This is a genomic window from Tritonibacter aquimaris (genome assembly GCF_009617595.1).
GTDB lineage: Bacteria > Pseudomonadota > Alphaproteobacteria > Rhodobacterales > Rhodobacteraceae > Epibacterium > Epibacterium aquimaris.
On the sequence record NZ_WIXK01000003.1, the window covers coordinates 115,343 to 171,857 of the forward strand.

General features: G+C 57.3%; 58 protein-coding genes (1 of these 58 only partly in view). 24 read left to right on the top strand and 34 right to left on the bottom strand.

Annotated elements, in window-relative coordinates:
• Nucleotides 1–1,058 carry the 5' portion of an alpha-D-ribose 1-methylphosphonate 5-triphosphate diphosphatase gene (locus GG681_RS06500; RefSeq protein ID WP_153546325.1) on the bottom strand. 85 nt of this gene lie to the left of the window's left edge, so the window shows 1,058 of its 1,143 coding nt (coding positions 1–1,058); it begins with the start codon at nt 1,056–1,058; its stop codon lies beyond the left edge, outside the window.
• Between the two features lie 52 nt (nt 1,059–1,110).
• Here GG681_RS06500 and GG681_RS06505 point away from each other — a divergent pair, with 52 nt between their 5' ends.
• Nucleotides 1,111–1,797: a DUF1045 domain-containing protein gene (locus tag GG681_RS06505; RefSeq protein WP_153546327.1), complete on the top strand. Its 687-nt coding sequence runs from the start codon at nt 1,111–1,113 to the stop codon at nt 1,795–1,797.
• Here the strand turns inward: GG681_RS06505 and phnN are convergent.
• The 8 genes from phnN to phnG are packed head-to-tail and all read right to left on the bottom strand — an operon-like array spanning nt 1,776 to nt 7,595.
• Entirely contained in the window at nt 1,776–2,342 is a 567-nt protein-coding gene (phnN, locus tag GG681_RS06510; RefSeq protein ID WP_153546329.1) for a phosphonate metabolism protein/1,5-bisphosphokinase (PRPP-forming) PhnN, read from the bottom strand. The genes GG681_RS06505 and phnN overlap by 22 nt on opposite strands.
• Nucleotides 2,339–3,022, bottom strand: coding sequence for a phosphonate C-P lyase system protein PhnL (gene phnL, locus GG681_RS06515; RefSeq protein WP_153546331.1), 684 nt, complete (start codon nt 3,020–3,022; stop codon nt 2,339–2,341). Before phnL ends, phnN begins: the two co-directional genes overlap by 4 nt.
• Nucleotides 3,023–3,032: 10 nt before the next feature.
• A complete protein-coding gene (gene phnK, locus GG681_RS06520) occupies nt 3,033–3,803 on the bottom strand; it encodes a phosphonate C-P lyase system protein PhnK (protein WP_153546333.1) in 771 nt (256 codons plus the stop codon).
• Complete coding sequence (locus GG681_RS06525) at nt 3,800–4,543, bottom strand: alpha/beta fold hydrolase (RefSeq protein WP_153546335.1); 744 nt, start codon at nt 4,541–4,543, stop codon at nt 3,800–3,802. Before GG681_RS06525 ends, phnK begins: the two co-directional genes overlap by 4 nt.
• Nucleotides 4,540–5,412, bottom strand: coding sequence for an alpha-D-ribose 1-methylphosphonate 5-phosphate C-P-lyase PhnJ (locus tag GG681_RS06530; RefSeq protein ID WP_153546338.1), 873 nt, complete (start codon nt 5,410–5,412; stop codon nt 4,540–4,542). Before GG681_RS06530 ends, GG681_RS06525 begins: the two co-directional genes overlap by 4 nt.
• Nucleotides 5,413–5,454: 42 nt before the next feature.
• Complete coding sequence (locus tag GG681_RS06535; RefSeq protein ID WP_153546340.1) at nt 5,455–6,546, bottom strand: carbon-phosphorus lyase complex subunit PhnI; 1,092 nt, start codon at nt 6,544–6,546, stop codon at nt 5,455–5,457.
• A gap of 3 nt (nt 6,547–6,549) precedes the next feature.
• Nucleotides 6,550–7,143, bottom strand: coding sequence for a phosphonate C-P lyase system protein PhnH (gene phnH, locus GG681_RS06540; protein WP_153546342.1), 594 nt, complete (start codon nt 7,141–7,143; stop codon nt 6,550–6,552).
• Nucleotides 7,143–7,595 (bottom strand): phosphonate C-P lyase system protein PhnG, encoded by a 453-nt coding sequence (phnG, locus tag GG681_RS06545; protein ID WP_153546344.1) that lies wholly within the window; start codon nt 7,593–7,595, stop codon nt 7,143–7,145. Before phnG ends, phnH begins: the two co-directional genes overlap by 1 nt.
• Before the next feature lie 116 nt (nt 7,596–7,711).
• On the opposite strand from phnG, the gene phnF reads away from it, so the two are divergent.
• On the top strand, nt 7,712–8,437 hold the full coding sequence (gene phnF / locus GG681_RS06550; RefSeq protein ID WP_153546346.1) for a phosphonate metabolism transcriptional regulator PhnF: 726 nt from the start codon (nt 7,712–7,714) through the stop codon (nt 8,435–8,437).
• Nucleotides 8,438–8,600: 163 nt separating this feature from the next.
• Here the strand turns inward: phnF and GG681_RS06555 are convergent, their stop codons facing one another.
• The 6 genes from GG681_RS06555 to rpe all read right to left on the bottom strand — a co-directional run bounded on the left by GG681_RS06555 (nt 8,601) and on the right by rpe (nt 14,409).
• Nucleotides 8,601–9,215 carry an LbetaH domain-containing protein gene (locus GG681_RS06555; protein WP_153546348.1) on the bottom strand — a complete coding sequence of 205 codons (615 nt, stop codon included), beginning with the start codon at nt 9,213–9,215 and terminating at the stop codon, nt 8,601–8,603.
• A gap of 97 nt (nt 9,216–9,312) precedes the next feature.
• A complete protein-coding gene (phnE, locus tag GG681_RS06560) occupies nt 9,313–10,629 on the bottom strand; it encodes a phosphonate ABC transporter, permease protein PhnE (protein ID WP_153546350.1) in 1,317 nt (438 codons plus the stop codon).
• Nucleotides 10,626–11,507: a phosphonate ABC transporter, permease protein PhnE gene (gene phnE / locus GG681_RS06565; RefSeq protein ID WP_153546352.1), complete on the bottom strand. Its 882-nt coding sequence runs from the start codon at nt 11,505–11,507 to the stop codon at nt 10,626–10,628. The genes phnE (GG681_RS06560) and phnE (GG681_RS06565) overlap by 4 nt, the downstream gene beginning before the upstream one ends.
• 119 nt (nt 11,508–11,626) lie before the next feature.
• Nucleotides 11,627–12,532, bottom strand: coding sequence for a phosphonate ABC transporter substrate-binding protein (gene phnD, locus GG681_RS06570; RefSeq protein ID WP_153546354.1), 906 nt, complete (start codon nt 12,530–12,532; stop codon nt 11,627–11,629).
• 65 nt (nt 12,533–12,597) lie between these two features.
• Entirely contained in the window at nt 12,598–13,419 is an 822-nt protein-coding gene (gene phnC / locus GG681_RS06575; protein ID WP_328593294.1) for a phosphonate ABC transporter ATP-binding protein, read from the bottom strand.
• A gap of 300 nt (nt 13,420–13,719) precedes the next feature.
• Nucleotides 13,720–14,409, bottom strand: coding sequence for a ribulose-phosphate 3-epimerase (gene rpe, locus GG681_RS06580; protein ID WP_153546358.1), 690 nt, complete (start codon nt 14,407–14,409; stop codon nt 13,720–13,722).
• Nucleotides 14,410–14,621: 212 nt separating this feature from the next.
• On the opposite strand from rpe, the gene GG681_RS06585 reads away from it, so the two are divergent.
• Nucleotides 14,622–15,077: a universal stress protein gene (locus GG681_RS06585; RefSeq protein ID WP_153546360.1), complete on the top strand. Its 456-nt coding sequence runs from the start codon at nt 14,622–14,624 to the stop codon at nt 15,075–15,077.
• Between the two features lie 55 nt (nt 15,078–15,132).
• Here GG681_RS06585 and GG681_RS06590 read toward each other — a convergent pair whose 3' ends face one another.
• On the bottom strand, nt 15,133–15,714 hold the full coding sequence (locus GG681_RS06590; RefSeq protein WP_153546362.1) for a CGNR zinc finger domain-containing protein: 582 nt from the start codon (nt 15,712–15,714) through the stop codon (nt 15,133–15,135).
• A 154-nt stretch (nt 15,715–15,868) separates the two neighbouring features.
• Between GG681_RS06590 and GG681_RS06595 the strand changes: the two genes are divergently transcribed.
• The 10 genes from GG681_RS06595 to GG681_RS06640 all read left to right on the top strand — a co-directional run bounded on the left by GG681_RS06595 (nt 15,869) and on the right by GG681_RS06640 (nt 24,970).
• Nucleotides 15,869–16,483, top strand: coding sequence for an FMN-dependent NADH-azoreductase (locus tag GG681_RS06595; protein WP_153546364.1), 615 nt, complete (start codon nt 15,869–15,871; stop codon nt 16,481–16,483).
• 142 nt (nt 16,484–16,625) lie between these two features.
• Entirely contained in the window at nt 16,626–17,189 is a 564-nt protein-coding gene (locus tag GG681_RS06600) for a NifU family protein (protein ID WP_153546366.1), read from the top strand.
• Entirely contained in the window at nt 17,179–17,769 is a 591-nt protein-coding gene (gene tsaB, locus GG681_RS06605) for a tRNA (adenosine(37)-N6)-threonylcarbamoyltransferase complex dimerization subunit type 1 TsaB (RefSeq protein WP_153546368.1), read from the top strand. The genes GG681_RS06600 and tsaB overlap by 11 nt, the downstream gene beginning before the upstream one ends.
• Nucleotides 17,762–18,193, top strand: a complete 432-nt coding sequence (locus tag GG681_RS06610; protein WP_194287149.1) for a GNAT family N-acetyltransferase — start codon at nt 17,762–17,764, stop codon at nt 18,191–18,193. Before tsaB ends, GG681_RS06610 begins: the two co-directional genes overlap by 8 nt.
• 173 nt (nt 18,194–18,366) lie before the next feature.
• Complete coding sequence (locus GG681_RS06615; protein WP_153546370.1) at nt 18,367–19,365, top strand: BMP family lipoprotein; 999 nt, start codon at nt 18,367–18,369, stop codon at nt 19,363–19,365.
• Between the two features lie 155 nt (nt 19,366–19,520).
• Nucleotides 19,521–21,050, top strand: a complete 1,530-nt coding sequence (locus tag GG681_RS06620; protein WP_153546372.1) for an ABC transporter ATP-binding protein — start codon at nt 19,521–19,523, stop codon at nt 21,048–21,050.
• Nucleotides 21,050–22,144: an ABC transporter permease gene (locus tag GG681_RS06625; protein WP_153546374.1), complete on the top strand. Its 1,095-nt coding sequence runs from the start codon at nt 21,050–21,052 to the stop codon at nt 22,142–22,144. Before GG681_RS06620 ends, GG681_RS06625 begins: the two co-directional genes overlap by 1 nt.
• Nucleotides 22,144–23,154 carry an ABC transporter permease gene (locus tag GG681_RS06630; protein WP_153546376.1) on the top strand — a complete coding sequence of 337 codons (1,011 nt, stop codon included), beginning with the start codon at nt 22,144–22,146 and terminating at the stop codon, nt 23,152–23,154. Before GG681_RS06625 ends, GG681_RS06630 begins: the two co-directional genes overlap by 1 nt.
• A gap of 131 nt (nt 23,155–23,285) precedes the next feature.
• Nucleotides 23,286–24,200: a sulfite exporter TauE/SafE family protein gene (locus tag GG681_RS06635; RefSeq protein ID WP_153546378.1), complete on the top strand. Its 915-nt coding sequence runs from the start codon at nt 23,286–23,288 to the stop codon at nt 24,198–24,200.
• A 2-nt stretch (nt 24,201–24,202) separates the two neighbouring features.
• Entirely contained in the window at nt 24,203–24,970 is a 768-nt protein-coding gene (locus tag GG681_RS06640) for a TIGR02186 family protein (RefSeq protein WP_153546379.1), read from the top strand.
• 115 nt (nt 24,971–25,085) lie between these two features.
• On the opposite strand, the gene GG681_RS06645 is transcribed toward GG681_RS06640, so the two are convergent.
• The 4 genes from GG681_RS06645 to ccrA all read right to left on the bottom strand — a co-directional run bounded on the left by GG681_RS06645 (nt 25,086) and on the right by ccrA (nt 29,782).
• Complete coding sequence (locus tag GG681_RS06645; RefSeq protein WP_153546380.1) at nt 25,086–25,814, bottom strand: SDR family oxidoreductase; 729 nt, start codon at nt 25,812–25,814, stop codon at nt 25,086–25,088.
• Nucleotides 25,811–27,355 carry an ATP-dependent DNA helicase gene (locus GG681_RS06650; RefSeq protein ID WP_153546381.1) on the bottom strand — a complete coding sequence of 515 codons (1,545 nt, stop codon included), beginning with the start codon at nt 27,353–27,355 and terminating at the stop codon, nt 25,811–25,813. Before GG681_RS06650 ends, GG681_RS06645 begins: the two co-directional genes overlap by 4 nt.
• 99 nt (nt 27,356–27,454) lie before the next feature.
• Complete coding sequence (locus GG681_RS06655) at nt 27,455–28,189, bottom strand: helix-turn-helix transcriptional regulator (RefSeq protein ID WP_328593311.1); 735 nt, start codon at nt 28,187–28,189, stop codon at nt 27,455–27,457.
• 306 nt (nt 28,190–28,495) lie between these two features.
• Complete coding sequence (gene ccrA, locus GG681_RS06660; RefSeq protein ID WP_153546383.1) at nt 28,496–29,782, bottom strand: crotonyl-CoA carboxylase/reductase; 1,287 nt, start codon at nt 29,780–29,782, stop codon at nt 28,496–28,498.
• Between the two features lie 680 nt (nt 29,783–30,462).
• Here ccrA and GG681_RS06665 point away from each other — a divergent pair.
• From GG681_RS06665 to deoD, 3 genes are all read left to right on the top strand, one after another.
• Nucleotides 30,463–32,439: a protein meaA gene (locus GG681_RS06665; protein WP_153546384.1), complete on the top strand. Its 1,977-nt coding sequence runs from the start codon at nt 30,463–30,465 to the stop codon at nt 32,437–32,439.
• Nucleotides 32,440–32,552: 113 nt separating this feature from the next.
• Complete coding sequence (locus GG681_RS06670; RefSeq protein WP_153546385.1) at nt 32,553–32,870, top strand: H-NS histone family protein; 318 nt, start codon at nt 32,553–32,555, stop codon at nt 32,868–32,870.
• Between the two features lie 7 nt (nt 32,871–32,877).
• A complete protein-coding gene (deoD, locus tag GG681_RS06675; RefSeq protein ID WP_153546386.1) occupies nt 32,878–33,582 on the top strand; it encodes a purine-nucleoside phosphorylase in 705 nt (234 codons plus the stop codon).
• Nucleotides 33,583–33,636: 54 nt separating this feature from the next.
• On the opposite strand, the gene GG681_RS06680 is transcribed toward deoD, so the two are convergent.
• The 12 genes from GG681_RS06680 to GG681_RS06730 all read right to left on the bottom strand — a co-directional run bounded on the left by GG681_RS06680 (nt 33,637) and on the right by GG681_RS06730 (nt 43,657).
• Nucleotides 33,637–34,491, bottom strand: coding sequence for an urea carboxylase-associated family protein (locus GG681_RS06680; RefSeq protein ID WP_153546387.1), 855 nt, complete (start codon nt 34,489–34,491; stop codon nt 33,637–33,639).
• A gap of 46 nt (nt 34,492–34,537) precedes the next feature.
• The gene (locus tag GG681_RS06685; RefSeq protein WP_153546388.1) at nt 34,538–34,732 is read right to left on the bottom strand and encodes a hypothetical protein; all 195 of its coding nucleotides are present in this window, start codon (nt 34,730–34,732) and stop codon (nt 34,538–34,540) included.
• Between the two features lie 109 nt (nt 34,733–34,841).
• Nucleotides 34,842–34,988 carry a hypothetical protein gene (locus GG681_RS17680; protein ID WP_194287150.1) on the bottom strand — a complete coding sequence of 49 codons (147 nt, stop codon included), beginning with the start codon at nt 34,986–34,988 and terminating at the stop codon, nt 34,842–34,844.
• Between the two features lie 496 nt (nt 34,989–35,484).
• Nucleotides 35,485–36,900, bottom strand: a complete 1,416-nt coding sequence (gene creD, locus GG681_RS06690) for a cell envelope integrity protein CreD (protein WP_153546389.1) — start codon at nt 36,898–36,900, stop codon at nt 35,485–35,487.
• A 122-nt stretch (nt 36,901–37,022) separates the two neighbouring features.
• Complete coding sequence (locus GG681_RS06695; protein WP_153546390.1) at nt 37,023–37,802, bottom strand: succinate dehydrogenase iron-sulfur subunit; 780 nt, start codon at nt 37,800–37,802, stop codon at nt 37,023–37,025.
• Nucleotides 37,803–37,814: 12 nt separating this feature from the next.
• Nucleotides 37,815–39,629, bottom strand: coding sequence for a succinate dehydrogenase flavoprotein subunit (gene sdhA / locus GG681_RS06700; protein ID WP_153546391.1), 1,815 nt, complete (start codon nt 39,627–39,629; stop codon nt 37,815–37,817).
• Between the two features lie 26 nt (nt 39,630–39,655).
• On the bottom strand, nt 39,656–40,027 hold the full coding sequence (gene sdhD, locus GG681_RS06705) for a succinate dehydrogenase, hydrophobic membrane anchor protein (protein WP_153546392.1): 372 nt from the start codon (nt 40,025–40,027) through the stop codon (nt 39,656–39,658).
• A gap of 10 nt (nt 40,028–40,037) precedes the next feature.
• Complete coding sequence (sdhC, locus tag GG681_RS06710; RefSeq protein ID WP_153546394.1) at nt 40,038–40,421, bottom strand: succinate dehydrogenase, cytochrome b556 subunit; 384 nt, start codon at nt 40,419–40,421, stop codon at nt 40,038–40,040.
• A 557-nt stretch (nt 40,422–40,978) separates the two neighbouring features.
• A complete protein-coding gene (locus GG681_RS06715; RefSeq protein ID WP_153546396.1) occupies nt 40,979–42,010 on the bottom strand; it encodes a MaoC family dehydratase in 1,032 nt (343 codons plus the stop codon).
• Entirely contained in the window at nt 42,010–42,213 is a 204-nt protein-coding gene (locus tag GG681_RS06720; RefSeq protein ID WP_153546398.1) for a DUF1737 domain-containing protein, read from the bottom strand. The genes GG681_RS06715 and GG681_RS06720 overlap by 1 nt, the downstream gene beginning before the upstream one ends.
• A gap of 4 nt (nt 42,214–42,217) precedes the next feature.
• A complete protein-coding gene (locus GG681_RS06725) occupies nt 42,218–42,766 on the bottom strand; it encodes an NnrU family protein (protein WP_153546400.1) in 549 nt (182 codons plus the stop codon).
• Between the two features lie 36 nt (nt 42,767–42,802).
• Nucleotides 42,803–43,657, bottom strand: coding sequence for an HpcH/HpaI aldolase/citrate lyase family protein (locus tag GG681_RS06730; protein ID WP_153546402.1), 855 nt, complete (start codon nt 43,655–43,657; stop codon nt 42,803–42,805).
• A gap of 340 nt (nt 43,658–43,997) precedes the next feature.
• Here GG681_RS06730 and GG681_RS06735 point away from each other — a divergent pair, with 340 nt between their 5' ends.
• Both GG681_RS06735 and mdh read left to right on the top strand, forming a co-directional pair.
• The gene (locus GG681_RS06735) at nt 43,998–44,318 is read left to right on the top strand and encodes a hypothetical protein (protein ID WP_153546404.1); all 321 of its coding nucleotides are present in this window, start codon (nt 43,998–44,000) and stop codon (nt 44,316–44,318) included.
• Between the two features lie 985 nt (nt 44,319–45,303).
• Nucleotides 45,304–46,266: a malate dehydrogenase gene (gene mdh, locus GG681_RS06740; RefSeq protein WP_153546406.1), complete on the top strand. Its 963-nt coding sequence runs from the start codon at nt 45,304–45,306 to the stop codon at nt 46,264–46,266.
• Between the two features lie 198 nt (nt 46,267–46,464).
• Here the strand turns inward: mdh and GG681_RS06745 are convergent, their stop codons facing one another.
• Nucleotides 46,465–46,659 carry a hypothetical protein gene (locus GG681_RS06745; protein ID WP_153546408.1) on the bottom strand — a complete coding sequence of 65 codons (195 nt, stop codon included), beginning with the start codon at nt 46,657–46,659 and terminating at the stop codon, nt 46,465–46,467.
• A 392-nt stretch (nt 46,660–47,051) separates the two neighbouring features.
• Here GG681_RS06745 and sucC point away from each other — a divergent pair, with 392 nt between their 5' ends.
• The 6 genes from sucC to lpdA all read left to right on the top strand — a co-directional run bounded on the left by sucC (nt 47,052) and on the right by lpdA (nt 55,819).
• Nucleotides 47,052–48,245: an ADP-forming succinate--CoA ligase subunit beta gene (gene sucC, locus GG681_RS06750; protein ID WP_153546410.1), complete on the top strand. Its 1,194-nt coding sequence runs from the start codon at nt 47,052–47,054 to the stop codon at nt 48,243–48,245.
• An 83-nt stretch (nt 48,246–48,328) separates the two neighbouring features.
• Entirely contained in the window at nt 48,329–49,210 is an 882-nt protein-coding gene (sucD, locus tag GG681_RS06755; RefSeq protein ID WP_153546412.1) for a succinate--CoA ligase subunit alpha, read from the top strand.
• A 222-nt stretch (nt 49,211–49,432) separates the two neighbouring features.
• The gene (locus tag GG681_RS06760; protein ID WP_153546414.1) at nt 49,433–52,387 is read left to right on the top strand and encodes a 2-oxoglutarate dehydrogenase E1 component; all 2,955 of its coding nucleotides are present in this window, start codon (nt 49,433–49,435) and stop codon (nt 52,385–52,387) included.
• Nucleotides 52,388–52,401: 14 nt separating this feature from the next.
• A complete protein-coding gene (gene odhB / locus GG681_RS06765; protein ID WP_153546416.1) occupies nt 52,402–53,604 on the top strand; it encodes a 2-oxoglutarate dehydrogenase complex dihydrolipoyllysine-residue succinyltransferase in 1,203 nt (400 codons plus the stop codon).
• The gene (locus GG681_RS06770) at nt 53,605–54,321 is read left to right on the top strand and encodes a hypothetical protein (RefSeq protein WP_153546418.1); all 717 of its coding nucleotides are present in this window, start codon (nt 53,605–53,607) and stop codon (nt 54,319–54,321) included.
• A 106-nt stretch (nt 54,322–54,427) separates the two neighbouring features.
• Complete coding sequence (gene lpdA, locus GG681_RS06775) at nt 54,428–55,819, top strand: dihydrolipoyl dehydrogenase (protein WP_153546420.1); 1,392 nt, start codon at nt 54,428–54,430, stop codon at nt 55,817–55,819.
• 57 nt (nt 55,820–55,876) lie between these two features.
• Here lpdA and GG681_RS06780 read toward each other — a convergent pair whose 3' ends face one another.
• Entirely contained in the window at nt 55,877–56,488 is a 612-nt protein-coding gene (locus GG681_RS06780; RefSeq protein WP_153546422.1) for a hypothetical protein, read from the bottom strand.
• Nucleotides 56,489–56,515: the final 27 nt, after the last annotated feature.

Sequence of the window (56,515 nt, forward strand, 5' to 3'; positions counted from 1 at the left end):
TTGCCCACCTCAATACGTCCGCGATCCTGCAATCGCACCGCATCCGCAGGCGCTGCCGTCACCGTGGACAGTCCGCGGGCCATATCGCCCCAGATGTCACCCAGTTTGACCGCAGACATCAAAAGCGCCGCAGGCACGTAATCCGATGACACGATATCCAAAAGCTCCAGTTCCGCCAGCTCCTGTGCTGCCACATTGCCGGAGTGCGACCCGCCACGAATGAGGTTCGGTGCCCCCATCATCACTTTGATATCGTGGCTGTGGCAGGCCCGCGCGGCTTCGACCGTGGTGGGAAACTCTGCCAAGTGAATGCCGTAACCAGCGGATGTCGCGACCTGATCTGCTGTGGTGTCATCGTGGCTCGCCAATACCGCACCAAACCGCGCCGCAGCTTTGACAGTGTCAGCCTCATGCTTGTCGCCATAGATGTCACGCATCTCTTTCAGCTCAGCGATATGCTTTTGAAAGCCCGCGTCATCAAAGCCATGTTTGCCCTTTACATAGGCCTCCAGCTTGGTCACATCGCGAAACTGGCGCTGCCCCGGCGTGTGATCCATCAAAGACACAAGCCCCACCCGATCTTCGGCACCAAACTCATCCAGCTCTTCAGCCAGGGTTTCCGAGCAGACTTCAGCCCGCAGGTGCAAAAAATGGCTGATTTTCAGCGCGTCTTGCTCGCGCAGATCCCACAGCTCACTGGCAAGCCCACGCGCGTATTTGGCATAATTCGCACCCTCGCGCCGGATCGAACCCACCCGCAGTGCATCAAACACAGTGGTGATACCGGTGCTTGCAAGTTCTGCGTCATGAGCGATGATCGCCGCCGCATGGGGCCAGTCCACCTTGGGGCGCGGCTGGATGTGACGCTCCAGATTGTCGGTATGCAGTTCCACCAGACCGGGGCTGACAAAATCCCCCTCGCAGTCAATGGCCCCCGCTGGCACGCTGGTGCCTGTGGAAATATCACTGATGTGCTCGCCCACGCATTTTACACATCCAGTGATGGTCTCATCAGCCAAAACAACTGTCGCATTGGCAAGGATCAATTCTTCTGTCATCTCAGTTTCACATCTTTCGGGCTATGGGAACGGCCACGTATAGGAGGCCTTTATGACATTCACGCGATACGCGATTTATTTTGCGCCCCCCGCCCATGCGGCGTGGAGCCAATTTGCCACCAGCTGGCTCGGCTGGGATATGGAGAAGGGGCGCGAGGTGGCGCATCCCGCAATCTCGGGTCTGGATATCGCAGCGATCACCCAGGTGCCGCGCAAATACGGGCTGCATGCCACCATGAAGCCCCCAATGCGCCTCGCCGAAGGGCAGAGCTATGAAGCGCTGCATGACGCCTGCAAGACCCTGGCAGCAAAGCAGAAACCTGTGACGCTTGACGGGTTGGAAATTGCCCGCCTTGGTCGTTTTCTTGCCCTGCGCACCATCGGCGATGAAAGCGCGCTGAATGCGCTGGCCGCCGCCTGTGTCACCGAACTCGATGCCTTTCGCGCCCCGCTCACTGAGGCGGATCTGGAAAAACGCCGCGCCAATGGTCTGACGGCTGAACAGGACGCGCATCTGGTGAAATGGGGCTACCCTTACGTGCTGGATCAGTTCCGCTTTCACATCACGCTGACCGGCAAGCTGCCCAAGGCGGACTTGCCCGCGGTTGAGGCGGCCCTTACCGAAGAGCTCAAGCCCCTGCTGCCACACCCGTTTGAAATCAGCGATCTTGCGCTGATGGGCGAGGCTGAGGATGGGCGGTTTCACCTCATCCACCGCTACGCCCTCGCCGCGGGGTAAATGACCTCAAGCGCGGCTTGCACGGCCGCGCTCAATTCACCGCTGTTATCGATGGTGTAGACCTGCTCCAGCCCGTCAGGCAGCGGTTTTGCCGCCTGCGCCAGGCGTTTTTTCTGCTCATCAGCAGATTCGCGACCCCGCCCGGCCAGACGCGCAGCCAGAACCTCGGGGCTTGCGGTGACATTCAGCACAATGAAATTGCCAAAGGTCTCTTGTGCCTGATGCAGCACCGCGCGGGAGAAATTTACCAACACCCCGCGCCCGTCAGCGCGCTGCGCAGTAACCGCATCGGCAGGCACGCCGTAAAACAGCCCATGCGCAGGCCAGTGGAGCGCAAACTCCCCCGCCGCGACCCGCTTGGAAAACTCAGCCTCTGACACCGGGGTATAATCTTCGCCGCCAGCATCAGCGGCGCGGGTGATCACGCGTTTCAAAAGGCTCAGGCGCGGATCTGCCGCAACCAAGGCCTCCATCAAACTGTCTTTGCCCACGCCCGAGGGGCCAACGATCGCAATCACCGGCCCCAATTTTTGCTGTTGCGTCATGCCGCCACCTGCGGCGAAAAGCCGGTTACATCGATGAAACGATCACAGACCTCTTCGCGCGCCGCCTCATCGTGGAAGATCCCCACAATCGCCGCCCCGCGTTCTTTGGCAGAGTTGATCAGCCCCAGCACGGTAGCCCGGTTTTGCGCGTCCAGACTTGCGGTTGGCTCATCCAACAGCATCGCCGGATAATCATAGGCAAAACCACGCGCGATATTCACCCGCTGCTGCTCGCCACCCGAAAATGTTGTGGGGCTCAGCGACCACAGACGTTCGGGGATATTGAGCTGCGCCAGAAGTGTCGCCGCCTTATCACGCGCCGCATTCTGTTCCACACCCACGGCCAGCAATGGCTCTGCAACCACATCCAAAGTTGCAACCCGAGGCACCACCCGCAGAAACTGGCTGACATAGCCCAGCGTTTCGCGTCTCAGCGCCAGAATTTCGCGCGGTTCGGCCTTGGCGACATCCACATCACCAATCAGGATCTCACCGCTTGCCGCAAGATAATTGCCGTAAATCAGCCGCATCAGGGTGGATTTCCCCGCCCCCGACGCGCCAATCAGACCAACACATTCACCAGGAGAAACCTTGAGGTTTGCCCCCTCCATCACCGGGATCACCGCGCTGCCCTGATTGTGCAGGGTAAAGCTTTTGCTCACATTATTGAGTTCAATCATTCTCTCACCCTCACACTTGCAGAACGCTGGACACCAGCAACTGGGTGTAGCCGTGTTGCGGGTCATCCAGCACCTGATCGGTCAGGCCGGTTTCCACCACCTGGCCATCTTTCATCACCATCAGACGATCCGCCAGCAGGCGCACCACCGCCAGATCATGGGTCACGATAATGGCGCTCAGCCCCATTTCGCGCACCAGCCCGCGCAACAGATCCAAAAGCCGCGCCTGAACGGATACATCCAAACCACCCGTGGGTTCATCCATGAACACAAGCCGCGGCCCGGTCACCAGGTTGCGGGCAATCTGCAAACGCTGCTGCATACCACCGGAAAAGGCCGAGGGACGATCATCGACCCGCTCTTCCTTGATTTCCACCCGGCCCAGCCAATCAATCGCGCGCTCACGAATATCGCCATAATGGCGATCGCCAACAGCCATCAGCCGTTCGCCGATATTGCCGCCAGCCGAAACCGACATACGCAGCCCATCGCGCGCATGCTGATGCACAAAGGCCCAATCGGTACGGCTGAGCATCCGGCGTTCGGGTTCTGACATGGTGACCGTGTCCACCGGCCCATCGGCAAGTGTGTCAAACACCACTTTGCCTGCATCTGGTTCCAGATGACCTGCAAGGCAGTTCAGCAATGTGGATTTACCTGAACCACTTTCGCCTACGATCCCCATCACCTCACCGGGATAAAGATCAAAATTCACGTCGGTGCAGCCAACAAAGCTGCCGTAGGTTTTGCGAATACCCTGTACCTGCAACAAGGGTGTCATAGGGGATCTCCCAAGAATGATGACAAAGTCTGATTAAAAGCGTCTCTCGCGTCCCAGTTCACCAAATGAGACGCATCCGCCAATGTAGTAAACTGCGCCTGCGCCATGGCCTGTGCCATAGCGTGCGCACGCGCATGTGTGGCCCGGTTCAATGCGCCCACTACGACAAGCGCAGGTGACGTGATCTGCGCCAGATGGCGGCGGCCATCATAGCGCAAGGCCAGATTCAACACGGCGCGATTGTCTTGCGCACGGGTCTCTTTCAGGCGCGCAACCAGATAGGCCGCAGCCTCAGCGCTGGCCGCACCCAGATGTTTTGCGGGCAACCACGCCATCCAGCGCGGCGGGATCCGCCCCATGATCGCAAGCGTTCCCGCCATCAGCGCCCGGCCGATTGGGGTGCTGACCACACAGGGCACCGATTCCGCCAGCACCAGATGGGTCACCCGCTCGGGGCAACGCGCGGCAATCTCCAGCGCCACCATCCCCCCAAGCGACAGACCCACCAGCGCAAATTCCGCCACACCATCAAGCTGGCGCAGCACATCCTCTGCCATGGCTTCAACCGAAGCAACTGGCGGCCTGCCCGCATGCCCCGGCAAGACCGGCGCAATCACCCGATGGGTCTGGCTGAAATGCGCTATCTGTGGCTGCCACAGATCCGGATCAACACCCGCGCCGTGCAACAGCACCAGCGCAGGCCCCGATCCGCAATCTATGGTCTGGCGCGGGGTGTTCATGCACCCATCTCCAGTTCCTCTTCTGTGCCCAATCGGCCAACATGGCCCGCCGCACGGCGCGACCGGCAGTAATCGGTGTCCGAACACACAAACATCCGCCCGCCCTGATCATCCATGATCACCTCATCCAGATAGGAGTCTTCGGCCCCACACAGATCACAGGCGTGATCGGCTTTGCTGGCTTCAAACGGGTAATCTTCAAAATCAAGGCTGACGATCTTGGTATAGGGCGGCACCGCATAAATGCGCTGCTCACGTCCGGCACCAAACAGCTGAATCGCCGCCATCTCCATTTTCGGATTGTCGAATTTGGGGATCGGGCTTGGATCCATCACATAGCGATCTTCCACCTTAACCGGATAGGCATATGAGGTCGCAATCGCGCCATGCTGGCTGATGTCTTCATAAAGCTTCACATGCATAAGGCCATATTCTTCCAACGCATGCATCTTGCGGGTCTCGGTCTCGCGTGGCTCCAGAAACCGCAAGGGTTCTGGGATCGGCACCTGATAGACCAGGATCTGATCTTCACGCAGCTCGGCTTCAGGAATGCGGTGACGGGTCTGGATGACGCTGGCCTTATCGGTCTCTTCGGTGGTGGCCACCTCAGCCGTGCGTTCAAAGAACTTGCGGATCGACACCGCATTGGTGGTGTCATCCGCACCCTGATCGATAACCTTCAGCGTGTCATCCGGCGTCAAGGTGGCGGCAGAAACCTGCACCCCACCGGTACCCCAGCCATAAGGCATTGGCATTTCACGGCTGGCAAAAGGCACCTGATAGCCGGGGATCGCCAGACCTTTCAGGATCGCGCGACGGATCATCCGCTTGGTCTGCTCGTCGAGATATGCAAAGTTGTAGTCAGACATATTGGGCATCCTTTTTCACTTTGGCATCGTGTTGCAAAATGCTCATTTCTCAGCCTCCTGCGCGGCGACATTTGCCTCAGCCTCAGCACGCAGTTTGCGCACCAGTTCAAGCTCTGCCTGGAAATCCACATAGTGAGGCAGCTTGATGTGTTCCAAAAATCCGGTCGCCTGAATATTGTCGCTGTGGCTCAGCACAAATTCTTCATCCTGCGCAGGCGCGCCGGAATTGTCTTCGCCAAGCTCTTGCCAACGCAGCGCCCGGTCCACCAGCGCCATGGCAATCGCCTTGCGCTCAGTCAGGCCCATCACCAGACCATAACCACGGGTGAACTGCGGCGGTTCCACCTTGGAGCCTTTGAACTGGTTGACGGTTTCACATTCCGTCAGCTCCATCTCACCAATTTCAATGGCAAATCCCAGCTCGGGGATCTCCATCTCAACCGCCACCTTGCCAATACGCAACTCACCAACAAAGGCGTGGTTGCGCCCATATCCACGCTGGGTGGAATAGGCCATGCTCAGCAGAAAACCCTCATCCGCGCGGGTCAGATTCTGCAGCCGCGTGGCCCGGTCCGCCGGATATGACATCGGCTCGCGAGTGATGTCACGTGGGGTTGCATCACTTTTGAGCTCTTCCTCGATCAGACCATCTTGACCCAGAAAGCTTGTCACCCGCGGAGTTGGCTCGGTGCGCCCATCGGCCGTGGGGGCCTCAGGCAATTCCCCTTCGGCAGCCAGTTTGAAATCCAGCAAACGGTGGGTGTAGTCAAAGGTTGGCCCCAGAACCTGCCCGCCCGGCACATCCTTAAAGGTTGCCGAAATCCGACGATCACAGGCCATCTCAGAAGTTTCCAGCGGCAGGCTTGTGCCAAAGCGCGGCAGAGTGGTGCGATAGGCGCGAATAAGGAAAATCGCTTCAATCAGATCCCCGCGCGCCTGTTTGATCGCCAGCGCCGCAAGATCAGGATCATAAAGCGAGCCTTCCGCCATCACCCGGTTCACCGCCAGCGCCAGTTGTTCGCGGATCTGCGCAATCGAGAGCTCCGCAATATCCATGTCGCCACGGCGCTCTTCGGCCAGCCAGGCATGGGCATTGTCAATCGCGCGTTCGCCGCCTTTTACAGCTACATACATCGCTTATCCCTCCGCTGTGATCTGACTGGAGCGCGGCAGGCCCATCACCTGAGCACCCGCTGTGAAAAAGAAATCTACCCCTTGCGGATAAAGCACGCTGTTGCGCGCAAGCGCAGGCACATCCGGCAGCATCATCTGAACGCTGTCTTTGATGCCGGGTCCCTTGAGGCGTGCATTGGGGGCGGAAAACTCTGCCAGCTCCACAATCAACGTGGCAGAGCGATCAGGATATTCCGCAGTGCCAATCCGGTATTGATCAAGCGGCATCAGCGCATCCCATGAGCCCAGGGCAAAATCCGCATCTTGAGCCGCAACAAGGGGCGCACCAGTGTGAAAAGTGACCCAGCTGCGCAGCGCTGCACTATCGACGTCCTGCGCCAGATAGAGCTTTGTTTCCGGATCACACAGCGTCAGCAAAAGCGAGGCTGCCGCGTCAGAAATCCCCGCAGGCGCGCATGCACCGGTAATGTCAAAAACTTCACCCGGGCGTGCCATTGCATTCATTGCCGCGCGAAACGCATGTGCCGCGTCTACGGGCGGATTGGCAAAACCACCGCTGAAATGCGTGTCTGTTGATTGATTATCTGTCTGCTGCATCAATCCTCTCCCCGCGCCAGGGTGAAAAAGTCCACTTTGGTTGCTGCTGCTTTGTCGGCCCGCTTGGCCTTTTGGCTGTCGCGTGCGTCGCGCAACGGGGTCAGAACAACCCGCTCCAGCTCTGCCGCCTCTGCGCCCTGCATCAATGCATCCACCTTGGCGGCGATTTCGGCCTGCACCTTGCTGCGCCCTTGCACATAGCCATGGCCAACCGCGCCGTTTTCCAGCGACAGCGCGCAGCGCGTCACTGTCATTTCACCCAGATTAAACGGGGCACCGGTGCCGCCCATACGGCCACGCACCATAACGCCCCCCACCTCGGGCGCACGCAGCCAGCTAAAGCCGGGATCCCGGCCGAACTCAGCCCAAAGCGTGGCAAGATGATCCGCATCCGCCTGCGCCAGCACACTCATCCAGGCTTTTCGCGCTGCCTGCATGCTTTCAGTCTTCATGTCATTGGCCTCTTGGCAACCTTGTCTAGCTATACTATACAACTAGACAAATATTAGCTGACTCGGGTGGCTGCGCCAATCCGCGTTTTGTGAATTTTTCAAGACAAGAGCAGGCCATGCCACCAAACTCCCGCACCCCCGTCTGGAAATCCATTGCCCTGGCACTGACAGATGACATTGCGCGCGGCCGCTATCAGACCGGCAGCAAACTACCGTCTGAGGCCCAACTTTCGGCCCAGTTTGGCGTCAACCGGCACACGGTGCGGCGCGCGCTTGGTGATCTTGCCGACCAAGGACTGGTACATGCGCGTCGCGGCGCGGGTGTGTTTGTGGCCGCTGCACCAACAGACTATCCAATCGGCAAACGTGTACGCTTTCGCAAAAGCCTGCGCGCGGCCGGGCGTGAACCCAGCGGCAAGCTGCTGGCGATCACCAGCCGCGGAGCTGATGCCAAAGAGGCCGAGGCGCTGGATCTGGCGATAGGGGATCTGATCTATGCAAGCGACGGCCTGTCCTTTGCCGATGGCCAGCCGGTGACAGTGGCGCAAAGCTGCTTTCCAGCCGCGCGTTTCCAAGGTTTTGAAGAGGTCCACCGCAAGACCCAGTCGGTAACGGAAACCTTCGCCCACTTTGGCATTGCAGACTACACCCGCGCCTGGACCCGACTGACGGCGGTTGCCGCCAGCGCAACCCAGGCGCTGCACCTGATGCTACCAGAAGGCGCGCCGCTGTTGCGTTCAGTCAGTGTCAATGTGGATGCCGACGGGGTGCCCATTGAATATGGCACCACCTATTTTGCAGGCCCGCGCATCACCCTGACCCTGGCGGCCGAAGACGTCTAAAACTCTCCCGCCCGTCACCGGATGTCTTGCCAACATCCGCTCCCGTTGGGCGTGGCGCGCTGCGCGCGCAGCCAGATGCAACCGCAGCGCAGCTGCCGGGCCCAAGGCGCTTTGTGCGGCCCTTTAGGGCAGCGCAGCGGCGCGGGAGCCCCGCCCTACCTGCTCACTCATATTTTTCCAAAAACGCCTCGATCGGCAATGCGCGGAAATCCGGCAATGCGGCCTGCAACGCCGCATGGCTCCAATCCCACCATGCAAGCGCCTGCAAACGCTCTGCGATCTGGTCATCAAATCGCTTGCGGATCAGCTGTGCCGTATTGCCGCCCACAATGGTGTAAGGTGCCACGTCTTTTGTCACGATTGCGCCCGCTGCAACAATGGCACCGGTGCCAATCGTCACTTCGGGTTTGATCATCGCACCATGACCGATCCAGGTGTCATGGCCGATATGGGCAATCCGTCCTGCGCGTTTGGCAAACCAGGCCGCATCATCGCTTTCATCATCCCAATAAGACGCAGAGCGATACAGGAAATGATGCAGTGAGGCTTTCTCGATCGGATGATCCGTCGCCCCAATGCGCACAAAACTTGCGATATTGCAGAACTTGCCAACGCGCACATTGGCCAGATCACAAAAGCGGTCACAATAGCTGTAATCGCCCATATTCACATGCGCGAGCCGCGTGCCCGCACCAATTTCCACATAGGCCCCAAGCACCGAGCCGGAAATATGACACTCTGGGTGAACCACTGCTTCATCTGCCTGCAAACGCGCCATCTTGCTCTCCTATCTAGACGGGCCTCATTGAACGGAACCTCGCCTGCAAAAAAGGCGCGAGACTTCCCCCGCGCCCTGTCATAACTTTGCTGCTGTATTACTTGCCCTGGATCAGACGGCGGCGCAGCCAGCCCGAGAACCAATCCATCACAATCACCATCAAGATGATCAGCACGATGTAATAGGCCACCTCTTCCCAGTCCTTTTGGGTGATGATCGCCTGCGTCAGCAGAAGGCCAATACCACCCCCGGTGATCGCCCCAATGATGGTGGCGCTGCGGGTGTTGGATTCAAGGAAATACAAAAGCTGGCTGAGCAGAACCGGCGTCACCTGCGGCACCACGCCAAAGCGGTAGCGCTGAATGGGTTTTGCACCGGTGGATTGCACCCCTTCGATCTGTTTCTGATCCACGTTTTCCAACGCCTCGGAAAAGATCTTACCAAAGGTGCCGGTATCCGTGACCAGAATGGCCAGCGCACCGGTCAAAGGGCCCGGCCCAAAGGCGCGCGCCAGAACCACAGTCCAGATCAGGCTGTCCACACCACGCACAAAGTCAAACAGGCGACGGGTGGCAAAACGCAGCGCCTTGATCGGCATAAAGTTACGCGTCGCCAGAAAGGCCAGCGGCAACGCGATAATACCCGCCCCCAATGTGCCAAGGAACGCCATCAGCAGGGTTTCCGCCAAAGCCCAGGCCACATCGCTGTGACGCCACATCTTATTGTTCCAGATGTCGCTCAGGATCGCACCCGCTTCACCGCTGACCGCCTTGCCCATCACCTGGCCAAAGCTGAGCCCGTGATAATCACTGTCGAGGGTAAAGAAAAACAGCTCCCAGCCCGCAAAATACCGGAACACCTCGGACCGGTTGCGTGTCACGGTCAGACGGCCCGCATCGGTTTTGATGGTCATACGGTTGCGCGACAGGTTGATGAAATCGGGCACATCCCCGGCAGGCAGCTCGGCCTGAATGCCCTGGCTGCGCGACGGCGTTGCCTGCACGGTGCCATAGCCTGGAATGTCATATTCAATGGTTTCAGAACCAAAACGCACCTCGTGACCATCTTCCAGATCAATCACGGTGGTTTCACCCAGGCTCACCCACTCAGGTGACGTGCCTTCGGCATAGGCGCCCTTGCGCTCGCCCTCGATTGCAATGCTCACGGCGCCATTGCGGTTGTCGCGGGTCACATGGGTCTTGTAGCTGTAGCTGTCGCTAACCAGTGTCTTGGCGTTCTCCATATCCGCCTTGGCCCAAAGCGCAGGCACTTCAAAGGCAAAGAACACATATACAAGATACAGCAGCACCAGAATGGGCAGGCCGAAATTCATCATCCGTTTGCGCGCAAATAGCGTGCGCATGTCGGATTTGATGCCGTTTACATCAATCGGGTTTGTATCCAGAGCACTCATGCTTTTGCTCCATTTCCAGCACCGTGGGTCAGACGGTTGCGCATGTAAGACGACAGCTGATCCACTGCCACGATGGTACAAAACAGGATGAGGAAGATCGCCGCGGCTTCATCATAACGCCCCTGCCCCCAGGACATGGCGTTTTTCAGCTCATAGCCAATGCCGCCAGCACCTACAAAACCCAGGATCGCCGAGGCACGGATGTTGATCTCAAATCGCAGCAGCGCATAAGACACATAGTTCGGCCCCACCTGCGGCAACACACCCAAAAGCATCCGCTGCGCCCAGCTCGCCCCAACAGAGGACAGGCCCTCAACCGGTTTCAGCGAGGCGTTTTCGTTTACTTCGGAAAACAGCTTGCCCAGCGCGCCCGCGGTGTGCAGCGCAATCGCCAGCATCGCAGGCACCGGCCCGCCGCCAATCACAAAGATCAGCACCAGCGCAATGACGATCTCAGGGATCGCACGCATGGTATCAGAGACGCGGCGAAACACCGGGATAAGCCGGGGCCAAGGCGCCATGCCACGGGTCGCCAGAAGCGACAGCAAGATCCCAAACAGTACCCCGAACAGGGTAGAGGCCGCGGCAATATTCAACGTTTCAATCAGTGCAGGCAGGAAGTGAACAATCAGCCCTGGCAGCTCAGCAACCTTTTCAGATGCTTCGCTCAGAACTTCGCCGGGATAATCAAAGACATGGGTAATCCCATCCCAGAAAGATCCGGCATTGCGCTCATCAGCGGTGCGAAACCCCGCCACCATCATCGCCACGAAAATGGCCAGCAATATGCCACCATACAGCCGTTTGCGCTGGGTCAGCGCCACATAGTCATCGCGGATTTCACGCACGGTCAGCCCGGCGGCCCCTGTGTCAACCATCAGAAAACCTCAGCCATTCACATCGTCCTGCTCTTGGGGCCCATAGATCTTGCGCAGGGCCCATACGAAAAATTGCGGGGCCCGGCTGATGCTGGACCCCGCAGATAGTGGTGCTAAAATTACTTGGATTTCAGCTTACGTGCTTCGATGATCGACAGGTATGCATCGTGGGTGATCGGGTCAAAGCCCAGCGATTCACCAGCAGAGATTGCATAGGTGCAGTCTTTATCCTGCTCATACATGCCATCGATCAGAGCGGTCATCTTTGCTTTTACGTCTGTAGGCAGCGCGGTGCGCAGAACAACAGGGCCTTCCGGGATCGGAGCCGAGCGCCAGATTTCAACCAGATCGTTCATGTCGATCAGGCCAGCATCAACCGCTTTGCGCAGCGCGCCAGAGTTGAAACCATCTTCCCATTCACCCTGACCGTCAGCCCAGGTTACGCCGCCGTCGATGTCGCCGTTGTTAACCGCAACGATGGTCTGCTCGTGACCGCCGGTGAATTTCACTTCGTCGAAGTACTCACCGGATTCCATGGTGATGCCTTCTTTATAAGTCGGGATCTCGATCGATGGGATCAGGTAGCCAGAGGTGGAGTTCGGATCACCAAAGCCAAAGACCTTGCCCTGCATCGCGTCGATGCTGTCGATGCCGCTGTCTTTGCGGGCAAAACCGATGGAGTGGTAGCCGTAGGAACCATCCAGGTTGATCTTAACCAGAACCGGCTCAACCGCTTCAGGATCAGACAGGAAGGTCTTTGCATAACCGGATGCACCCAACCATGCCATGTCGATGCTGCCGCCCAGCAGACCCTGGATAACACCGTTGTAATCCGCAGGTGCAAACAGTTTGGTTTCTACGCCCAGCGCTTCTTCGGTGTAGGCGCGCAGGCACTCATAAGAATTCAGACGGTCTTGCGCGTTTTCGCCACCCAGGATGCCGATGCGGAATTCGGTGATGCCTTCTGCCAGAACTGGGCTGGTCAGCGCGGTGGTGGCCAGAACGGCCGCGATTACGTTTTTCATCTCAAAAGATCTCCAGGTTGTCCCCCAAAGCGCAGATGCCTTGGGAAGGATGAAAAAAGGGAAATTTATTCAGCTGGAACCGCCGCGCTATATTCGCCTTCGGTCTTTTCCAGTGTTTCGATCTCGGTGGATGTGGCCGCCTCGGAAAACTCATCGCCCGCGCCATAGATCTCGCGTGCAACACCCGTGGTCAGCTGCTCGGGCAGACCGTCAAACACAATGCGCCCATCACGCATGCCCACCACCCGGTCGCAATAGCGGCGCGCAGTGTCGAGCGTGTGCAGGTTGGCGACAACAGTACGGCCATCTTCTTCGTGGATGCGACGTAGCGCCTGCATCACGGTCTGTGCGTTCATCGGGTCAAGCGACGCAATCGGCTCATCCGCCAGAATGATCTTGGGATCCTGCATCAGGGCACGGGCAATCGCCACACGCTGCTGCTGACCACCCGAAAGCGCCTCGGCGCGTTTGGCGGCATGTTCAGCAATGCCCAGACGCTCCAGAATATCAATGGCGCGGTGAATATCCTGCATTGGATACAGGTTGAACATGGTCGTCAGGGTAGAGCGCTGATTGAGCTTCCCATGCAGCACATTGGAGACCACATCCATACGCGGCACCAGGTTGAACTGCTGGAAGATCATCGCACATTCGGACTGCCACTTGCGTTTTGCAGCGCCGGTCAACGTGGTGACTTCACGACCTTCAAACAGGATCGATCCCTCGGTGGCATCCCCAAGACGGTTGATCATCCGCAACAGCGTCGACTTGCCCGCACCAGAGCGACCGATAATGCCAAGCATACAAGGCTTGTCGATCTCCAGCGTTGCGCTGTCGACCGCGATTTTGTCACCAAACCGTTTGGTAAGTTTATTAATGCGCAGCACGTGCCACCCCCATCTATCTTGCAGGGGGTATTACGGTGCGTGCTCAACACATTTGTGACGCAAGAATTAAAATTTTATGACACAGCGCCATACTTAAAAATGGCCTAGTTACGCCCATTTACGCAAAGCCATTGAAAATTAGATACAAAATGCAGCCACCTATTCACGCCACATCCAACAACTCGTCACAAACACATTACAAAAGCAAAAGACCACCGTCTCCGGTGGCCCTTTTTTTACAACCGCGAGTCACATAACTCTGCAACGCTTAGAAGGTTGTGTTGATTTAATTGGCTTCGCTCAGGTCCAGCTGCCTTCAGCTGCGGCACGGATCGCTTTGATGTTCTCGCCGTAAACCTCAGGCTGGGCAACCGAGCCACCGCGGAACACCGCAGAGCCCGCAACCAAAACATCCGCCCCGGCTTCTGCCACCAGCGGCGCGGTTTTGGGATCAACACCACCGTCGATTTCAATATGCACCGGACGATCGCCAATCATCGAACGCAGCTGGCGCACCTTGCCAGTCATATCGATGAACTTCTGGCCACCAAAGCCCGGGTTCACTGTCATCACACAGATCAGATCGGTGAGATCCAGCAGATGCTGCACCGCTTCGGCCGGGGTGCCTGGGTTCAACGCGACACCCGCTTTCATGCCTGCTGCGCGAATGGCCTGCAGCGTGCGGTGGATATGGGGGCCTGCTTCAATGTGGGCGGTCAGAACATCAGCGCCCGCATCCGCATAGGCATCGATATACTGATCCACCGGCGAGATCATCAGATGCACATCCATCACGGTTTTCACATGCGGACGGAACGCTTTCACCGCCTGCGGACCAAAGGTGAGGTTGGGTACAAAATGACCATCCATCACATCCACATGGACCCAATCGGCCCCCTGTGATTCAATGGCCTGGATTTCCTGGCCGAAGTTGGCGAAATCAGCCGACAGGATTGAAGGCGCGATCTTGATCTTGCGGTCAAAGGACATGAGCAGCATTCCAGATATATATATGAGTGTTTGCGCTCTCTATATAACGTCTCCCGTCAGGGAAACAGCGAAAATCCCCCTATCCTCTCATAGGTCCCCTGATACGCCCCCTCACCCAATCCCAACAGCTGCACCTTTCGTCGCAGCACTCTATCATTGCGCGCATCGCCCCCATGGGCCATGATCTGCAAACCTGACCGGAGTGAAAACCCATGCGCAAATTCCTTGTTGTTTTGGATGATAGCCGCGAATGCCTCAATGCGATGCGCTTTGCTGCGATGCGGGCCGCACACACCGGTGGTGGCGTGACCATCCTGTCAATCATCCCCCCGGATGAGTTCAACCACTGGATTGGCGTGGCCGAAGTGATGCGCGAAGAAACCCGTGAACGCATCGTGGCCCATTATGAAGTCTTCGCCAAATGGATGCGCGACCGTCAGAATGTCGACCCCGAGCTTGTCATCCGCGAAGGCGACGCCGTGCCGGAAATTCTTGGCCAGATTTCAGATGACCCGGACATTGGCGTCTTGGTGCTTGGCGCTGGCAATGAACGCACCGGCCCCGGCCCGCTGGTCAGCCAGCTGTCAAAATCATCAGGCAGCCTGCCCGTGCCCGTCACCATCGTGCCCGGCGATCTTTCCAAAGAAAAGCTTGAGGCGATCACCTAGGTACCACAGCTCCAACGGCATGGATCTTTGCAACTGTGGCTGACTTTGGGACCTGTCATTTACGAGCCCGGTGCGCTTTGACCTTGGCGCGGTTGCCACAGATCGCCATCGAGCACCAGCGGCGGCGGTTGTTGCGTGACGTATCGCGGAACCAATAGGTGCAGGTTGGCCCGTCGCACTGGCGCACCCGCTCCCCCTCGTTCAGACAAATCAGCTCAGCGATTTCAACCGCAACCCGCACCAGCAGGTCATCGCCACATTCATAGCGCGGCTCAAACCGCATCGCCTTGCTGCCGCACTCATGGGTTTCGACCTTATAGTGGCCGGTGACATCGCGCATGATTTCATTCAGCTTTGAAAGAAATGTCTCGCTCTGCTCATGCAGATTGTCGCGAAACAGCTCCCGAAGGCTGCGCACCTTTGCAGCAGCTGCGTCAAGTTCTTCGGCAGAGATCGACGCCAGCACCTCTTGGCCCTGCGCAGCACTCAAAAGTCCGACTGCTTCCATCCAGGACACAAATTCAGCACCGTTCACCAACCAGTCCATCTCATCGCCATAAGGCGCGCCGATCGAGTTCAGCACCTCCAGACCTTTGTGGTCAGCAATCAGATAGGGAGCGGGGAGATTTGACGCCATATGTGCACCTTACTTTAGAAAAGATATTACAGCTTTCAGCCAGAACGTTCACAACTCTGTTAGGGTTGCTGCAACTTACATAACAGAGTTTGACAAGTTCCGCGAGTCTTGAGTAACCATTCAAGCACACACTAGACAGTTACGGAGACAATCCATGACCAAACTGCTGCATATCATTGCATCCCCCCGTGGTGCGGAATCAAAGTCCAACGCGCTGGCGGCGGCTTTTGTCGAATCTCAGAAAGAGAAGAATCCAGGCCTGGAAGTGGACGTTCTGGACCTTTTTGCCGAAGATCTGCCCGCATTTGACGGCGATCCAGCCGCGGCAAAAATGACTTTCTTCGGCGTTGGCGAAATGGACCCGGCGAAAGAAAAAGCCTGGGATCAGGTTGCTTCGATCACACAACGCTTTATGGCGGCTGACCACATTGTGATCGGTGCCCCCATGTGGAACGGCGGCGTGTCTTACCGTCTGAAGCATTACATCGACATCATCACCCAGCCTGGCATGCTGTTTGGCTTTGATCCGGAAAAAGGCTACTTTGGCCTTCTGGAAAACAAAAAAGCCACTCTGGTTGTGTCTTCTGGCGTCTGGGCGCCCGGTGCAGATGCGAAATACGGCACCGACTTCCACTCCAACTACCTTGAGTGGTGGCTGCAGACCATCGGCATCAACGATGTAAACACCGTGCGCTACCAGCCTTCGCTGCTGACACAGGATCCGCAGGCCGGTTACGACGCTGCACTGGCCGAGCTGAAAGCCCTGTAAAGCGCGCTTTTTGCAAAACCATCGCAATTTCAAGAGACGGCTGCGCCCTGCGGCCGTCTTTTTTAATTTAGAATGGTTCCAAAACTTGACTTTTGGCCCACCACCCGTCATATCCGTGAGACACTCAGACGGAGGCTTCCGCATGTTCATTCAAACAGAATCCACCCCCAACCCGGCAACGCTCAAATTCCTGCCCGGGCAAGAGGTACTGGGCGCTGGCACCGCTGACTTCCAGTCCGCTGCCGCTGCGGAAAAATCCCCCCTCGCCAGCCGTATCTTTGCGGTTGAAGGCGTTGTTGGCGTGTTCTTCGGCCACGACTTTGTAACCGTCACCAAGGCGGAAAACGTGGAATGGGATCACATCAAACCTGCGATCCTTGGCGCGGTGATGGAACATTACCAATCCGGCCAACCGGTGATGGCAGATGGTGCCGAACAGGCCCCTGCCCATGCGGAACACAGCGGCGAAGACGCAGACGTGGTCAACCAGATCAAAGAACTCTTGGACAGCCGCGTGCGCCCGGCCGTGGCCCAGGACGGCGGTGATATCACCTTCCACGGTTTTGATCGTGGCGTGGTCTATCTGCACATGCAAGGCGCCTGCGCCAACTGCCCCTCGTCAACATTGACCCTGAAAATGGGCATTGAAAACCTGCTGCGCCACTACATCCCCGAAGTGGTAGAGGTGCGCCCGGTTGCCGTCTGAACCAAAGATACTTGCCTTTGATACCTCGGCCGCGCATTGCGCGGCCGCCGTGCTTTGTGGCGATGAGATCCGCGCAAACCGCCTTGAGGAAATGGCGCGTGGTCAGGCCGACCGGCTGATGGACCTGTTGGAAGAGGTGCTCAGTGAGGCTGGCATCAGCTGGCAGGATCTGGATGCCATCGGCGTTGGCATCGGCCCCGGCAATTTCACCGGCATCCGCATCTCTGTTGCTGCGGCCCGTGGTCTGGCGCTGGGGCTGAATATTCCTGCGGTGGGGGTGGATGGCTTTGATGCGCGCGCAGCTGACGGTATATTGGCGGCGGTGCCCGCCCCCCGAGATCAGGTCTATATAAACGCGGGCGCGCCGCGTCTCACCACCCGCCAAGAGGCCGAAGACATCGCCCGCGGCGCAGGGCAAACCCTGCACATAGAAGCAAGCCCCAAAGACATCGCCACCCAAATCGCGCAACACACCCGTGCCCGGTTTCACGATGATCCCGCCGCCCCGGCACCGCTCTATATCAAACCCGCCGATGCCGCCCCCTCCCGCGATGTCCCGCCCGCTCTGATCGATGGCTGACACCGCACTCAGCGCCGAAATGCTGGCCGCAACCCATAAGGCCGCCTTTCAGCATCAGCGCCCCTGGAGCGCGGCTGAGTTCACCTCATTGCTGGCAAGCCCGCTCATATTTACCTGTGGCGACAGCCGCGCCTTTGCCCTGGTACGCGTGGTCGCCGATGAGGCAGAGCTTCTGACCCTTGCCACCCACCCGGACCACCAACGCCAGGGCCTTGCCCGCGCGCTGATGCCGCTCTGGCAACAGAGCGCACAGTCCCGCGGCGCACAGGCTGCGTTTCTGGAAGTGGCCGCCGACAATGACGCCGCACTTGCCCTTTACAGCCAGACCGGATTTGCCCGCGTGGGCCAGCGTCCCAATTATTACACCTCGCCTGATGGTAGAGTGGTCGACGCCATTTTGATGCGCAGCACGCTTATTGGTTAAGAAATCCACGGTGAAATCCCGCTTCTTCGACCAAATGGTCAAAAAACCATTGACCCTCCCGCAAAGCTGCGCCCTAAATCCATTCACAAACAGCTGATCCGCGCAAATTCAGCACATACAACAGGCGGATCGGACAACGGGACATTTGTCGAATAACAGACCGGGAGAAAACCATGACCCTGATGAAATCTTTCCTTGGCGCGACCGCCGCGCTGGCCCTCACCGCGGGTGCATCTCTTGCAGATCCCGCGCTGATCTTTGACCTCGGCGGTAAATTCGACAAATCGTTCAATGAGGCCGCCCACAATGGCGCGTCCCGCTGGGCCGAGGAAACCGGCGGCAAATACCGTGAGATCGAACTGCAATCAGAAGCACAGCGCGAACAGGCGCTGCGCCGTTTTGCCGAAGCAGGCTCCAACCCGATTGTCACCATGGGCTTTGGCATGGCGGATCCGCTGACCACCGTAGCACCGGATTACCCCGACACCAAATTTGTGGTGGTGGATGTGAACTGGCTCGACGCCCCCAACCTGCGCCAGATCGGTTTTGCCGAGCATGAAGGCTCATATCTTGTGGGCATGATGGCGGCGATGGCGTCGAAATCCGGCACCGTCGGCTTTATTGGTGGCATGGATGTGCCGCTCATCCGTCACTTTGCCTGCGGCTATGCCCAGGGCGTAAAAGCAGTGAACCCCGATGCAAACGTGATCGCCAATATGACCGGCACAACACCCGCGGCCTGGAACGACCCGGTCAAAGGCTCTGAGCTGACCAAAGCGCAGATCTCCCAAGGCGCGGATGTGGTTTACGCCGCAGCAGGCGGCACCGGCGTGGGCGTGCTGCAGACCGCAGCGGATGAAAACATCCTGTCCATCGGCGTCGACAGCAACCAAAACCACCTGCATCCGGGCAAGGTACTGACATCTATGCTGAAACGCGTTGACGTGGCCGTTTATGAAGCCATGAAAGCGGGCGACGCACTGGAAACCGGTGTCTTCACCATGGGCCTCGCCGAAGAAGGTGTGGGCGTTGCACTTGACGAAAACAACAAAGACCTGGTCAGCGCCGAGATGCAGGAAAAAGTTGCAACCGCGCGCCAGCAGATCATCGATGGCGAACTGAACGTTGTGTCTTATTACACCGACAACAGCTGCCCGGTTCTTGAGTTCTAATCCAGACCCCGAAACCACTCTGATCCAGCCCGGAAGGCGCAATATAGCGCCTTCCGGGTTCCCCATTTTTCAGAGCTTCCCTAAAAACAATACTGATTCATAAGACCATCCCGAAACGGGATCGCCGCACAGGCCTTGTGGCAACAGGAGCAGCCATGACGACACCCGCGATCGAGCTCAAAAACATCTCGAAATCCTTCGGCCCGGTGCAGGCAAACAAAGACATCTCCATCAAGGTGAACCCCGGCACCATTCACGGCATCATTGGTGAAAACGGCGCGGGCAAATCCACCCTGATGAGCATCCTCTACGGGTTTTACAAAGCCGACCGCGGCGAAATCTGGATCAACGGCAAACACACCACCATCCCCGACAGCCAGGCGGCCATTGCCGCAGGCATCGGCATGGTGTTTCAGCATTTCAAACTGGTGGAAAACTTCACCGTGCTGGAAAACATCATCCTGGGCGCCGAAGATGGCGGCCTGTTGCGCCCCTCTCTCGCCAAGGCCCGCAAGACGCTGAAAACACTGGCCCGCGAGTATGAGCTCAACGTTGACCCGGATGCGCGCATCGATGAAATCGGCGTTGGCATGCAGCAGCGGGTGGAAATCCTCAAGGCGCTCTACCGTCAGGCCGATATTCTTATTCTTGATGAACCCACCGGGGTTCTGACCCCGGCTGAGGCCGATCAGCTGTTCCGCATTCTGGATCGGCTGCGCTCGGAAGGCAAAACCATCATCCTGATCACGCATAAACTGCGCGAAATCATGGAATACACCAACACCGTGTCTGTGATGCGCCGCGGCCAGATGACCGCCACGGTCAAAACCACGGAAACCAGCCCCGAGCACCTAGCTGAGCTGATGGTAGGCCGCAAGGTGCTGCTACAGGTAGATAAAGTTCCCGCCAAACCCGGCGCGCCGATCCTTGAAATTGAAAACCTACATGTCGCAGATGATGCAGGCGTGGAACGGGTCAAAGGCATCGACCTTACCGTGCGCGCCGGTGAAATCCTTGGCATCGCGGGGGTTGCGGGCAATGGCCAGTCGGAACTGCTTGAGGTTCTGGGCGGCATGCGCACAGGTCAGGGTTCGATCAAACTGCACGGCGATCCCCTGCCCCTGTCTGGCCATGGGGCCGACGGGCGCGCGCGCCGCGCTGCCCACATCGGCCACGTGCCCGAAGACCGCCAGCGCGAAGGGCTGATCATGGATTTCCACGCCTGGGAAAACGTGGCCTTTGGCTATCACCGCGCGGCTGAGTTCCAAAAAGGCGTGCTGATGGACAACGCCGCCCTGCGCGCCGACACCGAGGCCAAGATGGCTAAATTTGATGTCCGCCCCCCTGATCCCTGGCTTGCGGCGAAAAACTTCTCCGGCGGCAACCAGCAGAAAATCGTGGTCGCCCGCGAGATCGAACGCAACCCCGATCTCTTGCTGGTGGGCCAGCCCACCCGCGGCGTTGACATCGGCGCAATTGAATTCATCCACCAGCAGATCGTCGCCCTGCGCGATCAGGGCAAGGCGATCCTTCTGGTCTCGGTCGAACTCGAAGAGATCCTGTCGCTCGCCGATCGGGTCGCGGTGATGTTTGACGGCCATATTATGGGCGAACGTCAGGCCGCAGACACAGATGAAAAAGAACTGGGCCTGATGATGGCCGGCATGCAAGCGGAGAACGCCTGATGGAAAAGATGCCAAAATGGGCCGATATCGTCCTGATCCCGCTGATCAGCCTGGCACTTGCGGTTGCAATCTCTGCCCTTGTGATCCTCGCCATCGGCGAAAGCCCGACCGAGGCGATCTCATTGATGATCGAAGGCGCGCTTGGCTCCACCTATGGCTGGGGCTACACGCTCTATTATACCACCAACTTCCTGTTCACGGGCCTTGCGGTCGCGGTGGCCTATCACGCTGGGCTGTTTAATATCGGCGGCGAAGGTCAGGCCATGCTTGGCGGGCTTGGCGTGGCAATCGCCTGCCTGTTCATCCCCTGGCCCCATTGGACCATTGCATTGCTCGCCGCCAGCATTGCCGCAGCCCTGTTTGGCGCGGCCTGGGCCGCGATCCCCGCCTATCTTCAGGCCAAACGCGGCAGCCATGTCGTGATCACCACCATCATGTTCAACTTCATCGCCGCCGCCGTGCTGAACTACATGCTGGTCAATGTGCTGAAACCCGCAGGCTCGCAAGATCCCGCCTCGGCGCGTTTCCCCGAGGCGATGCATCTGCCCAACCTGCATGAACTCCTGCTACCCCTTGGCATCAACTTTTCCAAAAACGCCCCCGCCAATGTGACCCTTCTGGTGGCGCTTGGTGCCTGTGTGCTGGTGTGGCTCTTGATCTGGCGCACCTGGCTTGGCTATGAAATCCGCTCCTACGGCAAATCGGAAACCGGCGCGCGTTACGCGGGCATGTCCCCCACCAAGATCACCATGATCGCCATGCTGATCTCTGGCGCGCTTTGCGGCATGATGGCAATCAACAACGTGATGGGCGAAGCCGAACGCCTGGTGCTGAACGCAACCGAGGGCGCGGGCTTCATCGGCATCGCCGTGGCGCTGATGGGCCGCAACCACCCGTTTGGGGTGCTCTTGGCCGCGCTCCTCTTTGGCTTCCTCTATCAAGGCGGCGCTGAGCTTGCACTCTGGACCTCGATCCCGCGTGAACTCATCGTGGTCATTCAGGCGCTGGTCATCCTCTTTACCGGCGCGCTCGACAACATGGTGCGCATGCCGCTGGAAAAACTCTTCATTGCCCTGCGTAAGGAGACCAACTGATGGACTTCTTCACCCTGATTCAGATCCTCGACAGCACCCTGCGTCTGGCCACCCCGCTGCTTCTGGCCTGTCTTGCCGGGCTCTATTCCGAACGCGCAGGCATCTTTGACATCGGCCTTGAGGGCAAAATGCTGATGGCTGCGTTTTTCTCAGCAGCCATTGCCGCTACCACCGGCAATGCGTGGCTTGGCCTGCTGGCGGGCACAGGCGCCTCTTTGATGCTCGCGGCACTGCATGGCGTCGCTTCGATCACCTTTCGCGGTAACCAGCTGATCTCTGGCGTTGCCGTGAACTTCCTTGCCGCAGGTCTCACGGTTTTGATCGCACAAAGCTGGTTCAAACAGGGCGGGCGCACGCCTTCTCTGCTGGGCAATGGCCGCTTTGACCCGATTGAACTCCCCTTCGCCATCGGCCCAACCGAGGCAGAGGCCGCAGGCCGCCCGCTCTCGCATCTCCTGGCAGAAGCAGGCCCGCTGCAACAGGCCTATTCTGAACTGATCTCGGGCCACTCCATCCTTGTCTACCTGTCGCTGCTTCTGGTGCCCTTCACCGCCTGGCTGCTGTTTGGCACCCGCTTTGGCCTGCGCCTGCGCGCGGTGGGGGAAAACCCGGCGGCGGTGGATACCGCAGGGATCTCGGTTGTAGGGCTGCGCTATGCGGCGGTTATGATCTGCGGCGTGCTTTGCGGCATTGCAGGCGCATATCTGTCCACCGCGCTACAGGCCGGTTTTGTCAAAGACATGTCCGCAGGCCGGGGCTTTATCGCCCTTGCCGCGCTGATCTTTGCCAAATGGCGACCGTGGCACGCGCTTGGGGCTTGCTTGCTCTTTGGCCTGTTTCAGGCGCTCGAACTGCGCCCCGACGTGCTTGAGGCGATCTTCCAGGTGAAAATCCAATCCCAGTTCCTCGGCGCGCTGCCCTATGTGATGACCGTGGTGATCCTGGCCGGTTTTGTCGGCAAAGCGGTGCCACCAAAATCCGGCGGTGAACCCTACGTGAAAGAACGATAAACCCACAAGACGCCGCGCCCCACCACCACACACACCGGGCGCGGCTCACAAATTCCACTCAAATTCAATTCAGCTGACGTTAGCGCCTATATTCAGTTGATTTTTCTCCCCTCCAGCGCTCTAACAAACCTATGAATATCTACCTCCCGATTGCAGAAATCTCGGTCAACGCATTCCTCTTGCTTGGTCTTGGCGGCATCGTCGGCATTCTGTCCGGCATGTTTGGTGTGGGCGGAGGGTTCCTTCTGACGCCCCTGTTGTTTTTCATCGGTGTGCCGCCCGCTGTGGCTGTGGCCACCGGGGCCAATCAGATTGTGGCCTCCTCGGTCTCTGGGGTGCTGGCCCATCTCAGGCGCAAATCGGTTGATCTCAAGATGGGGGTAGTGCTGCAAATCGGCGGCGTAATTGGTGCGGCTGCTGGGGTTGCCATCTTCAACTACCTGAAATCACTGGGTCAGGTCGATCTCTTCGTGACTCTGTGCTATGTGGGCTTTCTGGGCATCGTGGGGGGGCTGATGTTCATCGAAAGCGTCAACGCCCTGCGCAAATCCCGCCGCGGCGGCCCGCCCAAGCGCAAACAGCGCAACTGGGTGCATAAGATGCCGCTAAAGACCCGGTTTCGCACCTCACAGCTTTATATCTCGGTGATCCCCCCCATTGCGGTGGGCTGTCTTGTGGGTGTGCTGACCGCCGTAATGGGCGTTGGCGGTGGCTTTATCATGGTGCCTGCGATGATCTATGTGCTGGGAATTCCCACCAAAGTGGTGATTGGCACCTCGCTGTTTCAGATCATCACCGTGACCGGGGCCACCACCATGATGCATGCGGTGACCAACCAGACCGTCGATATTGTGCTTGCGGTGCTCTTGCTTGTTGGTGGGGTTATTGGCGCGCAGTTTGGCTCGTTTCTCGGCAGCTTCCTCAAGGCCGAACAGCTGCGCATCCTGCTCGCACTCATTGTGCTGGCCGTCTGTGGCAAACTGGCGCTGGATCTGCTGCTGCCCCCGTCCGAACCTTTCTCAATCGCGCAGACACGGGCGAGCTGAAGATGATCAAACCTCTCCTCGTCGCTGCAGCATTGCTCATGGCCCTGCCCGTTCAGGCCAAGGAAAGCGTAGTGCTCGGTCTCAGCCAGAACAGTGTTGAAATCACCACTGATTTTGACGGTTCCGACATTTTGATCTTTGGCGCGATCAAACGCGAAATCCCCATTCCCGATGACAGCCCGCTTGAGGTGATCGTCACCCTGTCTGGCCCCTCGCTGCCTGCGGTGGTGCGACGCAAAGATCGCCGTTTTGGCATCTGGACCAATGTGGAAAGCGTCGAAATCGACCGCGCGCCGATCTTTTATGCGGTCGCCACCAGCGCGCCGTTCGATCAGATGCTAAGCGCCTCGGAAGATCGCCGCCACCGGGTGTCGATTGAACGCGCCATCTTGTCCATCGGCGCCAAAGTCAGCAATGAAAACGCCGAAACCTTCCAAGAAGCGCTGGTGCGCGTGCGCGAAGAAGACGGCAAATATGTGCTGTTGGAAAACACCGTTGATGTGGATCAGCAGACCCTGTTTCGCACCACGATCCAAATGCCACCGGACCTGACTGAAGGGGCCTATACCGCGCGCATTCTGCTGACCCGCGAGGCTCAGGTGGTGGCGGCGCATAGTGCGGAGATTGAAGTGCGCAAGGTGGGGCTGGAGCGGTTCCTGTTCAACCTGTCGCGCGAACAGCCCTGGGCTTACGGCGTGCTCGCACTGGTGATTGCCGCGCTTGCGGGCTGGGGGGCTTCTGCCATCTTCTCCCTGCTGCGCAACCGCTAAGTCAGGGCGCAGCCAGAGTGTTTAAGTGTGACCGCCTCGGGCTTTGCCCGAGGCTCGGCCCAACAGGCCATCTGCACGCTTGCGTGCAGTTTTGGCTTGGCGGGAGTACCCCCCTTTAACCGCGGCCGATATAGGGCATTTTGGTCGCCATCACCGTCATGAACTGCACATTTGCTTCCAGCGGCAAATTGGCCATATGCAGCACTGATCGCGCCGCATCTTCCACCGCAAAACTCTCCATCACCGGCGCGTCAGGATCCACAGCGCGCGCCCGCGCAATCAGATCTTCGACCATCGGGGTGCGCGCATTGCCAATATCGATCTGACTGCAGGCAATGTTAAATTCCCGCCCATCCAGCGACAGCGATTTGGTCAGCCCGGTGATGGCCGCTTTGGTCACCGCATAAGGCGTACTTTGCGGGCGCGGCACATGGGCGGCAATGGAGCCATTGTTGATAATACGCCCCCCGCCCTGCGCCCGCATCTGCGCAAATGCCGCGCGCGCCGCTAGAAACATGCCAGAAAGGTTCACATCAACAGAGGCATACCAATCTTCCAGCGCGATCTCATCAATCAGCCCCGATGCGGTAAAGATCCCCGCATTGTTAAACAGCACATCGATTTGCCCGGCCTCAGCCGTAAAGTGCTGAAAGGCCGCCTCAACCTCTGCGGGCCTTGTCACATCCGCCTGAAGCACAATGGCACGGCGTTGACCCTCAGCGATCTGCTGCAAGTGGTCCGCGCGCCGTGCCAACAGGCCAACCACCCAGCCCTCCGCGAGGAAAAGCTCTGCAACTGCGCGGCCAATGCCCGAACTCGCCCCGGTGATCAAAATGCTGCTCATGCCTCTTCCTCCTGGGCTTCCAACTCCAGCGCCACAGGGGCCACCTTCAAATCATCCACTCTCAGCGTGTCGGACGGTTTCGCCAGACGATTGCGCACCACCCACACCAGCCGCTCCTGCGCCCGGGTGATCGCCACATAGGCCAGTCGTTTCCACAACGGCTGCCCCGCCTCAACCCGCCCCATCCGCGCGGCGGCATAGATATCGGGCGCAAACACCTGCGCCGTTTCCCACTGGCTGCCCTGCGCCTTGTGAATGGTCACCGCCGCCCCATGCAGAAACGTCGCCCCCATACGGGCGGCAAAGGGGATAAATGGCTCTTCTTCATCGGGTTTTTCGATCTTCACAATGGATGCGGCAGACACCTGCGGATCCTCTGCCCCCATCACATGCAGCCGGGAAAAGCCGGGCTTGCGACCAGGGCCGAGATAGATCACCTGCGCGCCTTTGATCAGCCCGCGCGCCTCAAGATCAAGCCGTTTCTTGCGGTGCTTCATCGGCAGCTCAAGCCCATCACAAATCAAGGGCTCCCCCGGCAAAAGCTGATCTTCCGGCGCGCCATAAACCGCGCGAAACGCATTGATCAACCGGATCCGCGTATTGTTGCGCCACACCAAAACGGGCGAGCGCGCCATCAGATCCACCTCAACACGCTGGCCCCAGACCACCCTTTCATCGCGGCGCGCGGTCTCTTCGATCATACGTTCAAAATCTTCAAACCCCAGCTGCGGATCGGCCAGCGCATGGGCCAGATCCAGAATGGGGTTATCCGCTTCTTGCCGGTGAATCCGATTGAGGATCAGCCGCCGCTCTTCTGGCAGTGTCTCAAACACCATTGATCCCGATTGATTCACCGGCGCCAGCTGCGCCGGATCGCCAAACAGCACCAGATTGGGAAAAATCTCTTTTAGATCATCGAACTGACGATCATCGAGCATCGAGGCCTCATCAACAAAACCAATGTCCAGCGGCTCATCACGGCGTTTCCAGCCGGTGATAAAGTCTGACCCGCGCAAACCCGCCGCCGCCAATGCACCGGGAATGGATTTGTTTTTCTCATAAAACGCCTGCGCCCGCGCCAGCGCCTCTTCGCTCAGCTCGTCAATTTCGGGCGCATCCCCCTGCCCCGCCAGCCACTCAGCCAGCTTTTCATATTCCGGGTCATAGACCGGCGTATAAAGAATGCGGTGAATGGTGGTTGCAGGCACCCCACGCAGGCGCAACACGCTTGCCGCCTTGTTGGTTGGGGCCAAAATCGCCAGGGTGCGGCGGTCTTCGCTTTTCTTGCGGCTTTCATAGTCGCCCGACACCACTTCAACGCCGGAATTTTCCAGCGCTTTATACAGTTCGGCCAGCAAAAGCGTCTTACCCGAGCCCGCCTTGCCAATCACCGCCATCACATCGGATGATCCCTTGGGTGGCTGCAACAGCCCATCATCAAGATCAACGCCCGCGGCGCGCAGGGTCTCGGTCACGCTGTCAAAAGCGGTGGCCTGATCGTCGGAAAACTGTACGGGTGAAGATGTCTGGGCGCGTGTCATGGCGCGACCCTACAGCCATGGCGACGGCAGCACCAGAGCTGCAAGCCGCGATAAAAGCGCAAAAAGATCCTGCGCTCATCGGCCATTAATTTGGCAGGGTTAGACGATGATCAGGCCGATGCTTGTAGCGCGCGCAATTGCCTGGGTTGTATTTGTCGCTTTCAATTTGAACCGCGCGCTTTCGATATAAACCCGCAGCGTATGTTCTGAAATGCCCAGCGCATCGGCCACCTTCGCTCGGCTTTGCCCCTTGGCAAGCAGGCTCAGCACATCTACTTCACGCTGCGACAACGCCACGGTGTCAAATTCGTGCGATCGCGGCTCCAGTTCCAGCACCCGCTGATTGAGAAAATGCCCAAGCAGCAGCAGTTCACGATTGTGCGCCTGCACAAAATCATCCCACGCCTGATCCGGACAGCTGCAATTGACAGAAAACACTGCAAACTGGCCCTTGGGTCCGCGCACAGGCACGGAATAGCCCTGATTGCCAAGCCCATGCGCCTGCGCATCTTGCCGAAAGGCCCGTGCCGCGCGCGAGCCCCAGTCCAATCTGCGCCAATCCACCGGATGAAAACTGCGAAAACAGCCCCGCCGCACCGGATCTACCCGCTCGTACTCTTTCTGTTGATAGGTTCGGCGCCAATCCTGCGGATAGGTTCCAAAATAGTAATGTTCGCTAGATCGATCGATCCAAAGGTATGAGGCATGATCCACCGCCCAAACTGCGGCAACCTTCTCCAATACCAACTGCAAACCTGTCAAACCTGTGGCATTGTTTAACGTATCCAGAAAATACTCCAGATCGTCCTTGATGTTCACTTCGCTACAAACCACTGTTCTCAAATCAACTTTTTGAACGACCGCCCGCACAGGTGCAAAAGTCCTCCAAGGCGCCGCCTTTGTATTGCCTCAATTCCTGTGTCCGTATTAACCTTTTGAAGTAATTTCGAACATCATGTTATGATTAAAGTTCTCCTCATTCTTTATCAAAAAGTTCGTTATGTGAACAGTATTTCTTAACACCTCTCCTATACATTTAATTTTTCAAAAACAATCCAAGCCTTCAAATACAAAAAAAACGCCGCATGAGCCTGGCTCACACGGCGTTTTCTAAGGTTAAGCGTCTGTAAAGACTAAGCTTTACTTACCCGCTTCCAGCACGTCTTCCAGCGTGCGCAGGCCGGTTTTTGGCGATTGAACCAGCACCGACATATTGCCCGGCTTATGCTCGTTGCGCAGCATTTTCATATGCGCGTCAGGCAGTTCCGCCCAGGGGAACACTTCCGACATGCAAGGGTCCAGACGACGTTCAACCATCAGCTGATTTGCCGATGCCGCCTGCTTCAGATGGGCAAAGTGGCTGCCCTGCAGACGCTTTTGGTGCATCCACATATAGCGCACATCAAAGGTACAATTAAAACCAGAGGTGCCCGCACAGATCACAACCATGCCGCCCTTTTTACAAACCAGCGAAGACACCGGGAAGGTCTTTTCGCCTGGGTGTTCAAACACCATGTCCACATTGACGCCCTTGCCGGTGATCTCCCAGATCGCCTTGCCGAACTTGCGCGCCTCTTTCAGCCAGTCGTTATATTCCGGCGTGTTCACCGTGGGCAGCTGACCCCAGCAATTGAAATCATTGCGGTTGATCACGCCTTTGGCGCCCAGACCCATCACAAAGTCACGCTTGCTCTCGTCCGAGATCACGCCAATGGCGTTTGCACCGGCGGTGTTGATCAGCTGGATCGCATAAGAGCCCAGACCACCAGACGCGCCCCACACCAGAACATTCTGGCCCGGCTTCAGATCATGGGGTTCGTGGCCAAACAACATGCGGTAGGCAGTTGCCAGCGTCAGCGTGTAACACGCACTCTCTTCCCAGGTCAGATGCTTGGGACGCGGCATCAATTGCTGCGCCTGCACACGGGTGAACTGCGAGAACGACCCATCCGGTGTCTCATAACCCCAGATCCGCTGGCTGTCCGAGAACATCGGATCGCCACCGTTGCAGTGCTCGTCGTCGCCATCGTCCTGGTTGCAATGGATCACAACTTCATCGCCAACCTTCCAGCGCTTCACCTTGTCACCCACGGCCCAAACGATGCCCGCGGCATCAGAACCGGCAATGTGATAGGGCTGTTTGTGCACGTCAAACATCGAGATCGGCACACCAAGACCGGCCCAAACACCGTTGTAGTTAACGCCTGCGGCCATCACCAGAACCAGCACTTCATGGCTGTCCAGCGTCGGCACATCTACGACCTCTTGCAGCATCGCCTTGTTCGGCTCACCCTGACGTTCGCGCCGGATCGCCCAGGCGTACATCTGTTTGGGTACATACCCCATGGGAGGGATCTCACCCATCTCATAGAGGTCTTTTTTCGGCGCATCATAGGACACCGCCTGATTTTCGTTATCCAAAGCCATAATGGCCTCCTTCCCTCAACAGCAATGCCGCAACGCAGAATCGCGGCCTCCCCTTAGGGATAAAAACGGCAGAGTAATATTGCAACCCCATTGGCGACTATTTTGTAATTTTATGACTTACAGAAATCAGCAGATCCAGGTGACCCCCGCAAACATGGCCCCCTGCGGCCTTTCAATTTGGTGGTATTTCCCCAGCTACGCGCGTTTCCATGATCTGATCTTATCGCGCATGATTGTTCTCATCTCGCAAAAAACAATTAAAAGATGTCATTTCAAACGCCACCTACACTAGGCAGCCGCGTGGTATATTCGCGCTCTTCTAAAAATCGCAGCCTCAAATGCCGTAATCGTGATCTGTCCTTAATGTGATCCAGACCACATAAAGTGCAGCGAAGATTTCCCCCCGCTCCCCCAAAAACAAATCGGCGTAATTTCGCTGACTTTCGCTATTTCCCCAATCAGCCCACCGCCGTGGATCAAGTATTAGCTGCACTTATTTGCCCCCCATTTCCGCAATGGTAGGAATTTCGCCTTATAGGAGAGCTTAGCCCAAGAACACACGCCAAGAGCACGAAGATCCACAAATTTGCCGCAATGCAGCGAATTGACAAAGACCTATAATTGCGATCTACATTATCCCAACGAAACAAAATTACCCGCTGAGATTCACGAGGTTCGCCATGTCGCAAACACAGAATGAGACCAAGCCCGACCGTCCCTGGTTGATCCGCACCTATGCGGGACATTCCACAGCCACGAAATCAAACGCGCTTTATCGCTCCAACCTTGCCAAGGGTCAGACCGGCCTTTCGGTGGCGTTCGATCTGCCCACTCAGACGGGCTATGACAGCGATCACCTATTGTCGCGCGGCGAAGTGGGCAAAGTGGGCGTGCCGGTCTGTCACCTTGGTGATATGCGCACCCTGTTCGATCAGATCCCGCTGGAACAGATGAACACCTCGATGACGATCAACGCCACCGCCCCCTGGCTGTTGTCGCTTTATGTGGCCGTGGCCGAAGAGCAAGGCGCCGACATCACCAAGCTGCAGGGCACGGTGCAAAACGATCTGATCAAGGAATATCTCAGCCGCGGCACCTATATCTGCCCGCCGCAACCCAGCCTGAAAATGATCGGCGACGTGGCGGAATACTGCTACACCAACATCCCCAAATGGAACCCGATGAACGTGTGTTCCTACCACCTGCAAGAGGCCGGCGCCACGCCCGAGCAGGAGCTTGCCTTTGCTCTCGCCACCGCCCAGGCGGTGCTGGATGAATTGAAACCCCGCGTCGCCGCCGAAGACTTCCCGGCGCTGGTCAGCCGTATCTCTTTCTTTGTGAACGCAGGCATCCGCTTCATCACTGAAATGTGCAAAATGCGCGCCTTTGTCGATCTCTGGGATGAGATCTGCCAGGAACGCTACGGCGTTGAAAACCCTAAATTCCGCCGCTTCCGCTATGGGGTGCAGGTGAACTCGCTTGGCCTCACCGAACAGCAGCCGGAAAACAACGTCTACCGGATCCTGATCGAAATGCTGGCAGTGACCCTGTCGAAAAAAGCCCGCGCCCGCGCGGTGCAGCTTCCGGCCTGGAACGAGGCCCTCGGCCTGCCGCGCCCCTGGGATCAGCAGTGGTCCATGCGTATGCAGCAGATCATGGCCTATGAAACCGATCTGTTGGAATATGGCGATCTGTTTGATGGCAACCCGGTGGTCGACGCCAAGGTCGAAGCGCTGAAAGACGGAGCCCGTGCGGAGCTTGCCAACCTCGGCTCAATGGGCGGTGCGATTAAATCGATCGAATATATGAAATCGCGTCTGGTGGAATCAAACGCCGAACGGCTCAACCGGATTGAACGCGGAGAAACCACCGTTGTCGGTGTGAACCGCTGGACCGAAGGGGAGCCTTCACCGCTGCAAACCGAGGACGGCGGCATTATGGTGGTGGATCCCGCGGTCGAAGAAGACCAGATCAACCGTCTCAATGAGTGGCGCAAAACCCGCGATGAGGCCGCCGTCACCAAGGCGCTGAAAGACCTGCATGAGGCCGCCAAAAACGGCACCAATATCATGCCCCCTTCCATCGCTGCGGCCAAGGCAGGCGTCACCACCGGGGAATGGGCCGAAGAAATGCGCCGCGTTCACGGTATCTACCGCGGGCCAACCGGTGTCGCGGCGGGCGTCTCCAACAAGACCGAAGGCCTGGATGATCTGCGCGATCAGGTTGCCGCCGCCAGTGACAAATTGGGCCGCCGCCTGAAATTCGTGATCGGCAAGCCCGGCCTGGATGGCCATTCCAATGGTGCGGAACAAATCGCCTATCGTGCCCGTGATTGTGGCATGGACATCACCTATGAAGGCATCCGCCTCACCCCGGAAGAGCTGGTCAATTCCGCCCGCGATGATGGCGCCCATGTTTTGGGTCTTTCGATTCTCTCTGGCAGCCATTTGCCACTGGTCGAAGAAACGCTCACCCGCCTGCGCGACGCTGGTTTGCAAAACATTCCGGTAATTGTTGGCGGCATTATTCCTGATGATGACGCCGCGAAATTAAAGGAAATGGGGGTCTCTCGGGTATTCACGCCAAAAGATTTTGAGCTGAATACAATGATGTCCGATATTACTAATCTCGCTATTTCTGGGGAGTTGGAGAATTAATTCGGGAAAAAAAGCAAAAAACTGCTCATTTTCTTGCTGAAATCGATCTGCATTTTATTTCATAACGCAGTTTAAGCCATATAATAATGGTTGAACTGTCTTGGAGAATAATAATGACTATCGATCTTTCGGCAATGTCGCGCGCTGAGCTCATTGAACTGCGCTCTAATCTCGACGATGCGATCAAAAGCGCCGAAGAGCGTGAACGCAGCGAAGCCCTGCGCGCGGCCGAAGAAGCAGCAGCCAAATTCGGCTTCTCTCTCGAAGAGATCGCTGCCACGGCCCGCAGCAATGCCAAAAAAGGCAAAGCCGTTCCAAAGTATCGCAACCCAAACAACCCGGAAGAAACCTGGAGCGGTCGCGGCCGTAAACCACAATGGGTCCACGCAGCGCTGACCGCAGGCGTTGATATTTCCGACCTGGAAATCTGATCCGGCCATGACCATTCATATTGGTGCAAAACCCGGTGACATCGCCGAGACCGTGTTGATGCCGGGCGATCCCTATCGCGCGAAATGGGCGGCTGAAACCTTTCTGACTGATGTGCGCCTCGTAAATGAGGTGCGCGGCATGCTGGGCTATACCGGCACCTGGAATGGTCACAAGGTCACCATCCAAGGCAGTGGCATGGGCATGCCATCGCTGTCGATCTACGCCAATGAGCTGTTGCGCGATTATGGGGCCAAAACCCTGATCCGCATCGGCTCCTGCGGCGGCATGCAACCCGAGGTTAAGGTCCGCGATGTGATCATCGCCATGACCGCAACCACCCTGGGCTCCCCCTCTGACAGCATCTTCCGCGAGGTGAATTTTGCCCCCTGCGCTGACTGGTCCCTGCTCAGCGCCGCCACCGAGGCCGCCAAAGGCTTTGACGTGGATGTGCATGTGGGCGGGATCTATTCTTCTGATACCTTCTATGCCGAACGCGCCGATCTGGATGAACAGATGGTGCGCCACGGCATTCTTGGTGTCGAAATGGAAGCAGCCGAACTTTACACTCTCGCCGCCCGCCACAAGGCGCGCGCGCTGGCGGTGCTCACGGTGTCAGATCATCTGCAAACTGGTGAATCGCTGCCCTCAGACCAACGCGAACGCAGCTTTGGCGACATGGTGGAAATCGCGCTTCAGGCGGCCTTTGCCTAACCCTTTCCTCAGGCCAGATCCGGCCTGAGGCAAACACCCCATTTCCCCATCTTCTTACCGACCATGACTGCGGTCATAGGCATTGGGCGCGGGCTGCTCCCACCCCGCCAGCGCGCCGGGCTTTGGCGCATAGATCTCCACCAAAAGCGGCGCACAAATCGCGGCATCGCTGGTATGCTCTGATCCGCAATCCCCACCGGGGCAGGCACTCAGCGCCCCAAGCAGATCAATTTCGGCAAAAAACTCCAGATAATCACCGGGGCGCACCGGGCTTGCCTTCATGAAATACTGGCCGGTGTCGCGGGTAAACCCCGTGCACATAAACACGTTGAGCACATCATGCACATGCGGCTCAGCCTCAGCCAAAGACACGCCGAGATGATCCGCCAAAGCCCGCGTCAGATTGGAATGGCAGCAATTGTGGTAATCCACCCCTTGCAGCAACCGCCCGGTATAGGGGTCACAGCGGGTGCCAATCACATCATGCACCGCGCCGCCAAATTCATCGATGCCGTACCACTCCAGCGTATCCGCCACAATCGTTGCCATTGGCCGCAAATAGGGAAAGCTGCTCCACATGCGCGCCCCCCTATTCAGGTGGCTGCCATGCAGCGCCCGCGTTTTTCCCGAATAAAACCGCTCATTCAGATTGTTGCGGTTCCACAGGTTCAAATCTCCCACCTGCGGCGTATCAATACAGCTAATGCGGAAAAAATGCCCCGCTGGCGCGCTAAAACAGGCGCCATCGCGCGGCGGCACAATCACCTCATCCACCTTATCGCCGCGCGCCTCAGCTGAGATCGCAGGTTTGGGCAGGCTTTCATTGGGATAGCAGATCACCGGCTTCACGCTCCGGCGCGCAGCCGCATCTTCTGGCTGGCCTACCTCGGCCCCAAGGTTCTGTGTCATAAGCGCGATCCTCCTTCAGGCAGAGAACCGCAGCCCCAAACACAAGTCAAACATGTTGATCAGGAGAATGCACACAATGGCGCGGCAGCTCGACACTGGTGCCACCACAATAGGCGCAGACATAATCGCCCTGCGCCTTACGCTGCCGCCAGCGGCAATTGCGTGTCAGATTGCTGGTGCGGCGCTTCCAATACAGATAGGCCAGCACCCCAAGCAGAAGAAATAATAAGATCACTGGCATATCGTTGCCGTCTAGGGGCAGCCGCCCAAGTGCGGCGGCTCAGCCCCAAGTCTATCGCGGGCGCGCACCCCGATAAAGTGGTAAAATCAGGCCATTTCTCAGGCGAACCTTAGGCCGCTTCCGAGTAGTAATCCGCGTATTCCGCGTGGTCTTCCACCTCTTTCACTGGCACGGCCTCGGGCATGTAATAGCCCCAGCTGTCTTCCAGAATGGCCAGCGCTTCAGCAGCTTTTGCGTCTTTTACAGAATCAGACATTGGCTTCTTCCTCTATGAGTCTTCGACAGCTGCGATCTAACGCCTATTCTGCTTCCGCCACATCAGATGATATTGCAGTCTCGCTATGCAGTTTCTGCAATGCAGCAAATTACAAACACCTTTGCGCACAATACCTTAGCCCCAGGGCCACAGGGTGTTGCGCCCCCAGCGTACGCCCCACTATCAATTGCTTCAGATCTCACTGCCACACTCAGTCCCGTAGCTACATCGGAGACCGGCCCCCCAAGACCACCTCAAAGGCGTCACGCCCCAAAGGGTGCAGGGAGGTCCAACTGGAAATGCATCACCGGACAGGGTCCAGGGTTAAAAACCGGGCCTTCGCCATCCTCCGCCCACTCCGGCGGCCGCCTTTTTACCACCTGCTCTTTCACCTTTTAATAAATACTCAAATCCCACCCTGGCAACGCAACGCTGACGCCCCCGCAAAAACGGAGGCCACACAGCCCTGCCCACCTCTTGTGTTCAGCTTTTGTGGTCAGCTTTCATCGGGCGCGGCGGTCTCAGCGGGTTTGGACCTGCCCCAAAAACCGGATTTGTCCTTCTTGGGCTCTTGCGGGCCAAACCAATCTTCGTTGCGGGTGGCCACCATCGTCAGCGCCAGCGCCATAAAGGCCAGCGTTGATCCCGCCAGCAGCGCATAATCAGCTGAGCGCAAGATCAGATACAGCACCGCATAGACCACAACCAGCACCGCCCCAAGCACAAAGGCCCGTCGCCCCAGATGCATGCCAATCCAGCCATAAAACGTCAGCAGCGCAACCGTTGCCCCCGCCGCCAAAAGATAGGCCGCGGCAAATCCAATCAGCTCAGCATAGGCCACCATCAACAGCACAAACAGCGACTGCGCCAGCCCCACCAGCAGGTATTGCACCGGGTGCACCGGCCTGTCGCGCCCCTTCTCCACCAACAAAATCGTGAGGAAGGTCAAAGCAATAAACAAAATACCATAGCGCGCGGCGCGATAGGCTTTCTGGTAGAAATCATTGGGCCGCAGATAGGTCACCCCAAAGGCAAATCGATTGCGCGCCGCGTGATCCAGATCTTCCCGCGCCACCTGCGGCAGCGCCCGCGCCAGATGTGGGATACGCCAGCTTGCGGCAAACCCCGCCTCGGAAATCTCGCGCTCATCGGGCAGAAACGCCCCATCAAACGACGGGTGCGGCCAATCGCTTTTGACCGAAATCTGGCTGTCGCGCCCCACCGGTGCCAGGCGCAGATACTGCGCGCCGTTAAATTCCAGCTCAAGCGTAAACACCCCAAGATCGCGCGGATCCCCCACCAGCGCCTGAATGCCATTGCCGCGATCAAACGGCTCCAGCGTAAACGCCGCATCACCGTTTTTCAAAACCGCCGCCCCCCGCAGCGCCCGGTTCGACGACACAAACAGGCGCAGATAGGCCTTGTCCCACAGGATCGTCTCATGTTCTGCAAGGGTGGTCGCGGCAGCCGTTGCGTTGAAATCAAACCGGAAATCCGCATCGGCCTGATACACGGGCACTTCAAAAATACCCCGTTCCCGGATCTGCGCGGTTGTGGTCAGATCGGCGCTAAACTCTTCTGGATAAAGGAAAACCGCCTGCGCTGCCTCGGTCACCTGTTCGGAAAACGGCACCGTGATCATATCGCCCTGTGCATCCACCGACACAGCGCCGCTGTCAGGGTCAATTTGGGGCCGCGTGCCAATTCGCGTTACTGTGCGCTCTACCGGGATCACCAGCTGTGGCCCCGACAGGATCTGCGCCCCGCCCCATTCACGACCAACGTTTTCAATGGTGCTGGCCGAAAATCCTTTGCGCCCCTGCACAATTTCCGCCGCAAAAAACAGCGGTACAAACATCAAGAGCACCAAAAGCCCAACAATAAAAAACCGCCGCCCCATCGATCTGAGCATAGCTGCACCTCCTGCAAACTGCGCCTATCCTACTATGGGGCGCGATCCAGGCCAGTGGGGAATTCCGCAACAAAAAACCCCCGCCAAAATGGCAGGGGTTTTCAATGACATATGATCTGTGATCACACGGTGCGTTCGATCATCATCTTTTTGATATGCGCAATCGCCGCCGCCGGGTTCAGACCTTTGGGGCAGGTTTTTGCACAGTTCATGATGGTGTGGCAGCGATAAAGTTTGAACGGATCTTCCAGGCTGTCCAAACGCTCACCGGTGGCCTCGTCACGTGAATCAATGATCCAGCGATAGGCGTGCAGCAACGCGGCTGGGCCAAGATAGCGATCGCTGTTCCACCAGTAGCTCGGGCACGAGGTTGAGCAGCTGGCGCACATCACACATTCATAAAGACCATCAAGCTTTTTGCGGTCTTCAATCGACTGTTTCCATTCTTTTGCCGGGCGGTTGGTTTTGGTTTCCAACCACGGCATGATGGACGCGTGCTGCGCATAGAAATGCGTCAGATCCGGGATCAGATCTTTCACCACCGGCATGTGCGGCAGCGGGTAGATCTTCACGTCACCCTTGATCTCATCGAGACCATAGATACAGGCCAGCGTGTTGATCCCGTCGATGTTCATCGCGCAGGAGCCACAGATGCCTTCACGGCAGGAGCGGCGGAACGTCAGCGTTGGATCAATCTCGTTTTTGATCTTGATCAGCGCATCCAGAACCATGGGGCCACATTTGTCCATGTCGAGGAAATAGGTATCAACCTGCGGGTTTTTCCCATCTTCCTCGTTCCAGCGATAGATCTGGAACTTACGGATATTTGTCGCGCCTTCCGGCTTTGGCCAGGTCTTACCCGTTACGATCTTTGAGTTTTTTGGCAGTGCAAATTCGACCATCTGGGCGTCTCCTTAGAAGGTACGTGCCTTGGGGGCGATTTTCTTGAGGTTGATCCCGCCCTCTTCTTCACTGGTGAGCGGATCAACAATCACCGGACGATAGCTGAGTTCAACCTTGGTGCCAGCCTCGTTGATACGGCTGACGGTGTGCACACGCCAGTTCTCATCATCGCGCTCAGGGAAGTCCTCATGCGCGTGGGCGCCACGGCTTTCCTTACGGGCTTCGGCCGACACAATGGTAGAGATCGCAGAAGGCATCAGGTTGGTGAGCTCCAGCGTTTCCATCAGATCCGAGTTCCACACCAATGTGGTGTCGGTGACTTTGAGATCGCCCATTTTACCGGCGATTTCGGTCATCGCGGCAACGCCTTCTTTCATGGTCTTGGCGGTACGGAACACGGCCGCGTCGCGCTGCATGGTTTTCTGCATTTCAAGGCGCAGTTCAGCAGTTGGGATCGCACCTTTGGCGTAGCGCAGGCCATCAAAGCGTTCAAACACCTTGTCGATCTTGGATTGATCCGGCGTTGGCACCGGCGCATCACGATCAACAACCTGACCGGCACGGATCGCAGCGGCGCGACCGAAAACAACCAAGTCAATCAACGAGTTAGAACCCAGACGGTTGGCACCGTGCACCGAGGCACAGCCCGCTTCGCCTGCAGCCATCAGGCCAGGTACAACCGCGGTTGGGTTGTCCTCGGTTGGGTTCAACACCTCACCCCAATAGTTGGTGGGGATACCGCCCATGTTGTAGTGAACCGTTGGCAGAACCGGAATCGGCTCTTTGGTCACGTCAACACCGGCGAAGATCTTGGCCGATTCCGAAATACCCGGCAGGCGTTCCGCCAGCGCATCAGCAGGCAGGTGGCTCAGGTTCAGGTGAATGTGATCACCTTCGGCACCCACACCACGACCTTCGCGGATCTCCATTGTCATGGAGCGCGAAACGTAGTCACGCGGGGCAAGGTCTTTGTAGTTTGGTGCGTAACGTTCCATGAAACGTTCGCCTTCGGAGTTGGTGAGATAGCCACCTTCGCCGCGCGCACCCTCAGTGATCAGACAGCCGGAGCCGTAGATGCCGGTCGGGTGGAACTGAACGAATTCAAGGTCTTGCATCGGCAGACCCGCGCGCATCACCATGCCGCCACCGTCGCCGGTGCAGGTGTGTGCCGAGGTCGCAGAGAAGTAAGAGCGGCCATAACCACCGGTTGCCAGCACCACCATTTTGGCGCGGAACACGTGGAAGGTACCATCATCCAGTTTCCAGCAGACCACACCCTGACAGACGCCATCATCAGACATCAACAGATCGATCGCGAAATACTCGATGTAGAACTCAGCCTTGTTTTTCACCGACTGACCATACAGCGTGTGCAGGATCGCGTGGCCGGTGCGGTCAGCTGCGGCACAGGTTCGTTGTACCGGGGGGCCTTCGCCGAACTCAGTGGTGTGACCACCAAAGGGACGCTGGTAGATCTTGCCTTCTTCGGTGCGCGAAAACGGCACGCCGTAGTGATCCAGTTCATAAACCGCTTTGGGTGCTTCACGCGCGAGGTATTCCATCGCGTCGGTGTCACCCAGCCAGTCAGAGCCTTTGACGGTGTCATACATGTGCCACTGCCAGTTGTCTGGGCCCATGTTGGAAAGCGAGGCGGCGATACCACCCTGCGCCGCAACCGTGTGCGAGCGGGTTGGGAAAACCTTGGTTACACAGGCGGTGCGCAGACCTTGTTCTGCCATGCCCAGAGTTGCACGCAGACCGGCACCACCGGCGCCCACAACCACCACGTCATACTCGTGGGTTTCATATTCATATGCTGCTGTCATCGTTCTTATTCCTTATCGCGCAGACGTCACAGGGCCAGTTTGACGAGGGCAAAAAGACCCGCGGCAATCAGCGTGTAAGAAAAAGCGGACACTGCAATCAGAGCCAGTTTTTCTGCAACACCATGCATGTAATCCTCGATCGCCACCTGTGCCTCATGCATGAGGTGCAAGATGACAACCACAAGGGTCAGTCCGGTAACGATTGCGGGGAATGGGCGGGCAAAATAGGCGAGCACTTCTTCCTGTGTGCCACCAAGGCCCAGACCAAAGGTGATGATAAACAGGGGCACCAGCGGCACCAGGCAAATCGAGCTGACGATCATCTGCCAGTGGTGATGGGTGCCAGCGCCACCGGCACCAAGGCCCTGAGCGCGTTTGCGGTCGGTCAGAAATTGCATGGCTGGCTCCTTATACCACAATCACGGTCAACAGGGTGAGAACGGTGGCCCCAACAAACATGCCAAGCCCCAGCTTTTCCGAAAACTCGACATTCAGGAAATAGCCAAAGTCCCAGAACACGTGCCGCAGACGGCCAAGCATGTGGTACCAGAGCGCCCAGGTGCCGCCGAGCAGGATCAGATCCCCCAGCCAGCTGCGCAGCAGACCATCAATGAAAGCAAAGCTGCTTTCGGATGTTGCAGCGGCAAGCAACCACCACACTACGAGCAGTGAAAGACACAACGCAGCAATACCTGTGATCCGTACCATAATGGAGGATCCCGAGGTCATCTGCGGACGGTAGATTGTCAGATGTGGCGAAAGCGGGCGCTTACCCCGATTGACATCGGCCATGTTGGCTCCTTTCCGGTTAGCTGACGACGTTTTAGCGGATTTTTGCGAACTGTCACGCTAAGGGGGAGTAAATTTTTAGTCTTAAACCGCCTGTTGGCGCTAAAAAAATTAAAATGTGATCACAGGATTACATCAAGTGATCACAAATCCCGCACTCCCCTGTCATGTTTCAGAATCACATCCCAGCGGATGATTTGCGCCCAATGCCGCCATTTTGGCAAAAGCGCGCATTTATCCCGATTTTCCGACAAAACCCCTCAGAAATATGGGGTTTGATGGGGTTAGAGCTGTTTTTTGTCCAGTTTCCGCAGCGGCGCTTCTGCGCGTCGTCACCTGCCATGAAGTGGCAAATTGTGTGATTTAAGCTGGCGGAAGTCTGCATTAATTGGGTTAATGTGCGGTGAAGCCCGTTGGGCGCGGAAGAAAATGTCCAAAGCGTAACGTAGGCGGGTGTGCCGCACGGAGGTTTCAACCCTGCGGCCAGTTTTGGCCTTTATATTTCATTTTTTGGAATATGAAGGCAGTTTGGTGAGGGGCTGCCCCCTCACCTATAGTGATCACAGCGGCATCAAAGCCCAATAATCGAGGTCCAGAAGCACCTCGGGCTTGTATTTACCGTCGCTGCCTTTGAGCTGGAACGCATCCCCGCCAGAGGTCGCAACCAGACGCAGGCGGATGGCCCCAACACCCGGCGCGGCGGTTTCTGCCTTGTCGAGCACCTCGGACCAGGCGCGAATGGTGGTGCCAGAGAGGCAGGGGTTTGCATGTGCGCCACCATTGAGACCCACAATCATCTGCGCATTGGCGAGACCGTTGAACGACAACGCCCGCGCCATCGAGATCACATGACCACCATAAATCAGGCGGCTGCCATCGGGGCGCGCGGTGGTGTCAAAATGCACTTTGGCGGTGTTCTGCCACAGGCGGGTTGCGAGCATGTGCTCGGCCTCTTCAACGGTGACACCATCCACATGGTTGATCACCTCACCAACCTCATAGTCACCCCAGCGGTGGGGTTCGCCTGCAAGCGTGAAATCATAAGAGGTGAAATCCAGCCCGGCGGGCACCACCAGATCCTCGGGGGCGATTACCTTGTTAAGTTCGGGGATCACGGTGTCGGGTGCGGGCGCATCCAGATTGCCTTTGCGCACCATCACCCAGCGCACATATTCCATCACCACGTCATCATCTTGGTTGAGACCACGGGTGCGCACATAGACCACGCCGGATTTGCCGTTGGAGTTCTGTTTGACGCCGATCACCTCGGACTCGGAGCGCAGCGTGTCGCCCTCGTAGACCGGTTTCAGCCAGCGTCCTTCGGCATAGCCCAGATTGGCCACCGCATTCAGCGACACATCCGGCACAGTTTTGCCAAAGACGATGTGAAACGCCGCCAGATCATCCAGCGGCGCGCATGGCAGACCAGACCCGCGCGCAAATTCATCCGAAGAATAAAGCGCATGACGCGCCGGATAAAGCGCGTGATACAGCGCGCGTTCGCCACCGGAAACGGTGCGCGGAACCGCGTGTTTGATCACATCGCCCACATTATAGTCTTCGAAAAAACGGCCTGGATTGGTCTTCGCCATCAGTGTGCTCCAAGTTTGGTGTCTGGGGTGTAGGTTCCCTCCACCTCTTTCACCACGGCTTGCCCACAGCGCATGACACCGCGGGCGGCATCAAAGGCATAAGTGGGCGCACCTTCCAGTTCCCAGCCCTTGTTCAGGGCATCGGTCACCTTGTGGCAAAAGGCGGAAGTGTCATCTTCGCTGAGAAAACGGTAAAGTTTCATGCTGTTATCCTCCAAAGGGCGTTGGGCCCACGATGGTGTGGACATAGCCAATCGCCCCCATCAGCACAATTGAGGCGCCCATAAACAGCGCATCCTTTGCAAGGGTGCCTTTGGGACCGGGCTGCCAGTTGGGTTCCGCGCGGTTGATCACCTTGATCTCAACCACGGCCCAGGCCAGCAGCGCCCCAAAGAGGATGAAAGAGGCCGCGTCCCAATTGACCAGAAGATGCGCCAGCGCCCAAAGGCCAAAACCCATCAGCATCGGGTGGCGCATACCGTTGAGCAGCACGCCTTTCTTGGCGGCCGGGCTCATCATATAGATCGCCACCAAAACCATCAGATTGTTGATGCCTCTGAGAGCGGGATGCGGCGCGGCGAGATCATAGGCTTCGGCGGATTTATAGCCAATCACCATGAGGATAATACCAGCCAGCAGCACCAGGGCCACGAGGCCGCGCCCCTTGTCGCCAAGGGAAGCGCGTGTGTCTGGGGCCAGTCGTTTAAACAAATGGGCAACCCACCAGAGCAGGATGCCTAAGACAAGAAATGTCATGTCAGTCTCCGCAGATATGTGTATCTGCGTCAACATCTAGCCCTCAAGCGCGGCAATTGCATCGGCTTTGGCGAGGATTTCACGCGCTGTGGCCACATGAAGGTTTTCCACGATCTTGCCATCAACCACGGCAACGCCTTGGCCTGCCGCTTCGGCCTCTTCAAAGGCGGCGATCTGACGGCGGGCGAGATCGATTTCATCAGCTGAGGGTGCAAAGGCCGCATTGGTGACTTCGACCTGCGCCGGGTGGATCAGAGTTTTGCCATCCATGCCCATGTCGCGGCCCTGATTGCATTCTTCTGCCAGACCTTCGGCATCCTTAAAGGCGTTATAAACCCCATCGACGATGATCTTGCCCTCGGCCTTGGCCGCCAGCAGACAGAGCGACAGGCCACCCATCAGGGGCAGACGATCAGCGCGGAAGCGGGTTTGCAGCTCCTTGGCGAGATCATTGGTGCCCATCACCAGACCCTGCAATTTGGGATGTGCGGCGATTTCAACCGCGTTCAGCATGCCACGTGGGGTTTCCATCATCGCCCAGAGCGGGATGTCACCGGTGATTTCTGCAAGCGCATCGAGATCTGCGGCGCTGTCGACTTTGGGCAAGAGGATCGCATCACAGCCCATCTTGGCTGCGGCTGCGGCATCATCGCGGCCCCATTTGGTATCAAGCCCGTTGATGCGGACAATTTTCACCCGCGCGCCATAGCCGCCCTGCTCCAGCGCTTGCGCCAGGGTTTCGCGGGCGTTTTCCTTTTCTTCCAATGACACCGCATCTTCGAGGTCAAAGATGATCGCATCCACTGGCAGGGTGCGCGCCTTATCCAGCGCCCGGGTTTTGGAGCCAGGGATATAAAGAACAGAACGGTAAGGGCGATTGCGCGCGGTCATGGATCTCTCCCGAAAAGTCATAATGTTGCATATTGGCTACCGTTTCAGAAATATGATTTCAACTACAATTCTTCTGCAACGCAGAAAAAGCGCGTATTTTCCCGGCAGTCTCTGCTGTTTTTACGTCCGTTGCGTGAAGAGCGCACGCCCCGTTAACCATTTTGCAGGGCCTTCTTGCGACAGTTTTGAAACGGAACCTGATTTGCATCGACCACGTGCAGCGGGCTCCGGGGGCAGTAAATCCTGCCTATTCGTCAAACTGGCTTGCATGCGAAGCGCAAAATATCGGGGGGCGTGGCGTGTTGTTTCGCGGGCAGCTGTTGCTGAAAGGGTAAAACCCATGAAGAAGACGACTACCGCTATGGTTACCGGCCTTGCCGTGCTGGCATTGAGCAGCGCAAGCGCTTTGGCCCAGACCTCCAGCCGCAACTGCGCACCGCGTGAAGTTGTGGTAAAACGACTGGCTGAAAAATATGGCGAAAGCCGCCAGAGCTTTGGCATGGGTCAACAGGGCACGGTGATGGAGACATTTGCCTCGGAAGAGACCGGCAGCTGGACCATTACTGTTACCATGCCCACGGGTGTGACCTGTCTGGTGGCCTCGGGCCAATCTTATGAAGTGCTTGCAGAAATGGTGCCAGAGGTGGATTCCGACGCCTGATGTGGGCTGATCAGGTTTTTAAGGCCTCGATATTAAGGGCAAAACCATACAGGCGTAGATCTAACGGCGCAAAAACCGGCATTTACTGGCACTCATTTCGTCAGCCGTCATAACGTCGGCGCTCGGGAATTGATCCCAAAGGACATCATCAAGATCAGCTGATAAGGGGCCATGAGCCTAGAGCAACAGGTTAAGTTCCACAGGTCAGGCTCCACAGGCCGGAACCCGCAGGCCAGACTCCACAGGCCTGGATCAACGGGCCTGGATCAACGGGCCAGGATCAACACGCCCGGAAACGCGAAAAATCAGGCGCAGTCAGGGCTGCGCGTGATTTGGGAACAGACTAATGCGCGCCTGAGCAGCGTTTTATCTGCGGATCAGCTGCGGGGTGACAGCGATGTTTCATCACGGTTCTTTTTCAAAACGGTTCTTTTTCGCAGCACACGCACCTTGCCGCGATCGGCATGAGAGCGCCTATCCGATACCCTGCGCATCGCCCCGGCACGCGCAGGAAAAGGCCCGCTGTGGGCGCATGGTGGAGGGCGAAAGACGCAGGGCGCAACAGATCTGTTCACACTGTCTTTTGCGGCCAGCATCTGCGCCAGCTAATTTTGCCACCCTAGGGTAGCACCACCCCAGGAGAGCGCCCGCTTCTTGCCACAATCAACCGCGACCCAGCCTGCACCGCAGCGAAGAATCGCCCGACTGCGGCAATGCGATGGCCGCCTTTTGCACCATCGCACTGTAGCAAAGTGGCAATAAATCAGGGCAAAAATGCAGTTTAGCCAAAAAAACTGAGAGAGATCCCCAGTGTTTCTGCGAGCGCAAACTGCGTTATTTTGCAGTTTGTTTCGCCCTGTAACGGAAGGTGAGCACGGTTTTTGGCCGGTTTGGAATACAATTGTATGCCGAGAGAGGCTTGCGCGCGCGCTTCGAAGTCCTTAGGCATTCGCGTGACTTTCAACCGGACCGGAGATACATTCCAATGGCTCGACCCAAAATTGCCCTAATCGGCGCAGGCCAAATTGGTGGCACACTGGCGCACCTGGCAGCCCTGAAAGAACTTGGTGACGTTGTTCTGTTTGACATCGCAGAAGGCACGCCCGAAGGCAAAGCCCTCGACATCGCAGAATCTGGTCCGTCTGAGGGCTTTGACGCGTCGCTGAAAGGCACCCAGGATTACGCCGACATCGCAGGCGCTGATGTTGTGATCGTGACCGCAGGCGTGCCGCGTAAGCCAGGCATGAGCCGCGACGATCTGCTGGGCATCAACCTCAAAGTGATGAAATCCGTGGGTGAAGGCATCCGCGACAACGCGCCTGACGCGTTTGTGATCTGCATCACCAACCCGCTGGACGCGATGGTTTGGGCGCTGCAGCAGTTCTCTGGTCTGCCCGCGCACAAAGTTTGCGGCATGGCTGGTGTTCTGGACTCTGCCCGTTTCCGTCACTTCCTCGCGGAAGAGTTCAACGTATCCATGAAAGACGTTACCGCGTTTGTTCTGGGCGGCCACGGCGACACCATGGTTCCTTCGGTTCGTTATTCCACCGTTGCAGGCATCCCGCTGCCCGATCTGGTGAAAATGGGCTGGACCACACAGGAGAAACTGGACGCAATCGTTCAGCGTACCCGTGATGGCGGCGCAGAAATCGTTGGCCTGCTGAAAACCGGCTCTGCCTATTACGCGCCTGCGACCTCTGCGATTGAGATGGCGGAAGCCTATCTGAAAGACCAGAAGCGCGTTCTGCCCTGTGCAGCCTATTGCGACGGCGAGATCGGCGTAAAAGGCATGTATGTTGGCGTTCCGACCGTGATCGGCGCTGGCGGCATCGAAAAGATCGTCGACATCACCCTGACCAAAGAAGAGCAGGAAATGTTCGACAGCTCCGTGAACGCGGTTAAAGGCCTGGTTGACGCCTGCAAAGGCATCGACAGCTCGCTGGCGTAAGCCGGAACTGACGTAAGTCAGAGCCTTTTGAGTTTCTGCAAGCCCGGTCTTTTGGCCGGGCTTGTTGTTTTTAAGGGGCCATTGTGATGGGCTGTTTTCAGATCAGCTGTCGTCGCAGCCCTGTTCGCGCATGCCGCAGACCATTTCTTGCAGCGCTTCGTCCTCGTCGGATGGTGCGGTGGCGATGAATTTAGCCGTTCAGTAGCAGCCGCGGAAATTGCCATACTGGCAGGCTTGCTCATAAAACCGCACGGCTTTGCGCAACGACGCGGGCACGGGGCAGACCATCTGTGTGATGCGCCGCAGCATATTGGCCCAGCACCATACAAGCGCGGCCGGTGTGATGGCCGCGATCAATGGCAGGCTGAACAACAAAGGGAATAGTCGTCGCACGGTGTGAATCCTTTAATGCTAAAATACATTCACATCTAAGCATGCATTTTGACGTGGCACCCTATGATATGGTCGCAAACAGGCTGCCCCCGCGCGATTGTGACCAAAGCCAATGGCGAACAGCTTTGCTGCCGCCAACCCGCGCGCCACAGGCGAAGCACAGCAAAGCCCGGCGGAACTGTTAGCGCTTGACCTGCTGCAAAGCAGCATTTCGCGGAGTTGATTCGTCACAATAGTGCGGGATTGAATTTGTGATCACACCCAAAATTGCGTGATCACAAAAGCAATAAATCTTCGGTATTTCTACGCGAGAAATCAAAAAACCCTTTAACCGATGGTGCTATCTGGTCTCAATGCAAATGGACAATTGTAGCCAGACGGGACAGTTTCTTATGAACATCCATGAATACCAGGCCAAGGCCCTTTTGAAGAGCTACGGCGCGCCAGTATCTGAAGGTCGCGCTGTACTGAAAGCAGAAGATGCCAAAACCGCAGCAGGCGAACTGGACGGCCCTCTTTGGGTTGTCAAAGCTCAGATCCACGCAGGTGGTCGCGGCAAAGGTTCCTTTAAGGAAGCCGACGCAGGCGAAAAAGGCGGTGTACGCCTGACCAAATCGGTTGAAGAAGCCGCTGACGAAGCCAAGAAAATGCTCGGCCGCACATTGGTCACGCATCAGACCGGCCCAGCAGGTAAGCAGGTTAACCGCATCTACATCGAAGCAGGCTCCGGCATCCAGACCGAGATGTACCTGGCGCTGCTCGTAGATCGTCAGACCTCGCGCATCTCTTTTGTTTGCTCCACCGAGGGCGGCATGGACATCGAAGAAGTTGCTGCGGCAACTCCGGAAAAGATCCTGTCCTTCTCTGTTGATCCGGCAACTGGCTACCAAGCCTACCACGGCCGTCGCGTTGCATTCTCCCTGGGCCTCGAAGGCGCACAGGTTAAAGAATGCGTTAAGCTGATGGGTCAGCTGTATCAGGCATTTGTCGACAAAGACATGGAAATGCTGGAAATCAACCCGCTGATCATCACCGACGAAGGTTCGCTGAAGGTGCTGGACGCCAAAGTTGGTTTCGACGGCAACGCGATCTACCGTCACCCCGATATCGCCGAGCTGCGCGATGAGACCGAAGAAGACCCCAAAGAGCTGGAAGCGTCGAAATACGACCTGAACTACATCGCTCTGGACGGTGAAATCGGCTGCATGGTGAACGGTGCGGGTCTGGCGATGGCCACAATGGACATCATCAAACTCTACGGTGCTGAGCCTGCAAACTTCCTCGATGTTGGTGGCGGTGCGACCAAAGAGAAAGTAACCGAAGCGTTCAAGATCATCACCTCTGACCAGAACGTAAAAGGCATTCTGGTGAACATCTTTGGTGGCATCATGCGCTGCGACGTGATCGCAGAGGGCGTGATTGCAGCTGTGAAAGAAGTTGGTCTGAAAGTTCCGCTGGTTGTGCGCCTGGAAGGCACCAATGTTGAGCTCGGCAAAGAGATCATCAACAACTCCGGCCTCGACGTGATCGCAGCGGACAACCTGTCTGATGGCGCTGAGAAGATCGTGAAAGCGGTTAAGGGCTAAGGAACCTAAAGGCTTGTAGCCAAGCCTTTTCCTCATATTTCCACGCTCTTTGAGCGTACCGAATTATCAAGGAGACTCCTAACATGGCAGTCCTCATCGACGAAAACACCAAAGTGATCTGTCAGGGCTTTACCGGCTCGCAGGGCACATTCCACTCTGAACAGGCAATTGCCTACGGCACCAAAATGGTTGGTGGTGTAACCCCGGGCAAAGGTGGCCAGACCCACCTGAACCTGCCGGTTTTCAACTCCGTGCATGAAGCCAAGCACGTCACCGAGGCGAACGCTTCTGTGATCTATGTTCCGCCCCCCTTCGCGGCCGATTCCATCCTGGAAGCGATCGACGCGGAAATGGAACTGATTGTCTGCATTACTGAGGGCATCCCGGTTCTGGACATGGCCAAAGTTCAGCGCGCGCTGCAAAACAGCAAATCGCGCCTGATTGGCCCGAACTGCCCCGGCGTGATCACTCCTGACGCGTGCAAAATCGGCATTATGCCTGGCCACATCCACAAGCGTGGCTCGGTTGGTGTTGTATCGCGCTCCGGCACCCTGACTTATGAAGCGGTTAAGCAGACTGCTGACATCGGTCTGGGCCAGTCCACTGCTGTTGGTATTGGTGGTGACCCGATCAAAGGCACCGAGCACATCGACGTTCTGGACATGTTCCTGGACGATGAAGAGACCCAGTCCATCATCATGATCGGTGAAATCGGTGGTTCCGCAGAAGAAGAAGCAGCGGAATTCCTGGCCGAGCAGAAGAAAAAAGGCCGTTGGAAGCCTACAGCTGGCTTTATTGCTGGTCGTACAGCCCCTCCCGGCCGCCGCATGGGCCACGCTGGCGCGATTGTTGCCGGTGGTAAAGGCGGTGCAGAAGACAAGATCGAAGCGATGAAATCCGCGGGTATCGTTGTTGCTGACAGCCCGGCTGGTCTGGGTGAAGCGGTTCTGAAAGCGATCGGGTAACCCGTGAATCAGCTCTCTTTTTCATGTGAGCTTGAGCAAGACAACAAAGGTGGGCGCAATGCGCCCACCTTTGGCAAACTGTACGATCGTGCTGCCGATAGGGCACGCCTGCCCTATTCGCAGCGGGATCCGGTCTGGATTTCACCTTTCTGAAACCCTTCATGACCAGTCTGCCGCAATCGATCTTTTAAGATACGGTCCAAACCCACACGAGGTAAATCAATGACCGAACAAAGCCCCAACGATATCTTCCATGCGTCCTCATTCATGCAGGGCCACAATGCGGAATATCTCGAGCAGCTTTACGCCCAGTATGCAAATGATCCCAATGCCGTGGATCAGGCCTGGGCAGAGTTCTTCCGCCAGATGGGTGATGCTGAGCTGGACGTCAAAAAGGAGGCCGACGGGCCATCCTGGGCGCGCAGCGACTGGCCGCCTGCGCCCAATGATGAAGACACCGCCGCATTGACCGGCGAATGGCCTGCAGCACCTGCTGAGGCCAAAGGGGCTGGCAAGAAGATCAAAGACAAAGCGGCCTCTGCCGGTGTTGAGATTTCCGACGCACAGGTACAGCGCGCGGTGCTGGATTCGATCCGCGCCCTGATGCTGATCCGGGCCCACCGTATTCGCGGCCACCTGGCAGCAAACCTCGACCCACTGGGTCTGCATGGTCAGGACGCCCATCCTGAGCTGGACCCCAAAGCCTATGGCTTTACCGAGGCTGATATGGATCGCCCGATCTTTATCGACAATGTTCTGGGTCTGCAGGTCGCATCGATGCGCCAGATCGTGGATATTGTGAAACGCACCTATTGCGGCACCTTTGCGCTGCAGTACATGCATATTTCCGACCCCGAGCAATCCGCCTGGCTGAAAGAGCGTATTGAAGGCTACGGCAAGGAAATCCAGTTCACCCGCGAAGGCCGTAAAGCCATCCTCAACAAGATGGTTGAGGCCGAGGGTTTTGAGAAATTCCTCCATGTGAAATACATGGGCACCAAGCGTTTTGGTCTGGATGGCGGGGAATCTCTGATCCCGGCGATGGAGCAGATCATCAAACGTGGTGGCGCATTGGGTGTGCAAGACATCGTAATCGGCATGCCGCACCGCGGCCGTCTGTCGGTGCTGGCCAATGTGATGCAAAAGCCCTATCGCGCGATCTTCAACGAATTCCAGGGTGGCTCGTTCAAACCTGAAGATGTTGATGGCTCTGGCGATGTGAAATATCACCTTGGCGCGTCGTCTGACCGCGCGTTTGACGACAACAAGGTTCACCTCAGCCTGACCGCGAACCCGTCGCACCTTGAAGCGGTAAACCCGGTTGTTCTGGGTAAAGTGCGCGCCAAGCAGGACCAGCTGAACGACGCAGATCGCAGCAGCGTGCTGCCGATCCTGCTGCACGGCGATGCGGCCTTTGCGGGCCAGGGTGTTGTGGCAGAATGTTTTGCTCTCTCGGGTCTGCGCGGTCACAAGACCGGCGGCACCATCCATATCGTGGTGAACAACCAGATCGGTTTCACCACTGCGCCGCACTTCTCGCGTTCTAGCCCCTACCCGACCGACAACGCATTGGTTGTGGAAGCGCCGATCTTCCACGTCAACGGCGATGACCCGGAAGCGGTGGTACACGCGGCAAAAGTGGCAACTGAATTCCGTCAGAAATTCCACAAAGACGTGGTTCTGGACATCTTCTGCTACCGCCGGTTTGGTCACAACGAAGGCGATGAGCCGATGTTCACCAACCCGCTTATGTACAAAAAGATCAAGGGTCACAAAACCACCCTGTCTTTGTACACCGAGCGTCTGGTCAAAGATGGCCTGATCCCGGAAGGTGAAATCGAAGACATGAAGGCGGCTTTCCAAGCGCATCTGAACCAAGAGTTCGAAGCCGGGAAAGACTTTAAACCCAACAAGGCCGACTGGCTGGATGGGCGCTGGTCGCATCTGGATAAGCAGGACGCGGATTACCAACGTGGTGAAACCGCTATCAAACCTGAGACCCTGGCCGAAGTGGGCAAAGGTCTGAGCACCCTGCCAGAAGGCTACCCGGTCCACCGTACCGTGGGTCGTTTCCTCAACACCCGTGCGAAGATGTTTGAAACCGGTGAAGGTTTTGACTGGGCCACCGGTGAAGCAATTGCCTTTGGCTCATTGCTGACCGAGGGCTACCCGGTGCGTCTGTCTGGACAAGATGCCACCCGCGGCACCTTCTCACAGCGTCATTCGGGCATTGTGAACCAGAACACCGAAGAGCGTTACTACCCGCTGAACAACATCCGCGGTGGTCAGGCGCAATATGAGGTGATCGACTCGGCGCTGTCTGAATATGCGGTGCTGGGCTTTGAATATGGCTACTCGCTGGCGGAACCAAACGCGCTGACCCTGTGGGAAGCTCAGTTTGGTGATTTTGCCAATGGCGCGCAGATCATGTTTGACCAGTTCATCTCTTCGGGTGAAAGCAAATGGCTGCGCATGTCCGGTCTGACCGTACTGCTGCCGCATGGTTTTGAAGGTCAGGGCCCTGAGCACTCATCCGCGCGTCTGGAACGTTTCCTGCAGATGTGTGGTCAGGACAACTGGATCGTTGCCAACTGTACAACCCCTGCGAACTACTTCCACATTCTGCGTCGTCAGCTGCACCGGACCTTCCGTAAGCCGCTGATCCTGGTGACGCCGAAATCCTTGCTGCGCCACAAACTGGCGGTTTCTAAGGCGGAAGAGTTCACCACCGGGTCGAGCTTCCACCGGGTGCTGTGGGATGATGCGCAGGCAGGCAACTCTGAAACCAAACTGGTGTCTGACGACAAGATCAAACGCGTCGTCATGTGTTCGGGCAAGGTTTATTATGACCTGCTGGAAGAGCGTGACGCCCGTGGCATCGATGACGTCTATCTGATGCGGATTGAACAGTATTACCCGTTCCCGGCGATTTCGCTCGTCAAGGAGCTGGACCGCTTTAAGAACGCTGAGATGGTCTGGTGTCAGGAAGAGCCCAAGAACCAGGGTGCCTGGTCCTTTATCGAGCCCAACATCGAATGGGTTCTGACCCGCATCAAAGCAAAACACACCCGTCCGACCTATGTCGGCCGTGCCACATCGGCTTCGCCTGCAACCGGCCTGGCGAGCCAGCATAAATCCCAACAAGCCGCGCTTGTGAACGAAGCGCTCACCATCTGAGGAAGACAGAACAAATGACCACTGAAGTGCGTGTGCCCACACTGGGAGAATCCGTAACTGAAGCGACCGTGGCCACATGGTTCAAACAGCCCGGCGAAGCTGTGGCTGTGGACGAGATGATCTGCGAGCTCGAAACCGACAAAGTCACCGTCGAAGTGCCTGCCCCTGTGGCTGGCACCCTGGGTGAAATCGTTGCAGCCGAAGGTGACACCGTTGGTGTTGACGCGCTGCTGGCGATGATTGCTGAGGGCGGTGAAGCGGCGGCAGCCCCTGCTGCTGCTCCGGCAGCGGCCGCGGCACCTGCAGCAGCACCTGCAGGCAACGGCGCGACCGACATCAAAGATGGCCCGGCGGCTGAAAAAGCAATGGCCGAAGCTGGTCTGAACCGGGATCAGGTCTCTGGCACTGGCCGTGACGGTCGCGTTCAGAAAACCGACGTTGCCGCAGCCGTGGCAGCCGCAGCAGCAACCCCGGCGCCTGCCGCATCTGTGCGCGCCCCGGTTCCGGCTGATGACGCTGCGCGTGAAGAGCGGGTGAAAATGACCCGTCTGCGTCAGACCATCGCCAAGCGTCTGAAAGACAGCCAGAACACCGCCGCAATGCTGACCACCTACAATGAGGTCGACATGACCGAGGTGATGGCGCTGCGCAAAGAGTACAAAGACCTCTTTGAGAAAAAGCACGGCGCGCGTCTGGGCTTTATGTCCTTCTTCACCAAGGCGTGCTGCCTTGCGCTGAAAGAAGTGCCTGAAGTGAACGCGGAAATCGACGGCACCGATATTGTGTACAAGAAATTTGTTCACATGGGCATCGCCGCTGGCACCCCCACCGGTCTGGTTGTTCCGGTGATCCGCGACGCAGATCAGATGTCGTTCTCGGAAATCGAGAAAGCGATTGCGGAAAAAGGCAAGCGTGCCCGTGACGGCAAACTGTCGATGGCAGAAATGCAGGGCGGCACCTTCACCATCTCCAACGGTGGTGTTTATGGCTCGCTGATGTCCTCGCCGATCCTGAACCCCCCGCAGTCCGGCATCCTGGGCATGCACAAGATTCAGGACCGCGCGATGGTGATCAACGGTGAAATCAAGATCCGCCCGATGATGTATCTGGCGCTGTCTTATGACCACCGCATCGTTGACGGCAAAGGCGCTGTGACCTTCCTCGTACGGGTCAAAGAAGCGCTGGAAGATCCCCGCCGTCTGCTGATGGATCTGTAAGTGATACTGGAGCTTATTGAGCCCGAAGATTTTGAGGACTTGCCTTCCGAGGCAGGCCCTCGATGGGTCGCGTTGGAGAAAATAACTCGGACGCGCCTCAGTTCGGCGCTTGAAACAAATGATCATGGCCGAAGTGCCCAAGGTTTAAAGCTCCAGTACATGCGCGTGGTGTCCACAGCTGCAAATGAGTTGGGCATAGAAGGTATCGGGGTCCCTCCTGGGCAAGATCCATCTGTTCGTTTGGATAATTTTTTAATTGATGTCCAAGCAGCAGTGACTCGAGTGTCGTTAAATGCTAGTGACAGCGCGCCTATCTTTGGCTTCAGAGTACGTAATGAAGCCAAAGATAGGATACGTGATCTCGTTCTTGAGATTCAAAGAACAATTCCTCAGCTTCAATTAACTCCCAACAGCGAACGCCGATTAAAAACATCGCTACAGAACTTTTCACAAGAACTCGACAATCCAAAGTCACGTTTTTCTATTGGTTCTGGACACTTAGTCGCGGCAATGACTGTTTTGAATTTGGTTGTAACTACAACGGCAGCAGGACCTGATGCGCTCGCTTCGATTGAAAAAATCCAGACCATTTGGGGCGAAGAAAAAGAGCGTTCTGAAAGCCAGACGTTACGTGTGCCATATGAAGAACCTCATGGACTTCTAGCGCCGCCCCCAAAACAACTTCCTCGACCGAGCCATAACAGTGATGAAGCTTAAACGATAGTAACGCCCCGCTCTTCACCTTTTCTCAAATACTCCGGGGGAGGCGCATAGCGCCGGGGGCAGCGCCCCCTCCCTGCTCTCAAAACCAAAGGACCAATCCATGTCATACGACGTCATCATCATCGGCGCAGGCCCCGGCGGCTATGTCAGCGCCATCCGTTGCGCCCAGCTGGGCCTGAAAACCGCCATCGTCGAAGGCCGCGAGACCCTGGGCGGCACCTGCCTCAACGTGGGTTGTATCCCGTCAAAGGCGCTGTTGCATGCAACCCACCAGCTGCATGAAGCAGAGCACAACTTTGCCAAAATGGGTCTGAAAGGCAAATCCCCGTCGGTCGACTGGGATCAGATGAAGACCTACAAGGACGAGGTCATCGGCCAGAACACCGGTGGTGTTGAATTCCTGATGAAGAAGAACAAGATCGACTGGCTGAAAGGCTGGGCGTCTATTCCGGCGGCGGGTCAGGTCAAAGTGGGTGATGAAACCTACGCAACCAAGAACATCGTGATTGCTTCTGGTTCTGTGCCTTCGTCGCTGCCAGGTGTAGACGTTGACAACGCCGCAGGTGTGGTTGTCGACAGCACCGGCGCGCTGGAGCTGCCAAAAGTTCCCAAGAAAATGGTTGTGATCGGCGCGGGCGTGATTGGCCTGGAGCTGGGCTCGGTCTATGCGCGCCTGGGCGCCGAGGTGACCGTGGTTGAATATATGGACGCGGTCTGCCCCGGCATGGACAAAGACGTTCAGCGCACCTTCAAGAAGATCCTCGAAAAGCAGGGTCTGAAGTTCATCATGGGTGCAGCGGTTCAGGGCGTTGATGCCTCCAAGACCAAAGCCAAGGTGAAATACCAGCCCAAGAAGGGCGGCGACGAAGAAGTGATTGACGCGGATGTTGTGCTGGTTGCAACCGGCCGTAAACCATACGCCGAAGGCCTGGGGCTCGACGCGCTGGGTGTGAAACTGACCGAGCGCGGCCAGATCGCGACAGATGCGCATTGGGCCACCAACGTGCCGGGCATCTACGCCATTGGTGACGTGATCGAAGGCCCGATGCTGGCGCATAAGGCCGAAGACGAAGGCATGGCAGTTGCTGAGGTTCTGGCGGGCAAACATGGCCACGTGAACTATGGCGTCATTCCGGGTGTTGTGTACACCACGCCTGAGGTTGCCACCGTGGGTGCCACCGAGGACGCGCTGAAGGCCGAAGGTAAGAAGATCAAGGTTGGCAAGTTCTCATTCATGGGCAATGGCCGCGCCAAGGCCGTTGGTCAGGCGGATGGTTTTGTGAAAATCATCGCCGACAAAGAAACCGATCGTGTACTGGGTGCAGCAATCATTGGCCCCGCAGCCGGTGACATGATCCACGAGATCTGCGTTGCGATGGAATTTGGCGCCTCTGCCGAAGACATCGCCCTGACCTGCCACGCGCATCCGACCTATTCGGAAGCGGTGCGTGAGGCGGCGCTATCGTGTGGCGACGGCGCGATCCACGCGTAAGCATCTGTGCAGAAAAGTTAAAACGACGGGCGGCCCAACTCGGCCGCCCGTTTTTTGTTAGGCCAAAAAGCGCAGGGCTATGTCACCCGCATAGATGAGCCCCATCACGGCCGAACCGACAGAAATACTGATAAACAGCCGCGGCTGATTAGGCTGTTTGAGATACCGGTGAAGAAACACCCACGCTACCGGCTTATTGTTCGGATCATGTTTCAAACCTTGCGCGATTACTTCCGGAACCCCGCAGACTACGCTTGAAATCACTAGGATCCGCCACAAAAGAAATGTGAGCTGCACGAATTGATCGACGCCTTTCTCAAGTTCCCCTCCTGCCACATCTATGATTACGAAAGCACCGAATGCGGTCGCAAGGGAGACCAGAAAGGTGAAGAAGGTCAGAACCACACCACCTATTACTCCAATACCAAGGCTGGTTGAAACGCTTCTCCCAAAGGTCGTTTGGGTTTCCGCAAACTGCGCCAGTTTCTCGTGGATGAGCGGCATAGACTTAAATAGCGGAAACAGGACACAATATGTCATCGCACCAAGCGCGATAATCGTGCTGGCCCAGATCGTAGTCTGCGTCGCTCCTGTTTGCGTTGTGACCACCAAGAAAAACGATGCGGTCGCCAAGGCTCCAGCCTGCTCTTTTTCAAACGGATAGTTCAAATTTATTCTCCTACTGTCATTTTGAAC

Coding starts and splice junctions, on each gene's coding strand:
- phnE (WP_153546352.1), bottom strand. CDS start 11,507: ATGGTTGACACAGGGGCCGCCGGGCTGACCGTGCGTGAAATCCGCGAT.
- GG681_RS06685 (WP_153546388.1), bottom strand. CDS start 34,732: ATGCCAGTGATCTTATTATTTCTTCTGCTTGGGGTGCTGGCCTATCTG.
- GG681_RS06730 (WP_153546402.1), bottom strand. CDS start 43,657: ATGACCGCGCGCAATCGCCCTTACCGTTCTGTTCTTTATATCCCTGGC.
- sdhA (WP_153546391.1), bottom strand. CDS start 39,629: ATGACAGCAGCATATGAATATGAAACCCACGAGTATGACGTGGTGGTT.
- GG681_RS06555 (WP_153546348.1), bottom strand. CDS start 9,215: ATGGCGCGTTTGCAGGCAGATGAAGCAGTGGTTCACCCAGAGTGTCAT.
- GG681_RS06595 (WP_153546364.1), top strand. CDS start 15,869: ATGACCAAACTGCTGCATATCATTGCATCCCCCCGTGGTGCGGAATCA.
- GG681_RS06505 (WP_153546327.1), top strand. CDS start 1,111: ATGACATTCACGCGATACGCGATTTATTTTGCGCCCCCCGCCCATGCG.
- phnK (WP_153546333.1), bottom strand. CDS start 3,803: ATGACACCCTTGTTGCAGGTACAGGGTATTCGCAAAACCTACGGCAGC.
- mdh (WP_153546406.1), top strand. CDS start 45,304: ATGGCTCGACCCAAAATTGCCCTAATCGGCGCAGGCCAAATTGGTGGC.
- GG681_RS06610 (WP_194287149.1), top strand. CDS start 17,762: ATGGCTGACACCGCACTCAGCGCCGAAATGCTGGCCGCAACCCATAAG.
- sucC (WP_153546410.1), top strand. CDS start 47,052: ATGAACATCCATGAATACCAGGCCAAGGCCCTTTTGAAGAGCTACGGC.
- GG681_RS06620 (WP_153546372.1), top strand. CDS start 19,521: ATGACGACACCCGCGATCGAGCTCAAAAACATCTCGAAATCCTTCGGC.
- sdhD (WP_153546392.1), bottom strand. CDS start 40,027: ATGCAATTTCTGACCGACCGCAAACGCGCTCAGGGCCTTGGTGCCGGT.
- GG681_RS06525 (WP_153546335.1), bottom strand. CDS start 4,543: ATGAACACCCCGCGCCAGACCATAGATTGCGGATCGGGGCCTGCGCTG.
- phnE (WP_153546350.1), bottom strand. CDS start 10,629: ATGAGTGCTCTGGATACAAACCCGATTGATGTAAACGGCATCAAATCC.
- rpe (WP_153546358.1), bottom strand. CDS start 14,409: ATGTCCTTTGACCGCAAGATCAAGATCGCGCCTTCAATCCTGTCGGCT.
- GG681_RS06640 (WP_153546379.1), top strand. CDS start 24,203: ATGATCAAACCTCTCCTCGTCGCTGCAGCATTGCTCATGGCCCTGCCC.
- sdhC (WP_153546394.1), bottom strand. CDS start 40,421: ATGGCCGATGTCAATCGGGGTAAGCGCCCGCTTTCGCCACATCTGACA.
- GG681_RS06600 (WP_153546366.1), top strand. CDS start 16,626: ATGTTCATTCAAACAGAATCCACCCCCAACCCGGCAACGCTCAAATTC.
- GG681_RS06720 (WP_153546398.1), bottom strand. CDS start 42,213: ATGAAACTTTACCGTTTTCTCAGCGAAGATGACACTTCCGCCTTTTGC.
- sucD (WP_153546412.1), top strand. CDS start 48,329: ATGGCAGTCCTCATCGACGAAAACACCAAAGTGATCTGTCAGGGCTTT.
- GG681_RS17680 (WP_194287150.1), bottom strand. CDS start 34,988: ATGTCTGATTCTGTAAAAGACGCAAAAGCTGCTGAAGCGCTGGCCATT.
- GG681_RS06635 (WP_153546378.1), top strand. CDS start 23,286: ATGAATATCTACCTCCCGATTGCAGAAATCTCGGTCAACGCATTCCTC.
- GG681_RS06670 (WP_153546385.1), top strand. CDS start 32,553: ATGACTATCGATCTTTCGGCAATGTCGCGCGCTGAGCTCATTGAACTG.
- ccrA (WP_153546383.1), bottom strand. CDS start 29,782: ATGGCTTTGGATAACGAAAATCAGGCGGTGTCCTATGATGCGCCGAAA.
- odhB (WP_153546416.1), top strand. CDS start 52,402: ATGACCACTGAAGTGCGTGTGCCCACACTGGGAGAATCCGTAACTGAA.
- GG681_RS06625 (WP_153546374.1), top strand. CDS start 21,050: ATGGAAAAGATGCCAAAATGGGCCGATATCGTCCTGATCCCGCTGATC.
- GG681_RS06715 (WP_153546396.1), bottom strand. CDS start 42,010: ATGGCGAAGACCAATCCAGGCCGTTTTTTCGAAGACTATAATGTGGGC.
- GG681_RS06585 (WP_153546360.1), top strand. CDS start 14,622: ATGCGCAAATTCCTTGTTGTTTTGGATGATAGCCGCGAATGCCTCAAT.
- creD (WP_153546389.1), bottom strand. CDS start 36,900: ATGCTCAGATCGATGGGGCGGCGGTTTTTTATTGTTGGGCTTTTGGTG.
- GG681_RS06725 (WP_153546400.1), bottom strand. CDS start 42,766: ATGACATTTCTTGTCTTAGGCATCCTGCTCTGGTGGGTTGCCCATTTG.
- GG681_RS06695 (WP_153546390.1), bottom strand. CDS start 37,802: ATGGTCGAATTTGCACTGCCAAAAAACTCAAAGATCGTAACGGGTAAG.
- GG681_RS06530 (WP_153546338.1), bottom strand. CDS start 5,412: ATGTCTGACTACAACTTTGCATATCTCGACGAGCAGACCAAGCGGATG.
- phnN (WP_153546329.1), bottom strand. CDS start 2,342: ATGACGCAACAGCAAAAATTGGGGCCGGTGATTGCGATCGTTGGCCCC.
- lpdA (WP_153546420.1), top strand. CDS start 54,428: ATGTCATACGACGTCATCATCATCGGCGCAGGCCCCGGCGGCTATGTC.
- GG681_RS06650 (WP_153546381.1), bottom strand. CDS start 27,355: ATGACACGCGCCCAGACATCTTCACCCGTACAGTTTTCCGACGATCAG.
- GG681_RS06760 (WP_153546414.1), top strand. CDS start 49,433: ATGACCGAACAAAGCCCCAACGATATCTTCCATGCGTCCTCATTCATG.
- deoD (WP_153546386.1), top strand. CDS start 32,878: ATGACCATTCATATTGGTGCAAAACCCGGTGACATCGCCGAGACCGTG.
- GG681_RS06645 (WP_153546380.1), bottom strand. CDS start 25,814: ATGAGCAGCATTTTGATCACCGGGGCGAGTTCGGGCATTGGCCGCGCA.
- GG681_RS06735 (WP_153546404.1), top strand. CDS start 43,998: ATGAAGAAGACGACTACCGCTATGGTTACCGGCCTTGCCGTGCTGGCA.
- GG681_RS06680 (WP_153546387.1), bottom strand. CDS start 34,491: ATGACACAGAACCTTGGGGCCGAGGTAGGCCAGCCAGAAGATGCGGCT.
- GG681_RS06590 (WP_153546362.1), bottom strand. CDS start 15,714: ATGGCGTCAAATCTCCCCGCTCCCTATCTGATTGCTGACCACAAAGGT.
- GG681_RS06615 (WP_153546370.1), top strand. CDS start 18,367: ATGACCCTGATGAAATCTTTCCTTGGCGCGACCGCCGCGCTGGCCCTC.
- phnD (WP_153546354.1), bottom strand. CDS start 12,532: ATGAAAAACGTAATCGCGGCCGTTCTGGCCACCACCGCGCTGACCAGC.
- phnG (WP_153546344.1), bottom strand. CDS start 7,595: ATGAAGACTGAAAGCATGCAGGCAGCGCGAAAAGCCTGGATGAGTGTG.
- GG681_RS06535 (WP_153546340.1), bottom strand. CDS start 6,546: ATGTATGTAGCTGTAAAAGGCGGCGAACGCGCGATTGACAATGCCCAT.
- phnF (WP_153546346.1), top strand. CDS start 7,712: ATGCCACCAAACTCCCGCACCCCCGTCTGGAAATCCATTGCCCTGGCA.
- GG681_RS06630 (WP_153546376.1), top strand. CDS start 22,144: ATGGACTTCTTCACCCTGATTCAGATCCTCGACAGCACCCTGCGTCTG.
- GG681_RS06665 (WP_153546384.1), top strand. CDS start 30,463: ATGTCGCAAACACAGAATGAGACCAAGCCCGACCGTCCCTGGTTGATC.
- phnL (WP_153546331.1), bottom strand. CDS start 3,022: ATGATTGAACTCAATAATGTGAGCAAAAGCTTTACCCTGCACAATCAG.
- phnH (WP_153546342.1), bottom strand. CDS start 7,143: ATGCAGCAGACAGATAATCAATCAACAGACACGCATTTCAGCGGTGGT.